This is a genomic window from Paenibacillus sp. YAE3, assembly GCF_057546105.1.
This window is the reverse complement of record NZ_BAAIYF010000019.1, coordinates 1-57,252: the sequence shown is the minus strand read 5'-3', so window position 1 is coordinate 57,252 and position 57,252 is coordinate 1. Positions and strand designations below refer to the sequence as shown.

Below are 57,252 nucleotides of genomic sequence, written 5' to 3'. Positions count from 1 at the left end.
CGGGATTATGCGCGGTGCGCGAAGAGATGAACGACGATAACCGGCGGGAAGGACTCGAACTGATCAGGGCCTACAACCACAGGCTTCAAATGGCGAGGTTCCACAATAAGGACGAGTCCGGAAAAGCATGGAAGCAGGCGCTCGACATCCGAATCGGAGCGCTCCAAGCGGAACGAAAAACCGCGGAACGGTGGCTGCAGGAAGGGCGAATTTCACCTAAGCTCGCAGACCGGTTCCAATCGTCGCTTAGCCGGATCGAAATGCTGCTCACGACCAGTAGAAAGTTCAAAAAACTGCTTGTTCTCGGATGGGGCGGACTGCAGCGGGCGATACGCAGGGCGAGACATAAAGAGGCGGCATTCGATCCTTCGCATCCGAAATGGAAGCTCTATAAAGCGCTCAAACTGGAAGCCGTCCGTGCGGCCATCGCGCAGGTCAAATCGATGGAAACCGACCAGAACCGCGAAATGATACGAAGCATTCTCGCCGATTACCGGGGGATGGAGCTTCAACTGCTTGACGACAAGGTCCCGGCCGAAACGGGAAGGGAGACCGATGCCAGACGCAGGGAGCTTGAACTGAAGGCGATTCAGGCCGAACGCAACGAAATTCAGAACATGTTCGAACAAGGCGAAATCAGCCGGACCATCGCCAACAATCTGCGGATGGACGTGAATTACCACGAAGGGCATCTCTATGAGGCGGAGTCGGTGCATGATGAAGACGCCGGGGATTAGTGGAATCGGATCGGGCGAAGTATAAGCAGCTTAAACGCGCTTGCCGTACCGGAAGAGGCGGATATAGCGATATATTCCGCGAACCGGGTGGCACCGCGAACGCAAATCTCGTCCCCAAGACCCATCGTCTTGGAGGCGGGATTTTTTTGTTTTTATGGTGTCGGCCAAACACGCTGTAACCGCAGAAGTACGCTTATACGATAATCTGCTCCGGGAAGGCGCGCCGATTCTCGAATCCGGCAATGACTTGGAGGCGCTCGTGAACCCGGATTCGCTGATCAAGCTGGAAAACGCGGTGCTGGAACCGTCCATGCGGCATGCTGATCCCAGGGCGAAATATCAGTTTTTAAGGCACGGGTATTTTTGCTTGAATTCCAATGAAGCCTAAGGCGCGCAAGCTGGTGTTTAACCGGATCGTTCCATTGAAGGACTCCTGGAAGAAACCATGATCTGCCCGGAAATGATTTTTATCCCGGATTGATGAACGGATCGCCGCTTTTTTCTGTTATACTCAAAATGAGATTTTTACAGAAGGGACGGGCGTGATCGCTTCATGGGAGACACAAATATCACCATCGGGCTGCTGGCGCATGTCGATGCGGGAAAAACGACGTTTGCGGAGCAGCTTTTATACCATACCAACAGCATTCGCAGCAGGGGAAGGGTGGACCATAAGGATGCCTTCCTGGACAGCCATGAACTGGAGCGGGCGCGCGGCATTACCATTTTTGCGGACCAGGCCGTCATGACGTACGGGGATTCGACTTACGATTTGATCGATACGCCGGGGCACGTCGATTTCTCCGCGGAAATAGAGCGGGCCGTCCAGGCGATGGATTATGCGGTCATGATCGTGAGCGCGGTCGAAGGCGTCGAAGGGCATACCGAGACGGTATGGCAGCTGCTTCAGGCGTACCGGGTGCCGGTGCTGTTTTTCATCAATAAAATGGACCGCGAAGGGGCGGATGCCGCGGCCGTGCTGGAGGAGATCCGCCATCATCTGACTCCGGACGCCGTGATCCTTCAGGGTTCTTTAGCGGAAGGCATCCCCGAAGAGGTGCTGGAATTCGCCGCGGAACGGGATGAGGAGCTGCTGCGGATGTATTTGGATGGCCTAACGGATGAAGAGTCCGCGATTCGAAGCTTGCGTTTTTTGGTGAAAACACGCTGCCTGTTCCCGGTCATGTGCGGTTCGGCATTGCAGGATAGGGGAGTCCAAGAATTTCTTGCGAACCTGGGCATGCTTGCGGAGGTCAACCGGGATTCGTCGGGCGAACTTTCAGCTCGTGCGGTCAAAATCCGCCATGATGCGCAGGGCGTGAGGCTGACCCATTTGAAACTATTGCAAGGCCGGCTGCGCGTCAGGGACGAAATCGAATACGAAAGCTGCGGCGGCGAACGGTTGCGGGAAAAAATCACATCGATCCGTATTTATAACGGCGAAAAATATGCCGCGGTAGATGAAGCCCGCGCTGGTCAACTCGTGGCTGTGACGGGGATTAGCTCCCTAACGGCCGGTGCGGGAATCGGCCAAATCGGCGAACGAAAGCCTTACGAGCTTGTTGCGGCCCTGAAATCGAAGGTGTTGTTCGATCCTGCCGTATCGATTCGGGAGGTGTTGCGCTGCTTTCAACTATTGGATGCCGAGGACCCGTCGCTGACGGTAAACTGGGACGAATCGCTGCAGGAACTGCACATTCACGTCATGGGCATGATCCAGCTCGAAGTGCTGAAGCAGGTCGTATATGACCGTTTCAACTTGGTCGTTTCGTTCGGAAAGCCTGAAATTCTGTACAAGGAAACGGTAGCGGACCCCGTGATCGGGTCGGGCCATTTCGAGCCGTTAGGCCATTATGCGGAGGTTCATCTAAAGATCGAACCGGGGCCTCCGGGCAGCGGCGTCAAGTTCGTTAACGAATGTCATCCCGACGATCTCGGCGTCGGATACCAGCATCTGATCGGCCAGCATGTGACGGAGAAGGAACATCGCGGCCTGCTCACGGGCTCTCCCGTGACGGATGTCGTCGTGACGCTGCTGACGGGCCGTTCACATAACAAACATACGTCGGGAGGCGACTTTCGGGAGGCGACGCTCCGGGCGCTGAGGCAAGGGCTGGAAAAAGCGCAAAATGTGCTGCTGGAGCCGGTATACGACTTCAAACTGAAAGTCGGCGTCGATCACATCGGCCGGGTGATGTCCGATATCCAGCAGGCGCGCGGCGTCTTCGACGCTCCGGATATCGAGGGAGACACGGCGGTGATCACCGGGCAGGCCCCCGTCGCCACCATGATGGATTATCCGGCGGAGGTTGCCGCTTTCACGAAAGGCAAAGGCGCGCTCACGCTCCGGCTGGCGGGTTACCGGCCTTGCGGCAACGCGGAGGAAGTGATTGCGGCCAAAAGCTATGATAAAAACGCCGATCCCGAATACACGTCCACGTCGATTTTTTGCGCCAAAGGGAAAGGATTCAGCGTCCCCTGGGATGAGGCGGATCGGTATATGCATCAAGAGGCGGCAAAGAGGACCGGCGTCTAAAAGTCTTGAGATACGAAGAATCATGGAAGTAGGCAGCGGATCAGGCCATGCGCGCTGTTTGTTTATCAGGCGGTCGAGAAGGGATAGAGATTTCCTTCCAGGCAAAACGACGTGGTTCCATTCGCCGCGACCAGCAAAATCAAGGCATCGCACCGTTCCGACAAGCCGACGGCGGAGGCCTCGTTCAAGTCAAACAGCCGATCCCAAAATATTTGCTGCGTGACGGGAAGTACATTTCCTGCGGAAAGGACCGTATCGGCTTTGATGAGCACGGCGCCCTGCTGCAACTTGCTTCCCGGATAAAAAATCGATTCCAGCAAGGGACTTGAAATTTGGGCGTTAATAGGGGTTCCTCCCTGGATATGGGGGGTTACCGGGTCGCTTTTTTCCAGAACGATCAACGCCTGCTGCCTCTTCAAGCTCATTTTGTGGACGGCGCGGGACAACTCCTTGCTGGATTCCGTATATTCCGTCAGCAGGCAGTTCAGAAAATACGTGGATACCAGCATTTCCAAGTCGGCAAATTCCTTGGATATTTCCTCCAAGTCGTTCAGGATTTGAATGTCGTTTTGATCGAACGTGGAAATGCCGTGCCGCAGAATTTCCGCGACCCGGTTGAGCTGCTTTGCCATTTCCGCTTGCAGAAGGGCGGGGTTGTCCCGGCAGTTTTTGTTATTCATCATGTCATGTCACGCTCCCAGTGATGCTTTCGACCGTTACGGGCTGATGGTTTGAAAAGGGTAAAGGGCTCCGTTAAAAGAAAACGACTCTTTCCCCGTCTCCTCGGATACGACGAAAACCAAGGCATCCGTTCGTTCCGACAAGCCGATGGCGGCGCGATGCCGGGTTCCGAGCTTTTTGCCTTTGTAAATCTTTTTCGTAAGGGGAAGGATGTTGGCAGCCGAGACGATCTTATCGCTGCGGATCAGCACGGCCCCGTCGTGCAGCGGACTTCCGACATGGAAGATGGAATCCAGGAGCTCGCCGGATATTTCGGCGAACAAGGGCGTGCCCCGGGTGATCCATTCGTCGACCGGATCTTCCCGTTCGATGACGATCAGCGCACCTCTGCGGATGTCGCTAAGCTGCCCTAACGTTTGAAGGATGACGTCGCATTTCGTGGTATATGGAAAGAGCAACCGATTCAAGTGGTAGGCGGATGCCATTTTGCTTGTAGCCGCAAACCGTTTGGAGAGCTGCCTGACTTCTTTAAGAATGCCGATTTTCTGCTGATCCAAAGACGAAATCAACGCGTCGACGCCGTCCGCGATATGGTTGAGCCGTTGTTTGATTTCTTCCGGCTTTGGTGAAAAGCCGCCGAATTCGTTTTCCACGGGCTGGGCCTCCTTTGATATGCATTACAATTATCCCCTTTGAAGGGGATTATTATTTGTTCGGCGGCGCGATCCATGGAATGGACGTTGCCGGGGGACGAAAAAAGCCCTCGCCTTATCGAACAAGGCGAGGGCTGTATGGTTCAGACCGCTTTCGAACCGGTAACGAGCACCGCTTAATCCGCCAACAGCTTCAAGGACTCGCGGTTGAAGGCAGGCAAATCGTCCGGCGTGCGGCTCGTGACGATGTTGCGGCTTACGACCACTTCTTCGTCTTTGTAGTTGGCGCCGGCGTTTTTCAGATCGTTGCGGATGGATCTGTATCCGGTTATGTCAACGCCCTTCAACAAATCGGTATCGATCAGCACCTGCGGTCCGTGGCAGATGGCAAACACCGGTTTACCTGCTTGCACGAAAGCTTTGGCAAATTCGCCGAAACGGTCGTCCGCGCGCAGGATATCCGGAGAAAAGCCGCCGGGGATGAGCAGGGCGTCGAAATCCTCCGGTTTCGCTTCATCAATGCCCAGATCGATGCTGACCTTCTCTCCTTTTTTGCCTGTGACTTGCTGTCCGGCCTTTTTTTCAATGGTTATCACTTCATGGCCGGCCTCTTTGAAAGCCTTGGCCGGATCGGTAAACTCGACGTCTTCGAACATGTCGGTGATGAGGGTTGCGATTTTTTTGCCCATGGTTGTCATCCTCCTTCGTAATCATTCAAATGGGTCCATAAGATACTTACCACCAGGAACGCCATATGAATACGGCAAGCCGCAAAAAAATAAAAACAGTCAAGCCAGACCTGTACAAGATCTGTCGCTTGACTGTTTATTATTTATGAAATGCAGCGTTCCGTCATTGCGCTTGCCAATGCTCGGGCCTCATTAAGGAAGGAGGCAGCTTGGTACTGGCATCTCCTTTTGCGGCGTTAATCTGGGCTTGAGCGAGAAAGAGGCTTCCCCGGAGGTCGGCGCCCCGAAGATCGGCATCCCGCAAATCGGCTCCGATCAGATCGGCCATTCGTAAGTCTGCCGACCTGAGATCGGCCGCAATGAGGTAAGCGCCCCGCAAGCTTTGGTACCTCAGATCGGCTCCCTTCAGTTTGGCCCCGACGAGGTCGGCCCCGCGGCCGGCAATCTTTTTTTGTTTGAGCGGTCCTTGATGTCTGCGCCGCCCGTCTTCGCGGACAAGCTCGCTTGTGCGAAGAAGAAGGACGTTCACGCTTGCCCGATAGGCGGTCATGTCGATGCTTAGGAGTGATTCGGGATCAAGCTCCGTGAGCCGCCAAGTTTCCTGGAGCGCCTCATCCAGCTCATCATGAATAGGGGACGCGGGTTCCAGAGAACGTGCTTCCGTCAAATACCACAGCAGCTCATGAAGCTGCCACATGACGGGAAACACGTCGAACATTTGGCGCGCTTTTTTCGGTTCCTGGCGCCAGTCGCGCCCGCCGTACGTTTGTTGGGATACTTTTTGCCCGGCTCCGAAGCAGTCGTACACCGTGCACCCGCGCATGCCGAGGTTTCTAAGCTTCTGGTGGACGCCGCAGCGGAAATCCTCATTCAAATGCCGGCAAGGCGTCCCGGCCGATTTGTCGAACGCGAAGTCTGCCGATGCGGCATAAGGCAGGGCCACGCAGCACAATCCGAAGCATTGCCCGCAGTCGGCCCGAAGCTGCTCCCGATCCGGATGCCGCTCATCATGTTTTAGGAATTTAAGCATGCAAAATCTCCTTGGTCGTTTTAGTGTTCCGGTTCCGGCTTGATTTTTCCGTGTTTACATTGTACATGATTTTTTTGTCGAAGAACAAAGATTCTTTCATTGCCAATTGAAATCATTTCCATTATGATAACATTAGTACGAACGTTCTATTTATGTTGTTATAAGATTAGATCGGAGCTGCAACTTCTATTCTTTTATCAAGATTAGAACGATCGTCCAAAATATTCGAAAGTGGTGGAAGATCATGAGTTGGATGTATTGGGTATTGGGGGGACTCAACGTGCTGATGTGGGGAAGCATTGCGATCATTTTTACGGCCAACGCCGGAAAGATCGGCATCCTGCATCGTACCCGGGAAGAGACGGCGGGGCGGCAGCCGTACATTTCGGTCGTCATAGCCGCGAGAAACGAACAAAAGGCATTGGAACGCTGCGTCGAATCGTTAATGAATCAAACCTACGACCCGCTGGAAGTAATCGTGGTCAACGACCGCTCCGAAGACGGCACCGGCGCGATCGCGGCGAAGCTTGCACAGGCTTATCCAAGCGTTACCGCGCTGGACGTGCGTGATTTGCCCGAACAATGGATGGGAAAAAGCCACGCGTTATTCCAAGGCACGAAAAAGGCCAAAGGAGAGTGGCTGCTGTTCACGGATGCGGATATTTTGTTTCAGCCGTCGTGCATCGCCAAAGCCGTTGCTTACATGAACCGCCATGAACTGGATCATCTGACCATGATTCCCGATTTTATAGGTCCGCATGCGCCTTCCAAATGGTATGCCTCTTTTATTTTCATGAGTGCGTCTTCCTTCGGCCAACTGTGGAAAATCAAAGATCCGAAGGCATCGCATTCGCTTGGCGTGGGGGCGTTTAATCTGGTCAAACGGGAGGCTTACGAGAAGATCGGAACCCATGAAGCCTTTTCTTACGTCACGACGGATGATGCCGAGCTTGGAAAACGGATAAAGCAGGGGGGATACCGCCAAGATGCGGTTTACGGAACCCGGATGATCGGCGTCTGGAATTGGTACGAAAGTTTGAGCCAGCTCATCGGAAGCGTGGAAAAATCGGTGTTCAGTTACCCGAAGGCCGTCATCACCGCGGTCTCCTGCCTGTTGACGATGATTTATCCCTGGATCGGGTTGTTTATCGGTCCGCTCTCCGCGCGCGTTTTATGCGGCGTAAGCATCGTATCCGTATTATGGCTCTATTTCATCTATTCAAGGTATTCCGGCAGCGGTTTTTGGTATGGCATTGCCCATCCTTTGATAGGCCTCATTCTGACGATCGGAGGCTTTCGGGGGGCTTACCGCGCCGGCCGGCGGGGAGGCATGACCTGGCGCGGCACGACGTATGATCGTACCCATTTGAAAGCATAAATGAAGGAAAGGAAGGTCTAGAACCCGTGCTAGGCGCTGGCGGAAAAAACGGAAGCCGTCGCGCCGACAAGCACGGCCCGTATTTCTCGCCGCTTCATGTAAAGGATTTGGACGGGCAGCTGGAATCTCGATACAAGCAGGAAAGCAGGTTCTCCTAACGGGGGCCTGTTTTTTGTTTTCGACCTGTGACGGCATCTGCATTTATTTTATTATGAAATTATGTACATAAAATTTGCTTGACTTCGTCTTTGCGACGGAGTATATTACTTAAGTGTTAAATGATTAAGTCGTTTATTTATTTACGCCTTATTTAAATAAAACTTAATTATTTCAAAGATTTCAGCAAAGGGTTTTGCGCGGAATCCCGAAGGCGGACTTCTCTCGTCAATGTTCGCAAAATCCTTATGACAAAGCACCTGAAAACGTACAAGGAGGTTGGCATTTTGCCTAAGAACGAACTATTGTTTGAAGTCTCGGGGATGTTCCGCCAACTGCTGAAAAGCATGTCCCAGGAATGGAACAAAATCAGCACCAAGGAATACAATCTCACGTTTCCTCAGTTTCAAGTCTTGTATACCCTCAACATGCGCGGCTCCTTGAAAGTATCGGAGCTGGCGGAGGCGCTGGGATTAACGTCCCCGGCCATCACAAGCTTGACCGACAAGCTCATCGCAGCGGGTTACGTCAAGCGGGAGCGGGCGGAAGACGACCGCCGGGTGGTATATACGATGATCACGAAAGAAGGCTACGAGATCATAGACAAAATCAAAGATGACCAGAAGGAGGTCATCCAGGTATTTTTCGGCATGTTGTCCGAGGAAGATATTCAGCATTTAAGAAGAATCTTCTCTTCGATGCTTTTGAATATAGAACATAACAACGGTTAGAGGTGAAGGAGAGGGAATGGAGCATTTAACGCTTAAACGTAAAATAACGATCATGATCGCGATCATGGCCGCCATGTTTTTTGCAGCTATCAACCAGACGATCACAAGCACGGCGATGCCGCGCATTATCGCGATTCTGGATGGCATGGACTATTACACGTGGACCATCAACATTTATTTGCTGACGTCCACCATCGCCACCATACTGGTCGGTAAGCTGTCCGACATGTTTGGACGGAAACCGTTCATACTGATCGGTATATTGTTTTTTATGGTCGGGGCCTTTTTGACGGGGACCTCCACCGATGTCTATCAGTTTATTATTTACCGCGGGATTCAGGGGATCGGCGCGGGGATCATCCAGTCCACCGCCTTTACGGCCGTCGGCGACTTGTTCCCGCCGCGCGAACGAGGCAAGTGGATGGGCTTGATGACCGCTGTATTCGGCTTCTCCAGCGTGTTGGGACCGACGCTCGGCGGCTATTTGGTCGACCATATCGATTGGCACTGGCTGTTCTGGATTTTCCTGCCGCTGGGCATCGTGGCATTTATCATGATTATGATGTTGTTCCCGAAAGTCGACAAAAAGAAAGGCCAGCATATCGACTACTGGGGTTCGTTGTTCCTGACGACGACGATCGTTCCGCTGCTGCTCGCGTTCTCTTGGGCAGGTACGGAATATCCGTGGGGATCTTGGCAAATTCTCAGTTTGATCGGAGGCGCGGTCGTATCCGCCCTGATTTTCATTTTCGTCGAAACGCAAGTGAAGGAACCGATTCTTCCGCTGCATTTATTTAAAAACGGCGTCGTAACCATTTCGAACATTATCGGTTTTATCATGAACTTCGGCTTGATGGGCGCGATGATCTACATTTCGTTCTACGTGCAGGGCGTTTTGGCCATTTCGCCGACGTATGCAGGTTATGTCACGCTGCCGATGTCCTTGTGCATGGTTATAACAAGCGCCATTACCGGTCAGCTGATCGCAAAATCCGGCAAATACAAACGGTTTGCGCTGATCGGCATGCCGATCATGATCATCGGGATGGGCATCATGATTTTCATGAACAGCTTGTGGATGACGATCGTCAGCCTGATCATTTTCGGCGTAGGTTTGGGCCTTGGCATGCCGGTATTCTCGCTGGCCACTCAAAATGCAGTTTCGCATAAAGAGCTTGGCGTCGTGACGGCTTCCACGCAGCTGTTCCGTAACCTCGGGGGTACGATCGGCATCGCGGTCATGGGTACCGTCATGTCCAATAGTTTGACCAAAAACCTGAAGGAAGCTCTCCAATCGGCAAGCGCTCCGGATTTCAGCAAATTGGATCCGAAGCTGGCTCAGAATATGCTGTCTTTTGCCAACCCGCAAACGCTGATGAACAAGCCGCTCGTCGAAAAGACCGAAGCCAGCCTGCCGGCGGAAGCCAAACAGCTCTTCGCTCAGATGATCGACAGCATCCGCGATGCGCTGGGCAACACGCTTTCGACGGTGTTCCTGACCGGTACGCTGGTCCTCGTCGTCGCGCTCCTGCTCGTATTTTTCTTGAAGGAGCTGCCGCTTCGTTCGACGAACCAGGCGCAGGGCGAAGCCGGCGCCGCAAGCGAACCGGCAACGGCTAAACCCGGCAAAACGCTAACGGCAGAGTAACGACATATTTTATCGGATATAAGATAAGTGCGATAACAGTGCTTCAGGCAGCCATATGCTGCTTGGGGCTCTTTTTTTATTTTTTGATGCAAACGGGATTCTTGCCTATCCGATTGGCACATAATGGTTGACAAGGTCATAAACTGAAGCTATAATACAATTAACAAAACGTTAAATGTTAAATAATCATACGAAGTGAGGCTGTCTTCATGTCCAACGAACAAGCGCTCAAGCAATACGACGTTAAAAAATACCGAACGCCGGACGGCTACACCTCGGACATTGCCGTATTTACCATCTTGAGCGACAAAACCGAAGCGTTCAAGCCGCCCGCCATGAAGCTGAACCTTATGCTGATCAAGCGAAGCATGACCGACAGCGAAGGGCGTACGAACATCGAAGCGGGCAAATGGGCTTTGCCCGGAGGATTCGTCGGCGAAACCGAAACCGCGTTTCAATCGGCGCAGCGGGAGTTAAAAGAAGAAACCGGGGTGGACCGGATTCATCTCGAGCATTTCGGGGTGTACGACAAGCCGGGGCGCGACCCCCGCGGCTGGATCATCTCCAACGCCCATTACGCCATCGTGCCCGAACACCGGCTTGCGGATCGCGTGGCGCAGGATGATGCGAGCGAGGTTGCGCTGTTTCCGGTGGATGAAGTGTTTAAGCTCGATCTGGCTTTTGACCATGAGACGATCATTCGGGATGCGGTGGCGGTCATCCGCAAAAAGCTGCTTGAGACGACGGCGGCAAAAGCTTTTTTGCCCGAAGAGTTTACGTACTCTGAGCTGCAGGCGGTGCTGTTGACCGTCACCGACGATACGGCCATCGCGCTGGATGCCGCATTCGCCCGCAAAATCAAGACGCTGCCTTTCATCGAGGAAATCGCCGGAAAAAAGACGACCCGCACATCCAAGAAACCGACGCAATTGTACCGTTTTAACGACGCACCGGTGAACAGTTCCATTTATTACGCCAAAAAGTAAGATGAAGCTAATGGATCAGGAGGAATTTGCGATGACGAAAACGAATCAAAAGGCACTGATTAACATCGATTACACCAACGACTTCGTGGCAGCCGACGGGGCGCTTACCTGCGGCGAGCCGGGGCAAAACATCGAGCAGCGCATCGTGCAAGTGACGAAGGAATTCGTGGACAATCAGGACTTCGTCGTATTTGCCGTCGATTTGCACAAGGCCGGGGATACGCTCCATCCCGAAACGAAGCTGTTCCCGCCGCATAACATCGACGGCACCGCAGGCCGCCATCTCTACGGAGCTCTGCAGGGCGTATTTGATGACCATAAAGATTCGGAACACGTCTATTGGATGGATAAAACCAGATACAGCGCCTTCGCGGGCACCGACCTGGAGCTTCGGCTGCGGGCGAGAGGCATTACCGAACTTCATCTCGTGGGCGTCTGCACGGACATTTGCGTTTTGCATACGGCCGTGGATGCATACAACAAGGGATTCGATCTTGTGATCCATAAGGATGCGGTGGCGAGCTTCGATCCGGAAGGCCATGCTTGGGCTTTGCGGCATTTTGAAGGGTCGCTGGGCGCGAAGGTCGTCTGACTTTTTTTCGAACTCGCACAAGGGAGGATGTTGGCCATGACAGATCAAACGGTTGGAACGCCTGAAGCGCTTTACCCGGATGACAGCCTGGCGCTGCATACGGACAAATACCAAATCAACATGACGCAAGTGTACTGGCAGGACGGAATTCACGACCGCAAGGCGGTATTCGAGGTATATTTCCGGAAAATTCCGTTTCAAAACGGCTATGCGGTGTTTGCCGGGTTGGAGCGTCTTGTCCGTTATCTCCAGGATTTCCGGTTCTCGGACAGCGACTTGGCATTTTTGAAGGAAGACGGTTATCCGGACGAATACCTCGACTATTTGCGAACGCTCCGCTTCACGGGAACGGTCCGCTCGATGAGGGAAGGGGAGCTCGTGTTTGCCAACGAGCCGATGCTACGAATCGAAGCTCCGCTGGCGGAAGCCCAGCTGATCGAAACCGCGGTGCTGAACATCGTCAATTTTCAAACGTTGATTGCCACCAAAGCCTCCCGGATCAAGCAGGTCGTGGGGGACGAAACGACGATGGAATTCGGCACCCGCCGGGCGCAGGAGCTGGATGCGGCGATCTGGGGCACAAGGGCTGCTTTTCTTGCCGGCTTCGACGCGACGTCGAATGTCCGGGCAGGAAAGCTGTTCGGCATTCCGACGGCGGGCACGCATGCCCATGCGATGGTCCAGGCGTATCGCGACGAGTACACCGCCTTCCGCAAATATGCCGAGTGCCATACCGACTGCGTGTTTCTGGTGGACACGTACGATACGCTGCGCTCCGGGGTCCCGACGGCGATCGAGGTTGCGAAGGAATTCGGCGATCGGATAAAATTTAAAGGAATCCGTTTGGACAGCGGCGACCTGGCGTATTTGTCGAAGGAAGCGCGCAGAATGCTGGACGAGGCGGGATTTACGGACACGAAAATATACGCGTCGAACGATCTTGACGAGCACACCATTTTGAACTTGAAGGCTCAAGGGGCCAAAATCGATGTATGGGGAATCGGCACGAAGCTGATCACGGCATACGATCAACCGGCATTGGGGGCCGTGTATAAGCTGATCGCCATCGAGGACGAAAACGGGGACATGGTCGACACCATCAAAATCAGCTCGAATCCGGAAAAAATATCGACGCCCGGCCGCAAGCGGGTATTCCGCATCATCAATAAAGCAAGCGGCAAATCGGAAGGAGATTACATCGCGCTGGAGCACGAAGAACCGCAGCAGCAGGATCGCCTGAAAATGTTCCATCCGGTCCATACGTACATTGCGAAGTTCGTGACGAATTTCGAAGCGAAGGAGCTTCACCATACGATCGTCGAAGACGGCAAGCTGGTGTATCGGCTGCCCGACCTGCGCGAGATCCAAGCCTTCGTGAAGGAAAACTTGAACGTGCTGTGGGATGAATACAAGCGCCTGCTCAACCCGGCGGAATATCCGGTCAACTTGAGCCAGGAATGCTGGGACAACAAAATGAAACGGATCGAGGAAGTTCAGCAAAAAGTGAACCGGAGGGTTCAAGCTTAAGGAGGACCTATGGCTAAAATCGGAATTTACGGCTCGTCCTTTGACCCCATCACGAACGTGCACTTGTGGACGGCAAGCACGGTGGCGCAGCGCTGCAAGCTGGATCGCGTGATTTTTCTTCCCTGTTCGAGCAAAAGAACCGACAAGCAGCTCCATATCAGCGATGAACACCGCTGGAACATGGTCCTGATGGCGATCGAAGGCAATGACAAATTCATTGCGGACGATTACGAAATGAAGCAGGCCGGCTGGGAAATCGCGACGTATTTGACCTTGAAGCATTTTAAGGCCAAGTTTCCGGAGGATGAAATTTATTTTATTATGGGCGCGGACCTGCTGCTGGATATCGGGGAAGGCAAATGGAAGAAGTCCGAAGAGCTGATACAGGAAAACAAATTTATCGTCATGGCGAGAGACGGCATCAACATGCTCACGGCCATCAGCAAATCGCCGATTTTGCGCAATAGCGACGACGGGCAAACGTTTCATCTCATCGATAAAGGGCTGGCCATGGAGATCAGCTCGAGTTATATCCGGGACGAATTGAAAATGGGGGGAGAACCCCGGTATCTGGTGCCCGAAAAATGCTACAGCTACATTAAAGCCCATAAATTGTACACGTAAGCCTCTGAAAATCATAAAAGGGAGAATGCAAAAACGATGAACACACAAGAGCAAATCATGAAAGAGCTGAACGTAAAATCGACGATCGATGCGAAGGAGGAGGTCCGCAGACGGGTGGATTTTCTCAAAGCCTATTGCCAAAAAGCCGGAGCGAAAGGTTTCGTTCTGGGCATCAGCGGCGGACAGGATTCCACGCTGGCCGGGCGTCTTTGCCAGTTGGCTGCCGAAGAGCTGCGCGCGGAGGGGTACGAAGCTTCGTTTTGTGCGGTCCGGCTTCCTTTCGGCACCCAGAAGGATGAGGACGACGCGCAGGCGGCGCTGGCGTTTATCAAGCCGGATGAGTCCATCGTCTTCAACATCGAAAGCTCGGTGAATGCCCTGGCTCTGACCTACGCGGATGCGACGGGGAGCGGTTTGTCGGACTATCATAAAGGCAACGTAAAGGCCAGAATGCGCATGATCGCCCAATACGCGATTGCCGGAGAACGTCAGTGCCTCGTGGTGGGAACCGATCATGCGGCAGAGGCGTTGACCGGATTTTTCACCAAATTCGGGGACGGAGGAGCGGACGTGACGCCGCTGACGGGGCTGACCAAGGAACAAGGCCGCGAGCTGCTGAAAGAGCTCCGCGCCGACGAGCGGCTGTATTTGAAGGTGCCGACCGCCGATTTGCTCGACAATAAACCGCAGCAGGCGGATGAAACGGAACTGGGCATGAAATACACGGTCATCGACGAATATCTCACCGGGCAGCAGGTCGATCCCGAAAATCGCGAAAAAATCGAAAAACGTTACAAAAATACGGAACATAAACGGCAGCTCCCGGTGACGCCGTTCGATGAATGGTGGAAATAGGAAAATAGGAAAGCGGCTTTTCGAACACGAAGCTCAGCGGATGCTGAGCTTTTTTTCATGCGTATTTTATCTTTCGCCAGCTTAGGACTGTGAGGGAGCGAATAATGAACCGTTGCTTGGAGAAGCTGCCGGATGACGAAAGGATGGACGCCGTTTGGGACTGAAAAAATACCTTGCGTTTTTATCCGAGCGATACAGACGCGTGCTGCCCGGCAAACAGGCAGTTCAAGGGTAATGCCTGGCAAGCATACAAGAAACCTCCTTCGTTGGAAGGAGGTTTCTTCATGTCCTCAGAGGAATTTATTTCGCCAAACGGTAGCCGCCGTGGAATACCGGACCAACATACTGGTTGAACTGGTAGCCGCTGCGGATGGCCGCGGAGACGAAATCCTTCGCTTTGGCCACGGCCTCGCTTACAGGCAAGCCATTGGCCAATCCCCCGGTGATGGCCGCGGCGAACGTGCAGCCCGCACCGTGGTTGAATGCAGGTTCGATCTTGTCCGATTCAAGCACGGCAAATTCCGCTCCGTCATAGAAAACGTCGATCGCTTTTTCGCCATCGAGCGCTTTGCCGCCTTTGACGACGACGTTTTTGGCGCCAAGCTCGTGAATCCGGCGGGCCGCCTCTTTCATCTCTTCGATCGACGTTAGCTTCCCAAGGCCGGAGAGCACGCCCGCTTCGAACAGGTTAGGGGTGACAACGGTTGCCAGCGGAAGGAGCAAATCGCGAATGGCCTCGGCGCTTTCCGGGTTCAGCACTTCGTCTTCGCCTTTGCAAACCATGACCGGATCGATGACGACGTTGGTTTGGCGGTGTTCCTTGATCGCTTGTTCGGCGACGCGGACGATTTCCACGCTGCCGAGCATTCCTGTTTTCATGGCGTCGACCGGGCCGCCGGCAAACACCGTTTTCAGCTGCTCCGCGACAAGCGCGGCGTCAACCGGATATACATTATGGTGCCAGCCATTGTCCGGATCCATCGTCACGATGGTGGTTAATGCGCTAAAGCCGTATGTTCCGTACTCCTCAAACGTTTTGAGGTCGGCTTGAATGCCTGCGCCCCCGCTGGAATCGCTGCCGGCAATCGTTAATGTCTTGATGATTTTGGACACGGTGAAAACCTCTTTTCCTGCATTAAAATATAAACCGCTTAAGTCGACATTGATTATATCAAAAAACGACAAGCAGGTGAATCATTAAGCTTCGTTATTTCGAATGAACGTGCTCCAGGACGGCATCCTCGATCCTCTCCCAGATCGACTTGCCGTTGTGGACCGCGGTTCCCGCCGACAGGCCTGCCTGCCCGTTGGCCTCGTTACCTGGCACGCTCCCGGCATTTTGCTGAAGAAATAAGGTTTCCACCGCACCATCCGGTTTCTCCTCCAATTGCTGAAAAAAGTATACGTAAAGAGCAAGCACGCTCGCAGCCAAAAATGACATCACGCCGTACATGATCGTTTGAGTTCGTTTCACGTCGATAAACCTCGCTTTGAAAAATGATGACAGGACTGATAGTATTAAATCATGTGATGTTGTTCGTGATCGATAGGTGTTGCTTTTACTATAAAATGAGCCCGTGTGGCAAACAATGGAGCAAATCTGATGAATTTATCATTTTTGGTTAAGGCCGCCCTTCGGTGCGCCTAACCGCGGTTAGAAAGTGGGAGATTGAACATGCCGGATATCGTAAAAATCATTCTGGATACAGCCGGGCAAAAAGGACATGGTTCGTTCCTGTATCTAGAGCAAGGGAGAATCGTCACGATCGGCAGACACACGCATATGAACAGGGATGTGCTGGCGATCTATAATCAATTGGTATCGAAACGCCATTGCTGCTTGCACCGTGTTCACCAGGAAGTGTTCATCGAAGATCTGGGCAGCAAAAACGGCACCGAGCTGAACGGACAGCGTTTGATTCCGCACAAGAGATATCTTGTGTCCCCCGGAGACCGGCTGACGCTTGTGAACGGGCTTGTAAGGCTGCAGGTGGAATTCGACGGGGATCTGGAAGAGACGCGGGAGTATTCGGTTTCCGAATTGCTGGAGCGCGAAGTGCAGCTGTATGACCATTTGCAGAGCATTCAGATCGGCACCGAGCAGGTGACCTTATCGAAAAAAGAGTATCTGTTGTTTAAGCTGCTGCACAGCCGCCTGAACCATTTCGTCACCAAAGAGGAAATCATGAAGCAGGTGTGGCCGGAACGCTGCGTCGAAAACGCCGAGCTGGTCGGCATCGATGAAGTGAATTCGCTTATTTATCGGACGAACAAAAAACTCGGTTCGAATTTCGTCATTAAATCGGTGTATAAAAAAGGCGTATACATGAAGCGCGAAGGCAGCTTCGCCGAGCTGGACGCGTCACACGCATAAATTTAGAAAAAGGCCGCAATCGCTGCGGTTTTTTTTGTGCGCCCGAAATGGGCTGCAGAAGGGAATATTTTGCTCATGAATGGAGAAATTACCAAGTAACTCATCATAATCGGAAAGCCAGGCGATCATCCATGAACGAGTCATCCCAACATGCCTTTTTCAGTTTGGAGCAAAATACGAAGTATATTCAAAAGGCGCTGTTCGATACCCATGACCTCAAAATAAAACATCATCCGTACAAAGATACGCAGGGAGCGCTGATTTACCTTGAATCCCTCGTCGATCCGGCATTGATCGAACGCAATATTCTTGCGCCCATGAGTTTTGCGGAAGGAAAAAGCCTCTCGGAACTGTTTACGACCCTGAGGATGGAACGGAGCAACGACCTTGAAAAAGGCATTCAGGGCTTGATGCAGGGCAGCTGCCTGTATCTTTTGGACGGGGACGATGAATTTTATGTGCTTACGACGCCGGCCAAATACGAGCGGAGCATTACCGAACCGGAAAACGAAGCGATCGTTCGCGGCCCGCATAACGGCTTTATCGAAAATTTAACCGTCAATCTGCATCTCATCCGTCAGCATATCGGCACTCCCGACCTCACGGTACGGTATCACACCGTCGGCAACACCGTGCCGAGAAAGGTTGCGATGCTGTACGTTCAAAACCTGTGCGATAACGAGCTGGTCCAAAAAGTGGAACGACGATTATCGGAGATTTCGCTCGACACGGTGATGTCTACGGGGTTCATCCAGGAATTGATGGAGGACAATCCGTTTTCGATCTTCCCGCAGCATGTGAATACGGAGCGGCCCGATCATACGAGCGCCTATCTTGTCGACGGACATATCGCGTTGATTTTGGAGGGCGATCCGACGGCTTTGATCGTGCCCGCTTGCTTTTTTACTTTCTATCAAACGCCCGACGACTACAACAACCGGTGGATGATCGCGTCTTTTATCCGTTTCATCCGCCTCATCAGCTTTATTACGGCGTTCCAGCTGCCGGCGATCTACATTGCGACGGTTTCTTTCCATTCCAACGTTTTGCCGATCCAATTGTTTTTTACGGTGCAAGGTTCGCTGACGCGCGTTCCTTATCCGCCGATCGTTGAAGCGATGATTCTCGAGCTTATATTCGAGCTTTTAAGGGAGGCCGGACTGCGGCTTCCAAGCCGCGTCGGCCAAACGATCGGTATCGTTGGAGGTTTGGTGATCGGAGACGCGATCGTCAAGGCCGGATTGGTTTCGTATACGATGACGATCGTCGTCGCATTGACGGCCATCTCTTCCTTCCTTATTCCGTCCAACGAAATGAGCTCGTCGCTAAGGATTTTAAGATTCCCGCTCATGATCGCGGCCGCCTTGTTCGGATATATCGGCATCGCTTTTGGATTGACGTTGTTGTTTGTTCACCTGTGCAAGCTCGAATCATTCGGCAAGCCGTATTTTTATCCGATTGCTCCTCTAAAATTTCAGGGGTTAAAGGATACATTCTCGAGGTTTCCGGTCTGGAACATCCGCAAAAAGGCGCAAGGCAACGACAATTGACTTTTAGGAAAAGACGCAGGAAAGGGGGGACAATATGGCTCAGACCGAAAAAAAGATATCGGCCAGGCAGCTGTTCCTGTTTATCATACAGGCCCAAATCGGAGTCGGGGTTCTTTCCATTCCATATAAACTCAATGAGACCGCCAGAGGCGGGGCGGGCATTTCCGTTCTCATTACGGGAGCCATCACGCAGCTTATCATCCTGATGTTGTGGTTGCTGCTGCGCAAATTTCCGGGCCTAAATTTGTTCCAAATCTGCCTGCGCCTCGGGGGCCGCGTATTCGGCAAACTGCTCATTGCAGGATATATCGGATATTTCGTGCTGCTCGGCGCCAACATTATGCTCAGCGCGGTCGGCGTGCTGCAGAGATGGATGATGAATGCAACGCCGACGTGGGTATTGCTTGCGTTGTTTTCTGTCACGACGTATTACTTGGCGAAGGAAAAGCTGACGGTGATGGCCCGTTTTTATACCTTGTCGTCCGCCTTGTTTATCCCGCTGATCATCTTCGTAAGTTACGGATTGACCCAAGCCCGCCTGGAATATATGTTTCCGCTAATGGAAGCGGGCATTTGGAACATTTTGAAGGCGACGAAGGACACGACGATCTCCATGTACGGATTCGAGGTGATTCTGGTCATATTTCCGTTTATCGATGCTTCGGACAAGAAGAAGCTGATGATCATAAGCATGTCGAATTTGTTCGTCACGTTGTTTTATGTTTTCGTGGTTTGCACCTGTCTCATGGTGTTCAGCTCGGAGCAGCTTCGCTTGATTCCCGAACCCGTGCTTTATCTGGTCAAGTCGCTGAATTTTTACATCGTCGACCGGGCGGACGTCTTGTTCCTTCCCATCTGGTCGATTACCCTCGTCTGCTCGATCACGAGTTATGCGTATGCCGCTTCCGTGGGGCTTGCGCAATTGTTCAAACGAAAAAGCCATGGAGTGTTTACGCCCTACGTTAACGCCGTGATATTTTTCATTACGCTGCTTCCCGTAACGCCGTTAGCCATACGCCGGTTGGACGTTTCCGCGGAATATGCGGCGTATCTGTTTATATTCATTCTTCCGTTTGCCATGGTCATCGGATCGAAATTGTTCAAAAAGAAGGTGGAACGATCTGCATGAAACGTTCAGTCGCCGTGCTTGGAGCGGTCCTGTCGACGGCCATGTTGGCGGGATGCTGGGACCGGGAGTATTTGAAAGATTTGAATCTTGCATACAGCGTCGGTTTTGATCTGACGAAAGACAAAAAGATAAAAGAAACGGTTGAGCTCATTATCCCGCCCGAATCGGAGCAATCCAGCACGAAAAACGAAATCCACATCGCAGTCGGACCAACGACCCGCGGCTCGAGCAACGAGCTTCGGGCACGGGTAAGAGGGAACATGCGGGTGCTCAAAAACGGCGTTCAAGTCATCGGCAAAGACTTGGCGCTAAATGGCTTGAAACCTCCCATGGATGTGAACTTCCGGGATCCCGACAATCCGAGCTCGAACGTAAGACTGATCATCACAGACGGGGAAGCGTCGGACATCATCGGCCAAAAAGAGGTCGGGGAACTGAAAATCGGGGAATTCCTGGTCCAAAAGATCGAAAGCCTGGAGAAAATGAGCCTTTTTTATCCGCCCGAAACGATGGATACGGTTTTCAAGGCTTTGAAGGATCCGGGCCAGGACTTTGCGCTGCCGTACATCGGGTTGGAAGGGAAAGAGATCGTTGCCAAAGGCGTCGCATTGTTTCATGATCAATATTTCACCGGGGAGTTGAATACCGAGGATTCGATTATGCTGGTCCTTCTCAAGGGACGTTCCGGAGACAATGCGCGTTTTACCAAAAAGATCGATGACGGACCGCTTCGGGGAAACATCAGTTTCAACGTCGGCAAAAAAAAGGTCAAACGAACATTCAAGGTGATGGTTGGAAAAAACGGGGAGGTTCACGTTCAGCTGAACATCAAGCTCAAGGGGCTGATCGAAGAATATACGGGAAGTCATCCGTTGACCGAGGAATCGATCGTTCGGGTCAATCAAGAGTTGTCCGATATTTTGACGAGGCAAGCGCGGGACGTCGTGCGCAGCTTGCAAAAGGCTAATTGCGATATATTCGGCGTCGGCAGGGAGCTTATCGCATACCATAACCGCATTTGGAGACAAAAGGACTGGAGCAAGGAATATCAAGAGGTGCAATTTCATACGAACGTCCAGGTTTCCATTATAAACACGGGGATCATCCAATAGCCGGATGATCCCCGTGTTTGCAGCTAAATACGCATAAGGCCGTTCCTTGGATTTGACGAATCGATTACGCCCCAGTGATGGTCAGCTCGGAGCGCTTTGAATCCCAAGTGACGGTGAATCCCATCTGCTTCAACAGGGAGGCGGGAATCATCGTCGCTCCGTTCTCCGCGGTGATCGGGCTGGGCAACAGCACTTTTTTGCCATTGATGTCCACTTCGTTATAACCATGGCGGAAGTTAACCGAGGTATCCTTATATTTGAGCGTATACATGCCTCCGTGTTCCGCCGTCGTCGGGGTCTTCAATTCCGCCCCCAGAGCCTTTGCCGTATCCTTTAAGGGCACGTTAATCAAGTTGCCGGACATCGTAGCAGGGAAGGAGGAAGAGAGCAGGCTTCCGTTGACCTTAACGGTGATCGGGATTTGCAGCCGCTTCGGCGCATATTCCATGCCGTCCTGCGAATTTCTGCGGACCCCGACCTCGTTCCATTGATTGGCTCCCCAGCCCCAGACCTGGCCCTGTGCATCGATAGCCAAAGCATGTCTCGATCCGGGGGAAAGGGCAACGATCCCTTTTAAGCCTTTCACTTTGCCTTCCTTGCCGTCAGGTCCTTTGCCGTAAGTCCAAACCTCGCCTTGTTCGGATAGGAGCATCGCAAAACCGCTGCCAGCCACCTGCTTAAACTTGAGGCCGGGATAGAGCTTTATCGGTTTCCCGGAAAGTTTATGCGACGCGGCAGAAGGAGTTAACGACCATTTCCAGGCTGTGCCTGATGGATCGATCCCGTACATATCGGAGTAGAAATGCCCCGTGACCTGCTTTAGGGCAGGGAGGCCTGAAACGCGAACAGGCGGGAGTACGTTCAATCGGTTATCTTGCCGTTCCGCCCGAATCACCCATAACGACCCGGCATCGTCGAGTATATATACGGTATCTCCCGCAGCGCTCAAACTGACGTACTTGCCGGTGTGCTTAATCTCTATGGGCTGACCCGTTTTCCCGGTATCAACATCCTTCGTCCAAGCCCAAAGCGATCCGTCCTGCTTCAGGGCAAAGTTGACGGCATGCTGCGTCGCGACCTGGGCAACGCCCGTTAGCAAGGGGAACTGCCGCGGCGGCAGCGTCTCGGTCGAATTTCTTAGATGGGATCCCCATTCCCAGACGGTTCCGTCATCTTTGACGGCAAGCTGATACCCGGAACCGCTGGTCGCGATCGAGCGGATCCCGGTGAGACCGACTAGCCGGACCGGAGCATTGACGCTTCCGACCGCGCTTGTGCCGGGCAGCCCCAATTCGCCGTATAAATTGCGGCCCCATGTCCAGACCGACCCGTCCGCACGCAATCCGACGGAATAATAGGTACCTGCCAATACCTGCGTAAAGGCGGTTTCTGCTGCCGGTTTTACGGAAGAAGAAGCTACCGGACCGGAAGAAACATTGGCAGCAGCATGAGCAGATACGCTAACGCCGCGATGATTTTCGTCTGCCGCCAGGCTTGTGCTGGCACCCGATGCCAATATGATTGCAGCGATGGCCAGAACGGCCGGCCGGCGAAGCGACGTTACGGGCTTTGCGCGGTTCATATACGACCCTCCTTGTTTTTTAAGCCGAACCGAACTAGTCCATACGGATGGCGATCCGTTCCTCATTCGGCAGCCAGTTGACGGCGGCGCCCAGCTTTTCGCTGATCAGGCGAAGCGGGAGGTATACCGTTCCGTCCACGGTAAACGGTTTGTTATCGAACCGGATCGGGGTGTCGTTCAGCGTGATGCTGCCCGTTTTTACGTTTACCGCGATTGAAATGGCAGGTTTTCCGGCTTCATTGCGCGTAACCTTTGCCGTCTTGCTTTTTTCGTCGTAGGAGACTTCGGCCCCCATTTTTTCGAACACGGAACGAAGCGGCACGAAATTTTGCTCATTGCGCGTGATGACGCCGCTGCCCAATGGCACGTTTTCCCCGTTCAAGGAAACGGAGATCGGTTTTTGCACGGGTACGGGCGTGTTATGCATGAACTCATAATCGCCATGGCCGAGTTCCGCCGCTTTATTGACGCCCCATCCCCAAAGGGTGCCGTCTTTTTTCTGCATGATGATGTGGCGATCGCCGTTTTTGACCGAAACCACGTCCGAGGCGAGCAGCTTAAAGGAGGCGTTGGACGGTACCTGATTCCGCTGGATCGAAGTCTCGTACACCTTGCCGTCGCCCGTGAAGGCCACAATCGAATTTTCTACGATATACGCCTCTTTCACGTTTTTTACGCCGGTCAACAGGACCGGTTTGGCATGGTCGGTATATACCGGGCCGTCCGAATATCCGGTTACGGTTGCACCCCAGAACCAAAGCCGGGATTGGCTGTCGATGGCGAGCGAGGACTGCTGGTTCTGCCAGATGCTTTTGATGTGGCTTAAAGACTGGATTTTCGTCGCGCTCAGCGTGCTGGGAAGAGGGCCGGTGCCTTTTAAGGTTTTCGGCCAGGTCCAAACGGTGCCGTCTTTTTTCAGCGCGATCGTGTCTTCGAGTTGAACGACGTTATCGAGATTTTTGACGGGGGTGAAGTTTTGGGCGGAATCCGAGTTCGTCCAGACCGTCCCGTCAGATTTCAAGAAAACGCGGCGTCCTTCACCGGTTTTGTCGTTGCTGCGGTAAAAGCTTTCGACGTCCGTCACATGGTCGATGCCTTTGACGGGTTCGAAATGCGTCAGATCCCAGCCCTCATTCGTTTTTACCGAGCTGAAAACGTTCCCGTCCGCATCGATGGCGAGCATTGGCCCGTAACCCTCGATTTTCGCAACGTTGCTGATCCCGCTGACAGGTTTGACGGTCACCGCTTTGCTCAGCACTTTAGTCTCCCAGAGCCATACCGTGTGATCTTGTTTCTCGACCATTTTGTTGCCGAGCATGGACGTTACGCCGCTGAGTTCCGGGACTTGGGTCGGCACGGGCTGCTGAGGGCCCCAAATCCAGAACGTCCCGTCCGTTTTGACAAGGGAATCCGTTCCGTACGATGCGATGGTCGAAGCGGTATTCGTATTTGCTGCCGCTGCGGACGCCTGGGCCGAAACCGTTAGGCCGAGTGCCAGCGACAAAAGTGTAATCGTTTTTTTCATGTTTGAAATTCTCCTTTCAGGATGTGACCATAAAATGATGCAGATTGCCGCGAAAGAATGAGATCGGTCGAAGCTTGGATCGGAAGATTCCAAATATTAGACGTGCGTCATGATAAAATGTTACATTTTTGACCGCAAAAAAACACCCCTGGATGTATTCCGCCAATTTTGTCGCAAGTACCCGAACGTTTTTTTATTTGAGAACATTCACCCTGGGTTCGCGGCGCACATCACGCATAATGTTGTCACATTTTCCAAGCCAAAGTTTCGATGAGAAAACAGGCCGGTCTGTGATACAATGAGTTGGTCCAATTTTAATAGAGAAGTTTCACATGCATGGGAGAAGGAGTCGGCTACATGGAAAAAAACACGCCTTTTATTGCCGTTGAGGGACCGATCGGGGCGGGCAAAACGACGTTGGCTGCGATGCTTGGAGAGCATTTCGCGCTTCCGGTCGTGAAGGAAATCGTCGAAGAAAACCCGTTTATCGATAAATTTTATCAAAATATGGACGATTGGAGCTTTCAGCTCGAAATGTTCTTTTTGTGCAACCGGTACAAGCAGCTGAAAGAAACGGTCCAAGAGTACGTCATGTCGGGAAAACCGGTGGTTTCGGATTATCATATTTTTAAGAACCTGATCTTCAGCCAGCGAACGTTAACCGGCGCGGAACGGGACAAATACGAGCAAATCTATCATATTTTGACGGATGATTTGCCTAAACCCAACATCATGATCTACATCAAAGCAAGTTTGGAAACCCTGCTGCACCGGATCGCCAAGAGGGGGCGGCCGTTCGAGCAGGACATGGATCCGGGATATCTCCAGCAGTTGATCGAGGATTACGAAGCGGCGATGTCGTCGCTTGCGGACCGCGAACCTTCAACGATCATCATCACCATCGACGCCAACCGGGTCGACTTCGTCCAAAACAAAAACCAATTCGAGGAAATTGCCTCTCAGTTAAAGGAGAACTTGTCATGAATCCATACCAAATCCCGGAAAACGCGATCATCACGGTAGCGGGAACGGTCGGCGTGGGCAAATCCACGCTTACGAAAGCGTTGGCGGCGCAGCTCGGCTTTAACACCTCCATGGAAAAAGTCGATCATAACCCTTATTTGGAAAAGTTCTATCACGATTTCGAACGATGGAGCTTCCATTTGCAGATCTATTTTTTGGCCGAGCGTTTTAAGGAACAAAAAAGAATGTTCGAAATAGGAGGAGGGTTCGTCCAGGACCGCTCCATTTATGAGGATACCGGCATTTTTGCCAAAATGCACGCCGATCAAGGAACGATGTCGAAAATCGACTACGAAACATACACCAGCCTATTTGAGGCGATGGTGATGACCCCGTATTTCCCGCATCCCGATGTCCTCATCTACCTTGAAGGCAGCTTGCCGTCCATCCTGGCCCGGATTAAGGAGCGGGGACGCGAGATGGAGATTCAGACCGACGTATCCTATTGGGAACACATGCACCAAAGATACTCGGATTGGATCCGTGAATTTCAGGCTTGCCCGGTGCTTCGCTTGAACATCGACGAATACGACGTGCATGATCCTGAGTCGATGTCAGGCATATTGAAACAGGTGGGAGCCATCATTCGTCATTCCTAATGAAAAAGCGGTCGGGCTCATTCCGACATGACGAACGGCGGGGTTGACGTGGCTTTTGACGCTGCCGGCGTTCAGGCCACCTTTGAATCGGGCATTTACGCAGTAAGACCCGGAGGAGAGTTCAAAATCATCAGCCTTTGGGAAAAACCCGTCAACTTCAACCCAAGCGTCATCGTCAAAACGGAAGCCAAAATCAGCGGCTCTTATGCTTATAACAACTTGTTCCCCGAAGTCATCCAACTGTTGGCAAGCGGCCGGATCGACGGACATGCCGTGATTACGAGCACGATTGCGCTGGACGATATCGTGGAACAAGGCTTCGAACAGCTGACGAAAGACCGCAAGCAGTGTAAAATTCTCGTTGTCCTGAACAAGTAAACATCATAGCTGCGAAGATGCCGGGAACGGACCACAGGTCTGTTTTCGGCATTTTTTTGTTCCGCTTCATGGGGAAGAATCGATGATTATGATCTTTTTCAAGGGCTGTGTCATTTTTGATAGGAAGCTTCGAATCCCCGCCGGACCAAGGGGTTAATCGGATTCAAGAAACACATATATCCTCATTTCGCGTTATGGATTATAATCATGGTCTGTGGAAAAAGAAGGATAGGGAGGGAGGATCACGCAATTAGAAAACGCTTCCACTGATATCATAAACCTATAATAGTCAGAGAGGTATGGCATGAAGAGAAAGGATGTATTTTTCCGGCTGCTGCAATATATGGGCAAGTATAAACTGCTCTATGCCGGGTTAATCACGACCATGCTGGCGGGAATTGCCTTAGAGCTGTCCGTTGCATGGTTTTTGTCCCTCATCACGAACGCGGCGGTGAAATTCGATATTGGCATCTGGCCGATGCTCATCGCGATCGGGGCGGCCATACTGGTTGGCTCCAGCTTGATCTCATTTTTCGATACATACTTGAAACAAAAAGCATCAGTAAAAGTCAGAAACGACATCCGCTTGGACACGATGGACCATGCCTTGCGGCTGCATCAGGCCTATAATGACCAGATCCATACGGGCGATTTACTTGCCAGGTTCACGAGCGACAATCAGGCGGTCGGCGATGCGGCGGGAAACATCATCATGGGATTGATCAAAAATCCGCTCCTTGCATTGTGCGCATTTATCTACCTGCTCAATATTCATTGGCCGCTTGCATTGATCACGATTTGCGTCGGTCCGGCGATGATCCTGACGGGAAAAATGTTCGGCGAATCGATGCGCATCAAAGGAGGACGCCTTCAGGAGGCGATGGGGCGCGGAACCTCGTACTTGCAGGATGTGTTGGGCGCCGGCATGCTGTACAAAATTTTTGGCCTTGAAAAAAAGATATCCAAGCAGTATAGGCAATTCAGCTCGGAAATCGCGGAAATCGAGCAAAGCCAAGGCAAAACCCAGGGCGCTGCCGGAGCCGTATCGCAGGGGATTGCGATCTTGACCTTTATGACGGCTATCCTGCTTGCCGGGTATTTCGTCGCCAAAGGCAGCCTGGAGGTCGGCGCGATGCTTGCTTTTGTCCAGCTGATGAATTACCTGATTAACCCGTTTGCTCTGCTGCCGACGTTATGGTCCAGCATGCAGCAGGCATTGGCAGGAGCGGAAAGGATTTTTAAGGTGATCGACGCCCCCAAGGAATACGCCGAGCTGCCGGCGGCAAGCCGGGCAAAAACGGCATTCAGCGAGCTTGTTGTGTCCTCTGTCGGATTTTCGTACAAGGAATCGGAGGGCGAATTGGCGCTGCGCAATATCGGGTTCCGCGTGTATGCGGGACAGACGGTGGCCGTCGTCGGCGGCAGCGGCGGAGGCAAGTCTACCTTGTTCAAACTGCTTCTCGGGTTGTATCCTCCCGGATCGGGCAGCATTAGAATCGACGGGAAAGCGCTCGGGGACATCGGCCTCCGGGAATACAGGGATTATTTTTCGCTCGTGCCGCAGGAATCCATTCTGTTCACGGGGACGATCCGGGACAATATTTTGGATGGAAACCCCAATGCGAGCGAGGAGCAAATAATCGCAGCCGCCAAACAGGCCAACGCCTACGATTTCATCATGAAGCTGCCGGAAGGATTCGCTACGGAGATCGGGGAACGGGGCTCGCGGCTCTCCGGCGGACAAAAGCAGCGGATTGCGATCGCCAGGGCGATCTTGCGGGATGCGCCGATCCTGCTCCTCGATGAAGCGACGGCCGCATTGGACAACGAATCCGAAAGACTGGTTCAGGATGCGCTTTCGAAGCTGATGGTCGGCAGAACGACGCTGGTCATTGCCCACCGCTTGTCCACCGTGCAGCATGCGGACCTGATTCTGGTCATGGAAAACGGCGAAATCGTGGAAAACGGGACACATCGCTCCCTGCTGGCGGCAGGCGGAAGATACCAGGAGCTTTATCAAGCGCAGTTGAAGAATGAGGAACATTCGAGGTTGGTGGAAAGTTGATGTTATTATTGAAAAGCTTCCGCTGCGTAAGCGAGTTATTCGTCCATTCCCTGGGTGTGCATTTGACATATAGATAAGGCATACACACATACAGATTACACCTATGGGAAGGTGACGGAATTGAACGAACCGCATATGCGAAGGAGCAGATGCCCGAGTGCCCAAAATAGGCCCAAATGCGTAAAGAAAAAACGATCGGTTAACAAACGCACATTAAAATGTCCGGTATCGATGCCAAGCGGTCCATTAAGGCGAAAAAAACAAATTCAAAGGTTCACCCGAATTGCGGAACGGGTTGCGACGCAAGTCGCGCTGCAAAAGGTCGAAGCCTTGCTGAACGCCGTGACGGCCGGAGATCGCGGCATTCAAGGGGCGCAAGTTCCGCAAAGCGTCCAAGGAGTTCCCGGGCCGCAAGAGGAAAGAGAGTATGGGCGATCGGAAGAACTCCGGGAAATTCAAGGACATGCAGGAGCTCCAGGACCTTCCGGACTGCCGGGAGATCGGGGGCTCCGCGGACGCCTAGGGTTTCCGGGGCCGGTGGGATCTTCGGGACAGGCAGGGGAACAGGGTAGCCCCGGACAACAAGGTCCGCCCGGACAGCAGGGGCCGGCCGGATTGCCGGGAGCCGCAGGGCCGCCGGGGGAGCGGGGCCCAGTGGGGCTTCAGGGTGCTCCGGGCGCACAAGGAATCCCCGGTCCGGAGGGGCCACAAGGCCCCCAAGGGCCCCCTGGAACCGTTCCGGAAGTTACCGTTACTCCTGCGTTAAACCGCTATTTTTATGTTCCGGAAAGCGACCTGGATTTAACGATGTCTGCAACGATACCAGCCGGCGATTTCGCAAACGATGCGGGAGAAGCGGTGACGGTATTCTCGGGCATTGGGCCGAACAGTTTCAACAACTTGTATATCAACGGCATCCTTCAGCCGGGGAACTTTTACGATGCAGAACCGTCAAGCTTATTTTTCCCGCCCCAGAATTCCATGATTTATGCCGGCACGCCCATCGTTTTAGAGACCGTAGAGCTGACGGTTCATGTGAAAGTCTAGCAATTTTTGGTAGATTGCCCTCGCATCTCCCGATCCTTCTGCATTGATTATAGAAGAGGACCAAGCTATCTGCTTTTGCCGTATTTCTCCCCCATTATCATAGAACTTCGTCTCTGATGATTGCGTGTTCCTCAAGAAAGAAGGTAGGTGAGAAACATGCCAATCGTGACGCCATATCAAAACAGCAGAAGATTCGTTTCCACAATCGGTGCCGGTACGGGGACGGGAGCGACGTTTGCCATCGCGGCTACGGCTTTCACCAACGATGCCGGAGCTGCCGCCACGGCTTTCCCGGGTGCTTTCAACTATTACAACCTCTACGTCAACGGGGTCATGCAAACGTCCGATACTTCAACCGTGACGACGACAGCGATTACCATTCCCGGAGGGGATGTCCTGGATCCCGGAACTCCGATTATCGTCCAGTTCGTCGTATCCTGAACCTTTTGACCGCACTACAACATCGATGCATTTTCTCGGCTTCTGCCCAACATGCTTTTCACCCTTGAGACCTGCTCCTGCTTTTGGGGCGGGTCTTTTTTTCATTAAAGGGCCCCCCGGGCGGAACAAAAAATTTTAATCGTTCCAGACCCCTATGACATATGGTACAATTTTCAAAAGGCAAGGGTATTTGGACCAAGCGGGATCTTTTGCCGATCGTGGTCATCGTTTGCGGAATGGAACCTATTCGGAAATGCAACGTAGGTATATGGAAAGATGAGGTAAGACGCAATGCAGGACCGGTGTCTAGGGTACATAACAAAATGGAAGAGAATGGTTCGCAATCACGAAAACCTTCCGCCAAACGGAACAAGCAACTTAAAAATATATTGCCTTTAACAACGCAAAATCACATGGGATAGCCTGAAGGTGTTTTCCCGCGTTTGGCGAGGTAGCAAAAGGAGGTAGACGTTGGATCGAATGAAGTACATAAAATTTTTCGGGCTTGTCGCAGGGCTCGTGGTCCTGAACATTCTCGTGCTCTCTCCCGGATTTTTGGGCATTTCGATCGGGGGAAGCGCTCTTTCGACGGCATTCGGGATTACGTTGCTGGTTGCAAGCGCCATCATCCTATTTTATGGATGTTATATGCTGCTGTTCAAGCCTCCGGCCGTCATTCCCGTCAAAGAGATCAGCACGCATGAAGACTATGTGGAGGCGCTCAATCGCTACCGCAACGTCAAATCGCTTCAGGAATTCGTTACGCTGGCCCTCGAGCAATTGGATCGCATCTTGAAAAAAAGAGCCACGCTGATGAATATCATCAACCAGCGGTTTGACGAAGGGGAATTGAGCCACAAAAAGTTTTCGTCCGTCGCCTACGAGGTCGAAAAGCTGTTCTACCTGAACGTCAAAAGCATTTTAAACAGGCTCAGCGTGTTTGACGAGTCGGAATACCTGAGCGTCATGAACCAGCGGCAGTCCAAATTCTCGCGCGAAATTCTTGAGGAAAAAACGAAGGTGTACAACGAGTACCTGTCTTTCATGAAAAGCTCTTTGAGCACGAACGAGGAAATTTTGCTGAAGCTCGATAAGCTCATCATCGAAATCTCCCGCCTGGACAGCTTTGAACCCGGCGACATCGACAACATGCCATGCATGCAGGAAATCGACTCGTTAATCAAGCAGACCAAATTATATAAACAGTGAGAGGTGCAATGAATGGCAAGAAGAGGCAAGTTTTTTCTTATTTCCGGTATCATCCTGGTCATCGTTTTTGTGCTGGTTTACGTCGGGGTCAACATGACTTCCAATCTCGGCAAAACCAAACTGCAGGTTTCGGCCGAAGATGCGGCCAAGCGGTTAAACAAGCTTTACTCCAATGTCGCGGTCAAAACCGACACGCCGGTCAAAGGGCAAATCGACCTGAACCCGATCGATATCGGGGATTCGCTTCCGGACATCTCCAAGTTTCCGATCACCGTTAAAAACACGACGGCGGACAACTTCGTCGAAATTTTCTCTTCGATCGAAAAATCGGGCACGGGCGTTGACGGCTGGTTGACCGAAGCGGCTACCGAATTCAACAAAGCCAAAATCATGGTAAACGGGAAACCGGCTTCCGTCAAAATTCGCAACATCGCGTCGGGCACGGCCGTCGATTACATCAGGTCCAAAAAATACGTTCCGGACGCGTTTACCCCTTCCAACGAACTATGGGGAGAAATGGTCAAGGCCAGCGGCATCAAAACGCAGCTCGTCTCCAAACGGCTTGTCGGCAACGTCCCGGGCATCGTTTTATCGAAAGCCAAACATGACGCCCTGGTCGAAAAATACGGAGCCGTCAACGTCAAGACCGTGACCGAAGCGATCGCAAACAACGAGTTTTCGATGGGATATACCGATCCGTTCGCCAGTTCGACGGGGTTGAACTTCCTGCTAACCGCGCTTTATACGTTCGACAACAAAAATCTTTTGGGAGAAAAGGCGGTCCAAGGCTTCGAGAACTTCCAGGCCAACGTGCCGTTTACCGCCTCGACGACGATCCAAATGCGCGACGCGGCCAAATCGGGCATGCTGGATGGCTTCGTTTTGGAAAACCAGACGTTTGCGAATGCCTCCGACCTGAAAGGCGGATACGTGTTCACGCCGTTCGGCGTAAGACATGACAGCCCGTTGTACGCCATTGGCGACGTGTCTCCAAACAAGCTGAATATCATTAAGAAGTTCGCCGAATTCGTCACGCAGGAAAAATATCAAAAAGAAGCGGAGAAGAAAGGCTTCAACGGACTCGAAGATTACAAATCCGAGCTTCCCGTGGTCAGCGGCGACGTCCTGATCGCAGCCCAAAAGCTGTGGAAGGAAAAGAAAAACGGCAACAAGCCGATTGCGGCCGTGTTCGTCACCGACGTTTCCGGCAGCATGGCGGGCGAACCTTTGAACCGTTTGAAAGAATCGCTTTTGAAGGGCCAGAAATATTTGGGGAAAGACAACAGCATCGGCCTCGTGTCCTATTCCAGCGACGTCACCATCAATTTGCCGATCGGCAAATACAATACGAATCAGCAGTCGATGTTCGTCGGCGCGGTCCAAGGCCTGCAGGCGAACGGCGGCACGGCAACCTTTGACGGAATCGTCGTCGCGATCAAAATGCTGCAGGATTATTTGGCGGAAAATCCGTCGAGCAAACCGCTCATATTTGTCCTGAGCGACGGGGAAACGAATGAAGGCCATACGCTGAAAGACGTTAAAGGATTGATCGAAGCCTATAAAATCCCGATCTACACGATCGGATACAACGCCAACATCAAAGCGCTCCAAAGCATCTCGAGCATCAACGAGGCGGCAAGCATCAATGCGGACACCGACGATGTCGTCTACAAAATCGGAAACCTGTTCAACGTTCAAATGTAACGTCATTTAAAGGAGGATTACGATGTCATTTTCGATGGAAGTCGCAAGCCCGGAAGAAATCAAAGCCGTCATTGAGGAAGAGGTCAAACCCGTTCCGGAGGAAGTCGCCAAGCTGAAGGAATTGGCCGATTCCAACGTCGCGGCGATTATGGACCTGGATCTGGATTCGCTCGAGAAGCGGAAGGAGATTTTGCAATCGATCGATACGTTCGGTTTGAATACGATGAGAATGTCTTCGGACAAAAACACGATGCTTCAAGTTTCGGTAGGGAAACTTTCCCAGACGGGAGACGAAGGCGGGCAAGTCGCCAAAGGCTTGGCCGAACTCCATACGCAGCTGAAGGATTTGGACCCGAGCGCCATCGATTTTGCAAAAACGGGTTTTCTCGGCAAGCTGTTTAACCCGCTCCGCGCCTATTTCTTGAAATTCGAAAAAGCGGACAGCGTCATCGGCGATATCGTGGTTTCGCTCGATAAAGGAAAACAGACCCTCAAAAACGACAATACGACGCTCGAAATCGAGCAGCAGAGCCTGCGGGATTTAACGAAAAAGCTGCAAAAGGAAATTCAGCTCGGCGAAATGATGGATGCTTCCATCGAAGCCCAGATTGAAGCGGCCAAAGCGCGCAATGAAGACCCGGATAAAATCCGTTTCATTACCGAAGAGGTGTTGTTCCCGCTCCGCCAGCGGATCATGGACCTGCAGCAGATGCTGGTCGTGAACCAGCAGGGGATTATGGCGATCGAAGTCGTCATCCGAAACAACAAAGAATTGATCCGCGGGGTAGATCGGGCGAAAACGGTCACGATTTCAGCGCTCAAAATCTCCGTCACCGTTGCCGCAGCGTTATACAACCAGAAAATCGTGCTGAAAAAGATCGAGCTTTTGAACCAAACGACCAATGAGCTGATCGCAAGCACGTCCCGAATGCTTAAAAACCAAGGAGCGGCGATTCAAAAGCAAGCGCTGGAGGCCAGCATTTCGGTTGACACGTTAAAGCAGGCGTTTACGGACGTGTTGTCCGCCTTGGATTCGATCAGCACGTATAAGCAGGAGGCTCTGCCTAAAATGCGCGAAACGATCAATCAATTCCGGGAAATGGCCGATACCGGGGAAAAGCAGATTTCCCGAATGGAGCGGGGCCATAAGCTGGACTTATAATTGAACTGAACTGATCCGACGATAGCGGCTCCATAAAGCGTCTCTAACGCGGTCACCCAAAAAAAAGGATATAAGTCCTCGCCTGGTCGTCCAGGGGAAGGCTTATATCCTTTGCTTTTGCCGCGATTTGCAAGGCGAAAATTTAACCGGTAAATTCCTGCACCCACTCGTTATTGTAAAAAGCGATGCCGATTTTCGTGAAGCTTTTGTTGAGAATATTGGCTTTATGCCCCGGGCTGTTCATCCAGTCATTCATCACTTGCGTGGGAGTGGTCTGTCCCTTGGCGATGTTTTCCCCGGCCGATTGATAGGTAATCCCGTATTCCTTCATCATGTCGAACGGGGAACCGTGCGTCGGGGAGTTATGATCGAAATAATTGTTATTGTACATGTCCTGCGCTTTGGCCATGGCCATTTTGGAAAGCTCATCGTCCATGCTCAAGGAGCCGAGCCCTGCTTTGGATCTCTCTTTGTTCACCAAATCGAGCACCTGCTGCGCGAACTGGGTGGAATCCTTGCCGCTTGCAGGGTTTTGTGCGCCGGTTCCAGCCGTTCCGTTTCCGGCTGTTCCATTTCCGGCAGCGCTTCTTCCGGCTTGTCCGTTGGTGCCGTCGATCGGCTCCTGATCCGCCGGTGCGCCGGCAGGCGGCTGGTTCGTTGGTGCGTTAGTCGGTCCCTGATTGACCGGTGCGCCGGCAGGTCCCCGATTTGCGGGCGTACCTCCGGGGGCTTGGTTTCCCGGGGTGCCTGCCGGAGCTTGAATCAAGTCAAGCAGTTCGGAAGTGATCCCGTCCTGAGTTCCTTTTGCAGACAGTTTCCCGATGCGGTCCGTTGACGTCGACGATGCTTGGGTTTTGATTGAAGCAGGGTCCGTCGAACGGGTATGGGAATGGGTTGTTATTTTGGCCGGTTGCGGGGCGGCCTGTTTCGTCGAGACGTTGTTGCTTGATGCGCAGCCTGCAACCAAAATGAGCGCAGCTAGCGCGATGTATTTTACCATAATATGACCTCCAGGGCGTCGTGATATACCGCACTTAAGGTTTCCTTCCGGCATCGGAATTATTCCTTGGCAGGCCTGCCTCCTCCGAAAAATAAAAAAACCGCGCTTAGGTAAAAGGAGCCCCGGGAGCCCTATTTTACGAAAGGCGGTCTCGTATTTCGGTTTTCGGTTTAAGGGATTTGCATGAACGATTTATAAACGGTAACCAATTCTTCTTTAGGCAAGCTGCTGCTAATCTGAATGATCAGCGTCTGGTGGGTGCCTAAGAGCTGGTTGTACACGCCCGGACTATAAAATACTTCCTGACCGCCGAGCGCGATTTTCTCCGTTTCCTTCGGAACGGTGGAAATCGTCGATTGGTACGTTTTCAGATTCATCAGATGGATCCATAACGCGTGCTGATCCGAATCGGTGTACTTTAACGAAACCTTATCGTATCCTTTTCCCTCAACGGAAGGATTGGATAACGTATAGTTTTCAAAATGATATTTCGAAGGAATTTGGTTCAATTCCGGCAGCGAAAACGATAATTTGGATTTGAGTTCGTCCAAATTAAGGGGTGGGCCGACGCTTTCCCGGACTTCGGACCATTCCAAACGGGAGAAGTTGTCCCCGTCGCTGTTTTGTTCGACGTACGTATCCGGTTTTTCGGTTTTTGGCGTCACGAGGCTTGGCGGCACATCGCCGTTTTTGATCACGATTCCGATCATGCCGTTGCCCAAATCCACGACGGATTGAACGATCGGCGACAGAGCTTTGGTGACGCCCGAAGGGCTGAAAAACACGGCGCCCGCGATAAACGATGCGGCTACGATGCCGCTAAGCTGCAAACGCCGTCTCTGTTTGCGCTTGCGTTTAACCTGGTCGAGTTGCGCTTGAACCTTCTTCCAGGATGCTCGCTTGCTTTCGTCGGACGTTAAGGAAGATGAAGACACTGCGCGGTCAAAGGCAACATCAAACCACTCTTCAAATTTTTCGCTTTTCATCCTTAATCCCCCACTCTTTAAACAGCATTTTCTTAATATTTTCCCGAGCCCTGAATAGACGTTGCTTGACGACATCTTCACTCAGCTCCAGCATACTTGAAATTTCTTTGTAACTCAGTCCCTGTTTCCACCTGTATTCGATCAACACCCTGTATTCGGGCTTCAATTGTTGAAGGTATTCCATGATCGATTCTTCGATCAGTTTGGTTTCAACGGTGTTTTCGACCGACATGGGAGACTGGGGAACGTCTTCTTTATACATAAAAACACCTTCAACATCCACTTGGTTACGGTAGTTTTTATTTTTTCGCAAATAATTTATCGTCGTATTTTTGGTCACGACCTTGAGCCAGGCTCGAAGTTTGGCTTCGTTTTCGAATACGGGCTTGTTTTTGACCACTTTAATAAAGGCTTCCTGAATGATGTCTTCGGTAGCAGCGTGATCCTTGACAATGTAATATATCATGCCGTATGCAAAATCGTAATACTCGTAATAGATCTCTTCCTGTAAATCCTCACTGATATCGCTGAAGTCCGTCGTCGTGAGGAGCCGAATCATTGTGGACATGGTTATCCCCTTCCCGAAAGCCCGTGTTTCAATTTTGAATCCCGTTTTGCAAATCCATATGATCATCGGCCATCGGAAACATCCGATCGGCAAGATCTGCCGAAAAGCCGGTCCGGTTGCTGGCAAGCCTCCATCGTGGAGGTTTTTCTTCTCTCTATTTTACAATATTTATGAATGCTTAGCCTAATATTTGGCATTGAAATTTTTTGGAAAACAAAAATACAAATATAGGATAATCGTCGTACATGAGCGTTAACGTTTCAAATATATGCGCAATTTCAGGTAAAAAGCCTCACATTCCGTTTTTCGGAGAATCGTTGGTGCAGACGGGACGCTCGGCATTTTACAGCAACGCCCTCGGAGGCTTACGATTTACGTGCAAACCGTTCATGGTGGGGGGAGATCGCGATGGATGAATACAAAAGAAAAACGCCGGAACAAGTTTTGGAAGAAATCCGAAAGGTTCGGCGAGGCGCATTAAAAATCATGATCGGCGCGGTTAGCGGGAGCGGTAAAACCTACCATATGCTGCGAGAAGGCCAACGATTGAAGGAGCGAGGGATCGATGTCGTCCTATGCGCCGTCTCCGCCTTAAACAGGCCGGAAATTGAAAAACAGTTGGAAAGGTTTGAACGGGTACCCAGCATCCATTGGCTGAACCATGGCAAGGAGACCAAGGATTTAAATCTTGAAGGATTGCTGGCGCGAAATCCCGAGGTCGTACTGGTGGACGAACTGGCGCATCGGAACCGCAAAGGGGCGCGGTTTCCGAACCGTTTAAAGGATATCGAATTTTTGCTTGATCATGGCATCGGCGTGATCACGACGTTAAACGCATACGAGATCGAAGGCGTCCATGACCTGGCCCGAAAATGGGCCGGCGTGGAATCCAGGGAGACCGTTCCGATCGGAACGTTGGGGCAGGCGGATGAAATTCGATTGATCGATGTTTCGCCCGAAACGCTGATCGCAAGAATCAAGGAAGGTCAACTGGGGGCAAACGACGATGCCGGTTCGTTGACCCGCAAGGAATTGGCCGTTCTGCGCGAACTGTCATTGCGCCTTGTGGCCGAGGGCGTTCAGGCCGAGCTCGAGGAACACCGCGAGCAAATGGGGCAGCAGGGTCCGTCGGGCGCTTCGGAAAGGATATTGGTGTCGGCGCAGTATCACTCGAACGGTTCGATTTACATCCGCAGGGGGCAACAAATCGCCAAACGTTTAAACGGAGACCTGCTTGTCGTTGTTTTCATGCCTGGAAAACGCAAATTGACGAAGGAAGCGGCAGCTTTCAAACGTTCCTTGCACAAGATGGCGAAAAAAACGGACGCCGCCGTCGAGGAACGGGCGCTGCGTGCATCCAGGCATTTTCCCAAAGCGCTCATTCAGTATGCCCTCGAAAGAAACGTGACGCGAATCGTCCTTGGACATTCAAAGAAAAGCCGTTGGCAGGAATTTTGGCACGGCTCCGTCACGGGCGGCATACTGAAGCACGCGAGGGGGATCGATCTATTTTGGGTGGCCGACCGGACGGCGCATGGAGACTCGCGCATACTTCCTGCCCGCCGTTTTCAGCCGTATCAAAAAGAGCGATTTCATAGACTGAGCAATGAAGCGATGGAACGGAAAGTGAATCGCATCCAACGCGGACGGTTGAAAATTTATATCGGGGCTGCCCCGGGCGTCGGCAAAACGTACACGATGCTGCGTGAAGGCAACGAAAGCCTAAGCAGGGGGACGGATGCCCTCATCGGCTGGCTGGAAACCCATGGAAGGACTGAAACGGCGGACCAAGTCGGATTGTTGGAATCGGTGCCCGCATCTGAAATTACGTATAAAGGCAGGGTGTTGAAGGAAATGGACTTGGACGCCATCCTTGCCCGCAATCCGGAGCTTGCCCTTGTCGACGAGCTGCCGCACACGAACATGCCGGGCAGCCGAAATAAAAAAAGGTACGAGGACGTTCTGATGCTGCTTGAGCATGGCATTTCAGTGATCACGACGATGAACGTGCAGCATTTGGAAAGCCTGAATGATGCGGTGCAGCAGATCACGGGAGTTCGGGTAAGGGAGACCGTTCCGGATTCCATTCTGTCGATGGCCGATGAAGTGGTGCTCATCGACGTCGCTCCCCGGGCGCTGCGCCGGCGGATGAGGGAGGGGAAAATTTACGCAGCGGGCAAGGTTGAACAGGCACTGGACTCCTTTTTCAAAACCGGGAATCTGATCGCCTTAAGGGAGCTTGCCCTGCGAGAAATCGCCGATGACGTGGACGAAAGGCTTGAATCCAGGGAACGAAGCTTTTCCATCCGAGGTCCATGGCGAAAAGAAGAAACGATCTACGTATGCATTTTTCCCGGAACAAACGGGGAGCGGCTCATTCGGCGCGGTTTTAGAATTGCGTATCGTTTGAAGGCGGCACTTTATGTTGACATCATCCGCATGGGTGCCGCTGAAGTCATAACCCCCATGATGGACGGCTGCCGCAAGCTCACGGAGCGTTTGGGAGGAACTTTTGGCGTGTTGGAAGCCGAAGCGTGGCGGGATATTCCCCGGATCACGATGGAAAAAGCATCTGGCCTCCAAGCGACGCAAATCATCGCCGGACAGGACGGATTGCCCGGATCCAAGCAACGCAGGCGCCAAGCCGTCCGGGAGCTGCTCCGTTTGGCCAGGGACATTGACGTGCTTCTGGTAGGAAGCCCGGAGCCTCCGGATTGAATCGACGATTTATCGCAGCAAGCGTTTCCGAAGGCCTCTGAAGCATGGTATATTAAGTAAAGGATGAAATCTATCCTTAGTATGCTAAATATATTTTTCATGGATGAAGAGGAGGCAATCATGGAGACACAACATTCGGCCTATGAAGGCGATTTTCAAGGCGAACGGGCGGTTTGGCTGAAACATGGACCGTACGAAGCGGCGCTGCTCCCGGAGCTTGGGGGCAATCTGATTTTGTTCCGCGACGTCGAAAAGGGATTCAAGTATCTGCGTGAGCCTGAAGAAGGCGAAATGGAAGATTTCAAGGCTAATCCGGGCATTTACGGCATTCCGGTCCTGATTCCGCCAAACCGGTATGACGGCGGTAAATTTGCCTGGGAAGGCAAGGAGTACCGGCTGCCGGTAAACGAAACCGACCGCGGGAACCATCTGCACGGTTATATGCATACGATCCCTTGGAGGGTTGAATACATAAAGGGCGACGAGTACGAAAGCGTGGTGGTCATCTCGCAGAAAGTGGGCGAAGGCCATCTTTACAAGCAGTATCTCCCGTTCGATTTTACGGTGACGCTCCGATATACCTTAAATGCCGAGGGTTTGCACCAGAAGGTGACGATCGTCAACGACGGCAAGGAAAACATGCCGAATTTGCTGGCGTTCCATACGGCGATCAACGCGCCTTTCGTGCCGGGAAGCAAAGCTTCGGATTATACGTTCAAAGTGACGATCGGGGAGCGCCGGGAAATGGACGAGCGGATGCTGCCGACGGGACGCTTCCAGCCGCTTAGCGCCGAGGAAGAGTTAATGAAGACCGAAGGCGTCAGCCCTTATTTTGCCGAGATGGACAACCATTACACGGCTAGCCCGCAAAACGGCCGCAACCGCATGGAGCTGACCGACAACCGGACCGGGGACGTTTTGGTATACGATGTCGGAACTTCTTACAAGCATTGGATGATTTGGAACAACGGCGCCTCCGGCAAGTTTTTCTGTCCGGAACCGCAAACCAATCTGGTTAATGCGCCGAATATTACGGGGTTGCCTGCGGAGGAAATCGGACTTTTCGGACTCCAGCCCGGCGAACGATGGGAAGAAACCAGCTCGTTTTATGCTTTGAAACGTTAAAGCTTAAGCCTGAATACCGCAACGTGGCATAAAAAACCGCCTTTCCGATGACGGAAAGGCGGTCATGCAATCGTTAATATAATAGCGAACGTCACTCGGCCAAATGAAACCCGCAGCTCCGGCAAAATTTATCCGTCGAACCTGCTGCCTCCCGGCATCTGGGGCAATAGGAAGTTTTTTCGGCCTGGACGGCGGACGGTTGGAGCACGATGGTTTGAAACTGCTGCCCGCAAAACGGACAGTAGGACGCGTCGGCCGGCAGCATTTTTCCGCATCCGCATTCCTTCAGGTTTTGGAGCTGCTGGATTTTGCGGTTGAGCTCTTCGATTTCCTGCTCGAGGTTCACGATGGCCTCGCGATATTTTTGGTATTCCGCATTGGGAACGAAGCTGGTTTGATCTTCAAGGGAACGGTAGACGATCCGTCCGATCTCCGTATAGTTTTTTTCGATTTCCTTTTCTTTGGATGCTACCTGAAACTTCAATGTCGTGGATTCCACGGTTTGCTGAGCTTTTTTGCCTGCATCCGATACACCCTGTTTGAGTTTGTTTAAAAAGTTGGACATAACGGGGCTTCTCCTCCTTCATCCGCTTGGCGTATCCATATGGATCGTCATCTCATAGACTCCGGCTTCATATCTTTACCGACCTCTCGCTTATGGATACCTTGGTAGTATAGTTTATGGCTTTGCTTTGGATTATAGAATGCATTCGTATGCCTATGGACTTTCTTATGGCATTATACCCGAGACCCAAGAAATAGGGAAATAAAAAATGGGTGACATCCAAGTTGTCACCAATAGGCTGCTATAATGGGCTCGTAACGTCTGACAGGTGGTGCCTGAACCGCGGATTTTCACTTGCCCGAAAGGGGATGGGGCTGGGCTGTCGGATTGTTTTTTTCGCTAGGCAGGGAAGCAAGGGTGATCGGTCCGAAAAAAATTCGGGCGGGAAATCCGTCAAAGGGCGGAAGATCTTCGAAAACATTATGATGACCAGGAAGAAGGAGAGCTGACCATGGATGAGAATAGGCAGACCGGAACGATGGTGAATAGCTACGATGAAGCCGTAAAATTAATCGAGGAACTTGGGATTTTGCCGCTCGCGTCCTTGATACCGGATTATCCGTCGCTCGAGAGCGTAACGCCGCGAACGAGCTGGCACAGCGACACGGAGCAGGATCCGTGGAAATGGCGGGTTCGTTTTCCCGCGGAAGGAAAAGCAGCCTACGGCAAGTTCATGAAGAAAAAAGCGGTTTTGGTTTCGCCCGACTGGTTTCCGCTCGTGTTTAACGCTTTGCGTTTAGGTCCAAGCGCCGAAGCTTGTTATCGAGACGGATTGCTGTCCCAAGCGGCGTGGGAGCTGTACCGGCTCATCGAAATCGAGCAGGGGATCGATACCCGGGCGCTGCGCGAGCGGGCGTTTATGAAGGCGAAGGAAGACAAAAAAGCTTTCGACCAGGCGGTCGTGGAGCTGCAGGACGCCTTGTTCATCGTCATCTCCGGCGTACAAGCGAAAGTGAATGCCGACGGGGAGAAAAACGGGTGGAACAGCACCGCCTATGAAACGACGGCGCATTGGATGAACCAATGCGGGATCGAAGGAAGCAGGTTATCGCAGGAGGAATCCCGTGCCGAGCTTCTCCGCAGGTTGCAGGTAAGATGCAGCGGCAAAGCGCTGGCGTTTTTCGAAAAAATATTCCGCACATGAGCAAAGCCGGGAATAGCTTCCCGGCTTTGTTTTTGCTGATTAGGCCCAATTGCCGTTGACGAAAATCGGTTCTTCTTTCCCGTCGCGGGTGATGCCGGTAATGTTCATCTCCGGAGAACCCATCATGAAGTCGACGTGCGTGATGCTGGCGTTCATGCCGTGAGCCGCAAGCTCTTCGGCCGACATCGTTTTGCCGCCTTCCAGGTTGAAGGCATAGGAGCTGCCGATCGCGAGGTGGCAGGACGCGTTTTCGTCGAACAAGGTCGACAAAAACAAAATATTGCTTTGCGAAATCGGAGACTGGTACGGCACGAGCGCCACTTCGCCGAGATAATGGGATCCTTCGTCCATATTGATCAGACGCGCAAGCGTATCCTGTCCTTCTTCCGCCGTGAAATCCACGATTCTGCCGTTTTCGAACGTCAGCTTGAAGCGGTCAATGATGTTTCCTCCGTAGCTGAGCGGTTTCGTGCTGCTGACATATCCGTTTACGCCGGTTTTTAACGGAGCAGTAAAGACCTCTTCGGTCGGAATGTTGGCGACGAACGGAGTCCCTTGTTCGTTTTCGCTGCCGGCTTGCGCCCAAATATGTCCTTCGGGAAGTTCGATCGTTAAATCGGTGCCCGGCGCGACAAAATGGAGCTTATGATATTTTTTGCCGTTCAGCTCATCCGATTTGGTTTGAAGCGTATCGATATGTTTCTGCCATGCTGCGACCGGATCTTCCTGGTCGGCACGTACGGCATGGAATATGGCGTCCCACAGCTTTGCGACCGCTTCGTTGCCGGGGAGATCGGGGAACACTTTCACGGCCCAGTCCGAAGAAGGGAAGGCGACGCCTGTCCAGCTCATTTTATCGGCCATCTGGTACTGGCGGTATTTGGCCATGGCTTGGCCGAAGGTTCGCTGGTTGTTCGCGATGCGCTCCGGATCCACGCCTTTCAGCAGATCGGGATTGGAGGAAATGACGGTCAAAAACGCCGCGTTTTGCTCCGCCAGCTCAACCCATTCGCGCGCTTGCGCGGCAGGAGGGAGCAGGAAGGATTCATCCGGCGCCAGGTCGTATCTCAGGCGGGTGACCGCTTCGTCGGTATAATTGACTCTTACGAAATTGGCCCCCGCTTTATAAGCTTTTTTGACTATCAATCGGACAAGCTCGCGTGCCTCGATGTCGGCGCTGACGACCAAGGTCTGGCCGGGCTGCACGTTGGCCCCGATTTTGACCGCTAGTTCGGCATAGTTGTTCAGTTTTTGATCAAACGTTAACATGGCGGAATCCTCCTTAAAGAACACAATCTGTGTTTGGGTTATTTTTCTATTGTAAATCATCCACAGGTCAAATAATACCGAAACTTTACCACCGATGGACGCATCGCATATACGCAAAATGGAGCCTTTCCCGCTTCTGCAGGAAAGACTCCAGCTGGCTCCAAGGTTGACATCGTATGCGTTTGGCATTGATGCGTTTTGGAGACAAGTATTAAAATGCCCAGTTTCCGTTTTTAAATACGGGTTCTTCTTTTCCGTCCGCCGTAATGCCGAAAATGTCCATTTCACCCGAGCCGATCATAAAATCGACATGCGTCACGCTGGTGTTCAGCCCGCGTTCGCTAAGCTGCTCCTGCGTCATGTCTTTGCCGCCTTCGAGACAGAACGCGTACGCGCTGCCGATCGCCAAATGGTTGGAAGCATTTTCGTCGAACAGCGTGTTGAAGTACAAAATGTTGGACTCGGAAATCGGAGACTGATGCGGCACGAGGGCAACCTCGCCCAAATAGTGGGAGCCTTCGTCCATTTCCACCAGGTGCTCGAGCACCTGCTGGCCTTCTTCGGCCTCCACCTTGACGATTCTTCCGTTTTCGAACGTAATGGTGAACTTATCGATGATGTTGCCGCCGTAGCTGAGCGGTTTCGTGCTGCTGACATATCCGTTTACGCCGGTTTTCAGCGGAGCGGTAAACACTTCTTCGGTCGGCATGTTGGCCACGAAGCTGTGTCCCTTTTCGTTGAAGCTTTCTCCGGCAGCCCAAATATGGCCTTCCGGGAGCTCGATCGTCAGGTCGGTGCCCGGTGCTATGTAATGCAGTTTTTTATATTTCTTTTCGTTCAGGATTTTCGATTTTTCATCCAATGTTTTCAGATGTTCGGTCCATGCTTCCACGGGGTTGTCCTGGTCGACGCGAACCGTATGGAAAATGGCATCCCACAGCTTTTGCACGCGTTCTTCCTTCGGCGCGTCCGGGAACACTTTGTCGGCCCATTCCGGCGACGGAACCGCGATCAGGCACCAGCTGAATTTGTCGGCTTGCTGGTAAGCGCGGTATTTGGTCATCGCTTGGCCTCTCGCTTTTTGGTTCGCGGCAATCCGCTCCTGTTTGATGCCCTTGAGCAAATCCGGATTTTCAGCGAGCACGTGCAGGACGGCTGCGCCTCTTTCCGCCAGTTCGGTCATTTCGCCCGCATACCATTTCGGCGCTTCGGAGAATACCTCATCAGCGGCATGCTCGTATTTGAGCCGCGTGATTTTTTCGTCGTTCCAGTTGACGCGGACCTCGCTGGCTCCCGCCTGATATGCTTTTTCGGTGATCATGCGCACGAACTCCGCAGATTCGACCGGCGCATTCACTACGAGAATTTGTCCTTGCTGGACGTTGACGCCGACTCTGACGGCCAGATCGGCATATTTGTTCAAATTTTCTTGAAAGCTGGCCATATTTTGTCCCTCCAATATTGATCGTCTTCTCCCGCGATGCAGTCTGAACACCACTTTTTCGCTCCACCGGCTCAAGACGTCACCGACTCAAGCGATGGTTTTTCTATTGTACTAAATCGGATGACATATTGAAAATATGTTCGCGTTGGATGGAAAGAATACCGGACATGGTATACTATAGATACATGGAAAAGCAAAAAAGGAGAACAGATCTATGGAATACCAAATCATAAAAGCAGACATGGCGCAGGACGAAGAAAAACATTACCTCGGTCATGTGACGTTTACCCTCGCAGGTCACCAGTCGCAATACGAAATTACGCTGTTCAGCAAAAACGGCAAGGATTGGGATTACAGCCTGAACTTTGTGGGAGAGTCCGGGATCGAAGAGGAGTTCCTCAAGGCGGACGAGCTTCTTGAAGAAGATGACGACATGTTCGACGCGTTGGTCGATGCAGCGATGGAATCCATGGCGAAATAAGGAGTCGCTGCCCGCGCTCTTTCAAATTAGTCAAGGAAAGGATGGTTCGGCATGAATTACGATGATAACGTGGTCCGGCGCTTAAAGCGGCTCGAAGGTCAGATTCGCGGAGTGCTCGGCATGATGGAAGAAGGAAAAGACTGCAAGGATGTCGTCGCGCAGTTGTCCGCCGTCCGCAGCGCAACCGACAAAGCGATGGCATATATCGTTGCGACCAATCTGGAGCAGTGCATCCTCGAGGAGCGCGCCAAAGGAAACGACACCGGCGGGCTGGTTAAGGAAGCGGTGGAGCTTTTAATCAAAAGCCGGTAGGAGAGGCGGCCTTACAAAGCAAAAACAAGGAGGGAATCTATGGCTTTCTACATTTTGGCGCTTGTTGTTTTGCTCGTGGATCAAGGCTCAAAATGGTGGGTGCGCACCCATATGTTTGTCGGGGAACAGCGGAATGTCTTTATCCCGTACCTTCATTTTGAATATTATCAAAATAGCGGGGCGGCCTTCAGTTCGTTCCAAGGGTACGGCAAATGGTTTGCGTACCTGGCGATCGTGGTGGTGGGAGCCCTGATCTATTACCGCATTAAGGGAGCCATCCGCGGCATGGTGCTGGAACTGGCGGCCGGTTTTCTCGCCGGGGGAGCGCTTGGCAATGCCCTGGACCGTCTCATGTACGGCAAGGTGACCGATTTTCTCGTGTGGGGGTCCCGTTCGGGCATCATGAACATCGCCGATCTGGCCATCAATGCCGGCGTGGTGTTGTTCATCTTCGGCATGCTGCTGCGCGGCTGGCAGGAGAAACGGAGCTATTCTTTCAAATAACGCAATAAACGAATGGAAGAGGAAGAGACGAATGGAACAGGTCAAAAAATCGCAACTTGCCCAAATCATCAGGGAAAGACGGTCCGTGAAAACCGGGTATAAGGACGATCCCGTACCGCAGGAACTGGTGCTCGAATTGCTCAACGACGCGGTCTATGCGCCGACCCACAAGCTTCGCGAGCCGTGGAGGTTCATCTTCGTGCCGACCGATGCGAAGCCGTTTTTCGCGATCGAAATGGCTCAGCATTACCCGGACGAGATGTTCGAATACCGCGTCAAATATTTTAACGAACCTGCTGCTTATCTGATCGTCGTCATGACGGATGCCGAAAATGAAAAACAGCGGGACGAGGATTACGGGGCCGTCTGTTCGATGATCCAAAATTTCCAGCTGCTGGCCTGGGAGCGCGGGCTCGGGTCCGTCTGGAAAACGAATCCGCACATTTACGATCCGAACGTCAAGGAAGCACTCGGGATACAACCGGACGAAAAAATTGCCGGATTTCTGCATCTCGGATTTTTTCACGAGGCGCCGGAGGGACAACCGAGAACGCCTGCGGAAGAGAAATTCACGGTGTACAAGCCGAGGTTATGAGGTTGGCGGAGCTCCCGTTTCATCGGGAGTTTTTCTGTTTGCCGGTTAGATGCCGAAGCGCTTCGGGCCGCTTGTGGGTACAATAGAATTAGATCATGGATACATAGAGCGGAGGGATTAAACTTGAAATCGAGATATTTGGCAGGAACCTCCCTGGCCGTCATGGGGGCGGGGTTTCTGATCACCTTGTTTTTGCCTCAAAATATAGCGGTTCGCTTATTGCAAGGAGGGTTTGAAGCCGGATTGGTCGGCGGTTTTGCCGACTGGTTTGCGGTCACGGCCTTATTCCGCCATCCGATGGGCATCCCGATTCCCCATACGTCCCTGCTGCTGAAAAACCGCAATAAAATCGTCAATTCGCTGATTTCGGCCCTTGAAACGGAACTGCTGAACAAGGAAAGCATTACGGGACGATTGCGGCAGATGAAGCTGTTTAAAGGGATTTCGTCGGGTCTATTGAAGCTGATCGCCAAAAAGGAAATCCGGCTGAAGGTCATTGATTCACTGACCGAGGCCGTCCGGCAGCTGCCGGTGGACAAAATGACGCCTTCCGCGCAAAAGCTGCTGATCGATTTCGTGGGTAAGCAGGATTTATCGCCGATGCTTGAAGCGGCATCCAAGCAGGCTTTCCGCAGTCAGCTGGATGAAAAGGCATTAAATTTCGTGTTGAATTTTGCCGGACGCTGGGTCAGCCGCCCCGAAAACGAATATATGCTGGGACAGCTGGCGCTAAGCAAGCTGCAGGAAGTCCAGCTGAGCGGGATGAAGGGATTTGCGCTGCAGGCGATGCTGGGATTCATGAGCGAAGAGAAGCTTGGCAACATTCTGAAAAACCTGATTCAGTCCACTTTGCATGAATTGGCGCACGAAAGCAGCCCGGTCCGCCAGCGCATTCTGACGGAGGTGCGGCAGCAGGTGACCGGTTTTGCGGAAAATCCGGAAGTCGCCGAGCGCCTTAAAACATGGATCAACGATAAAATTGCGGCTCCCGGCACCGAGGAATGGATGCTGCGAAAGCTCGAAGAAATCCGGGATCGCGTGCTTGCGGCTTTGGGGCAGGAACGGGAAAACGGAGGACGCAGCATCGTTAAGCTGTATCGTTGGACGGCGAACATGCTCCGGGACAAGGAAGACATGATGGCCCGCTGGGAGCAGGGAACATTATCCCTGATCGTGAAGGCGGTCGAAGCCAACTATTACCGGATCGGTCTGCTCGTGCGCGAAAACCTCGATCAGCTCGACGATCAGTCGCTGGTGAAGATGCTTGAAGAGAAAGTAGGCAGCGATTTGCAGTGGATCCGGGTCAACGGGGCCATTTGCGGCTTTTTGATCGGTCTCGTATTAACGGTCGTTCACATGCTGATTGCCTGACCATGGGAAAAAGCGATAACGGAGAGGAGTATGAATGATGAAAAAAAATCGCTTGGGATCATCGGATTTGTACGTTAGCGAAATCGGACTGGGCTGCATGTCGCTTGGGACGGAGGAAAAACCGGCGGAACGCCTTATCCACGCGGCGCTGGAACGGGGAATCAATTTTTTGGACACGGCGGATTTGTATGATGCGGGCCGGAACGAGGAAATCGTGGGCAAAGCGTTAAAAGGCCGCCGGGGCGACGTCGTGCTCGCGACCAAAGTGGGCAACCGGCGCATTCCCGGCAAGGAAGGCTGGAGCTGGGATCCTTCGAAAGCTTATATCAAAACGGCGGTAAAGGACAGCTTGCGCCGTCTGCAAACCGATTACATCGACCTGTATCAGCTGCACGGCGGCACGTTGGACGACCCGATCGATGAGACGATCGAGGCGTTCGAAGAATTGAAGCAGGAAGGCGTCATTCGTTATTACGGCATTTCCTCGATCCGCCCGAACGTGATCCGCGAATACGTCCAACGTTCGAACATCGTGTCGGTTATGAGCCAGTACAGCATCTTGGACCGCAGACCGGAGGAAGAAGTGCTGCCGCTGCTTGCGGAGCACGGCATCAGCGTCATTGCCCGCGGCCCCGTAGCCTCCGGCGTCCTGGCGGAAACGGGCGAAGGAAAAGCAGGCAAAGGGTATCTGGATTACGGGCCGGAAGAACTGCTGGACATCCGCCGCAAGCTGGAGGCGTTCATTCGTCCGGATCGCACCATGTCGCAGACCGCCATCCGCTATTCGCTTAGCCATCCGGCGGTAGCCGCGGCCATTCCGGGAGCCAGCTCGCTGGACCAGCTCATTCACAATGCGGATGCTGCCGCTGCGCCGGTATTAAGTCCGGAGGAGTTGGAGCAAATTCGCGGGATCAGCCGCGCGAACGTGTATACGGCACATCGGTAAACCGGAGTATGAATAAGAAACCGTTCCTGTTTTCTCTGAGAACAGGAACGGTTTCTTTTGTTGCCGGGAGTCCCAATAGCGCTTATTTTTGCGTAAGCTTGAGGACGCGCAGCAGGTCGGCTTTTTGTTTTGTCAACTCGTCGTAAAACTGTCCGTCCACGATGCGATCGATAAATAACACGCCGTCCAGATGATCGATTTCATGCTGTATGCAGCGGGCGAGATAACCATGACCCTCGATCACAACCGATTCGCCCGTCCGGGTCAGCGTTTTGACTTTGACGTAATCGGCCCGTTTTACGATCCCGGCATACCCGGGGTAAGAGAGGCAGGCCTCCGGACCGGTTTGCTCTCCGCTTGATTCGAGGATCACCGGATTGATCAATTCGACCAGCCCTTCCCCGCAATCCATGACGACCATTCGGCGCAAAACGCCGATTTGCGGAGCGGCCAGGCCGGCGCGTCCGTCTTCTGCGTACAGCGTATCCACCAAATCATCCAGGATCCGCAGCATTTTCGGGGTCAGCTGTTCGACCGGCTTGGCTTTTTTCCGGAGCACCGGATCTCCAAAAGGAAGTATTTCTCTTTCTGCCACTTTGATGAACCTCCCGATGATGAATTAAGCGCCTTGCATGTTCGTAGGCGTATGAACCCATAAATCCCCGGTCGTACACTCCAAAGCCGTGCAGAGCGCATCCAACGTTTCGGCTTTCATTTGTTTGGGCTGTCCGCGCAGCAATGCGCTGATGGAAGGAGGGGAGAGCTCATATCCGGCTTTTTCCTTCAGCAATCTTGCCAATTCGGCGCCCGACCAAATGCCCTTTTGGGCCATAACCTGCCGAAGCATCCACACAAGCATCCATGTCATCCCCTTTCACAAAACGATTTTTTAGGTGCTGCCTAAATAAATGATCTGCCACCTAATTTACCACGAATAAAATCCAACAAGCAACCATCTGAAATCATTTGACGTCAAGGAACAATAGGCTTTTAATGATAATAAATTGTATGATTCGGGAGGCTTGAAGGGTGAAACATATCAATTGGAGAAAACTGGCTTTTACTGTGGGGAAATTGCTGGCCATCATCGTTCTCCTGCTTCTCGGATTATTTTTCAGCGTTCAACTCGCGGTCATCGTGCTTTTATGGTCAGCGGGCTGACGGCTGTAGAAAGTCAACATTAAATTTTTTTGAACGGTGGTAGAATCTTCTTCTCATCTCCATGTATAATAGACATGATCCTAAGGATGAGAGGAAGTGTCAACGAATGAAATTCAGCGAATACAAATATGAGCGTCCGGATATCGAGTCGATCAAGGAACAGTTCGGACAGCTCGTGCAACGGTTCGAATCCGCCGAGCGGCTGGAAGATCAGGAGCAGGTTTTGTCCGAGATCAACCATCTCCGCGGGGAAGTGGATTCGATGGCACAGATCGTAACGGTCCGCCATTCGGTCGATACGAACGATCCGTTTTACAAAGCCGAACAGGACTATATTGACGAAGTCGTGCCAATCTATCAGGAATACATAACCGATTTTTACCGTGCGCTGGTAAATTCCAAGTTCAGGGCGGAGCTTGAGGCCAAATGGGGCACCCAACTGTTCCAGCTCGCCGAGCTGGCCCTCAAAACGTTCAGCCCCGAGATCATCGAAGATCTCCAACTGGAAAACAAGCTGGCCACTGAATATGCGCAGCTGATCGCCTCCGCGAAAATTCCGTTTGAAGGCGAAGAGCGTACGCTGACCCAACTCACTCCGTTCGAACTGTCGACGGACCGCGATGTGCGCCGCCGGGCATCGGAAGCCCGCTACCGGTTCATGGCCGAACATGAGGCGGATTTCGACCGCATCTATGACGAGCTCGTCAAGGTGCGCACGCGTATCGCGCATAAGCTGGGCTACAAAAACTTCGTCGAGCTGGCTTACGTTCGGATGAACCGCACGGATTACAACGCCGAAATGGTCGCCAATTTCCGTAAGCAGGTTCTCGAGCATATCGTTCCGGTGGCGACCCGGCTCAAAGAACGCCAGCGTCAGCGGATCGGCGTGGATCAATTGTACATCTACGACGACGGTTTCAGTTTCAAAACCGGAAATGCCGCGCCTAAAGGAGATCCGGACTGGATTTTGGAACGCGGCGTGAAAATGTATTCCGAGCTGTCGCCTGAAACGAAGGAATTTTTCGACTTTATGGTGGAAAACGGCCTAATGGATCTCGTCAGCAAGAAAGGCAAGCAGGGCGGAGGTTATTGCACGTACATCAGTAAATACGGCGCGCCGTTTATTTTCTCGAACTTCAACGGCACGTCCGGAGACATCGACGTCCTCACGCACGAAGCGGGCCATGCGTTCCAGGTATATTCCAGCCGCCATTTCGAGGTGCCGGAATACCACTGGCCGACGTACGAAGCAGCAGAAATCCACTCCATGAGCATGGAGTTTTTCACTTGGCCTTGGATGAATCTGTTCTTCGAGGAAGACACGGAGAAATACAAATTCGATCATTTGAGCAGCGCGCTTCTGTTTGTTCCTTACGGCGTGTCCGTCGACGAATTCCAGCACTTTGTGTATGAGAATCCGGATGCGACGCCGGCGGAGCGCAAGCAGGCTTGGCGCGAAATCGAGAAGAAATACCTGCCTCACCGCAATTTCGGAGGCAACGATTATCTGGAACGCGGCGGATTCTGGCATAAGCAGGGCCATATTTTCCAATCGCCGTTTTATTACATCGACTACACGCTGGCGCAGCTGTGCGCATTCCAGTTCTGGAAACGCATGAACGAAGACTACAAGGCTGCCTGGGCCGATTACTTGAAGCTCTGCAAAGCGGGCGGAAGCCAATCGTTTACGGGCTTGGTCGAATATGCAGGCTTGAAGTCGCCGTTTGAAGACGGCTGCGTGGCGTCGGTCATCGGAGACATTGAAAACTGGCTCAATCAGGTGGACGATTCCGTTCTTTAATCCGGCCTATAGAGCCTGAATTCAAAATTGGCAACAACCCCAAAACGTCTGCGCTTCATCCGAAGGCAGGCGTTTTTTCGTGCGTTCATAAAAGTCAAAGAAAGTCAAAGACAATTAAAGTCAAATAAAGTCAAATTCTCAAATTCGCCTTCTACCGCTTAAAATCGCCGGATTTCATACAAGATCGACTTTGCCCGAAAGCTGCAAGAAACGTACAATATAACTGTAAGGTTCATCGCCGAATGAACCAAAATATTGCGCAGGTTGGCCGGCAATGAAGGCCGATTTTGCAAATTCATAAACCAAAGGAGGAACACGGTATGTTTGATTTGATTCCTTTCCAACGTAGAAGCGATGTCTTCTTTAACAGCATGATGAAATCTTTTAACGATATATTCGATTCCTTCGGAGTAACTGAATTCGGCACGAAACCATTCCGCGCGGATCTTCGCGAAACCGAAAAGGCGTATTACGTCGACGCGGAACTTCCGGGCTTCGAGAAAGACGATATCCGAATCGAACTGAAGAAGGATGAATTGATCATTTCCGCTAAACGAAACGACATGTTCGAAACGAAAGACGAGGATCAAAAAGTGATCCGCCGCGAGCGTCATTACGGCGAATTCGTCCGCCGGTTCTATCTTGACCGCGCAGACGGCAACGGGGTGCGGGCCAAACTGGAAAACGGCGTGCTCCGCATCGAAATTCCGAAAAAAGCGCAGGATACGGACGGCACGAAACGCATTTCCATTGAATAAGTTTCGAATTGATGAACATGATGGGGCGTATTCCGGGAAAACCGGATACGTCCTTTTTTGCATAGTTGCTTGATGTAGCATATTCTATCTTTTTTTCGAATAAACTTGTCTCACCATAACTTATTTTAGGAAGTAACGGTACGATCATGTCAACGCCGGTGAACGGCGTCTGAATACGGTTTTCGAAGAGAGGGGCGGAGTCGCAGATGATGGCATCCGTATACGCGGGCAGAACGGCGGTCACCGGGATCGGGACAAGCATCCCGCCGTACAAGCTGCAGCAGGATGAAGTTTTTGAGAGAATCGCGGAGTCCTGCCGAGATGATTTGGACATCACGCGATGGGCCCGAAGAATTTTCAGGCAATGCGGCGTCGAAACGCGTTATACGTGCGAACCGGAGTTTTTGGAGCCGGCGGGAAAATGCCGTTATTTGCCTGACCGGCCCGGCATGCCGGTTCCGTCGACGGCGCACCGGATGAATACATATGAACGGGAATCGGTCCCGCTTGCCGTCCACGCGGCCCGGGAAGCGATGGCGGATGCCGGGATCGGCCCGGCAAACGTCACGCATCTGATTACAGTGAGCTGTACGGGACAGTTTCTGCCCGGATTGGATTCCATGCTCGTCCAGGAATTGGGATTGCCTTGGCGGGTGAACCGCATCCCATTCGTGTTTCAAGGCTGCCATGCCGGGCTAAAAGCCGTCCAGCTCGCCAGAACGATCGCCGAAAGCGATGCGGATTACAAGGTGCTGATCGTCTGCGTCGAGCTTTGCACCATCCATTTCCAGCCGCCGACCTCCCGCGAAACGCTGTTCGGGGCGTCCTTTTTCGGAGACGGCGCATCGGCGTGCATCGTCGAAACCGCCGCCGACGGTCAGGAGCACATATTCCGGCTTGGACAAGGGCATGCCGTGCTGGTTCCGGATTCGCGGGAGGAGATGATCTGGAGGGTTGGAGACCGGGGATTCGATCTGTATCTGTCCCCAGACATCCCCAAACGGCTGAAATCTTTCCTCCGCGAAGAGGCAGAAATGCTGCTTGGCAAGCGGAGTTTGCCGTCGCTGTGGGCCATCCATCCCGGAGGGCGGGGCATCATAGACGCCGTGCGGGAGATGTTTGCCTTGGAGGAATCTCAGGTTTCATACAGCCGCAACGTCTTGAAAAATTTCGGGAACCTGTCGTCGGCCACGATTTTGTTTGTCCTGAAAGAAATGAAATCCGAGCTGGCCAGACAGGAGATCGATCGGGCCGATGGCATTTCGCTTGCTTTTGGTCCGGGATTAACGGCGGAGCTGATGGCGTTTACTTATTTATCAAAAGCGGAAGCGGTACAATCGGCGGGGAGTGAAGGCGCATATGTTTAAAGCGCTCGACGGCCGTTCGTCCCAAGAAGAATACATGGACGATTTTGATGCAGGCGGCAAGGAACTGGAGGAAGCGCTCCGCCATCTACGACTGCTTAATCGGATATTCGCAGCCTCTGGACCGGTATTAAGCGGCGTGAAGGAATTATGGAGGCGTTCAGGCTGCCCGAACGACCTTCATGTGATGGATATCGGAGCAGGTTCGGGGGAATTGAACCGCCGAATTCTCCGCTGGGCCGATCGCAACGGCATCCGGATCCGCATGACGTTGGTAGACATGACCGATGAAGCTTGCCGCGAAGCCAGTCGGATATTTACGGACGAACCTCGCGTCCGTGCGATCAGACGAAACGTGTTCGACGTTGACGAGTCGGCGGCCGATATGCTTATATGTTCGCAATTTCTGCACCACTTTCCGGACGAGCGGCTGGCGGAAGTGACGGGACATATGCTGAAATCCGCAAGGCTCGGCATCGTCATCAGCGACATTCACCGCCATTGGCTGGCCTGGTCCGCGGTTTGGCTGGCAGCCCGCATCTTCTCCAAAAACCGTTATATCCGCCATGACGGGCCGCTTTCCGTCGCGAAAGGATTTCAAGCCAAGGATTGGAACAGGTTAAGCGAGGCGATCAAGCAGCATGGAAGCTATGATTTGAAATACCGGTGGAAACCGTTGTTTCGGTATACGGTCGTGATTTTCAAAAAAGGACACGCAGGGAACAAATGTTGAGGGGGGGACGCCGAAATGCCGGACGCGGTGGTAATAGGGGGAGGACTGGCCGGAAGCAGTCTGGCAATCCGTCTCGGCAGCCTCGGATGGAACACCATGTTGTTCGACCGGCTCCGTTTTCCCAGGCATAAAGCCTGCGGAGAATTCCTTTCGCCGGAAACGCTCGAAGTATTCAAGGAACTTGGCGTTTATGAGGCGCTGAAGGCGCTGCAGCCTGGCCGAATCACGAAGGCGCGGATCGTTTTCAGGCATGGGGGCGTCGTCGAAGCCAAGCTGGAGCAACCTGCATGGGGCTTAAGCCGGTATGAAATGGATGCGGTTCTGCTCGAGGCTGCGGAAAAAGCCGGCACACAAGTGTATACCGGAACGTCGGTATCCAGCATCGCCGCCGATTCGGGGGCATTTCGCATCGGCATCCGCTCGGCGGGAGGGACCAACATCCTGTATGCCCGTACCGTTTTTGCCGCTTGGGGAGTACATCCACGAACGGAACTGGCGGCACGACCGGCAAAAAGGCGCGGAAGAACAGCCTATATCGGAATCAAGGCCCATTTCGGCGGAGTAGCCACCGATCAGGCGGTGGAGCTTTATTTTATCAGGCATGGCTATATCGGCATTTCGCCCGTCGAAGGGGGGAAAACGAACGTCGCGGCTCTCCTGCCGCTGGACCGGATCCGGCGTAAAGGCAACTCCGTGCGGGAGCTCCTGCTATCGGCTGCAGCCGATAACAAGCAGCTCGCGGAGCGGCTGGCCGGTGGGACGGTGATCCCGGATTCGGAGGTATCGATTGCCCCTGTCTATTTGTCCTTGGAGCCGGACGTTTGGGGAATCGTCCCCCAGATTGGCGATGCCGGCGCGATGATCCCGCCGTTGTTTGGCGATGGCATGTCCGCCGCGCTGCGATCGGCAGGGAGATGCGCCCATTACGGCGATAAGTACCTCCGGAACGCCATGAGCATGGAAGAGTGGTACCGCGCATATCGACTTGACATGCAAAAGGAATATGCATCGATTTTGAGCTTAGGACGCCGACTGCAGGCGTTGGCCAACATGCCGGTTGTTCCGCGAATTTTCACGGCCTGCGCACGCATGTTCCCTCAGCTGGGCGATGCGGTGGTCAAGTCCACCCGGATGGGTCCGCAAACCCCGCCGGAAAACGGGGATGACGGGCATGGGTGAGTGGTTGTCTCGGTTCGTATATCGCCATTCGGGTGCAATCGCGGCATGCTGGATGGCGATTTTTGTTATATTCGGATCGTTTTCGGCACGGCTCCCTTCCATCGTCCAAGGCCCCGGCTTATACACCAAAGGCAGCTCGTACGAAGTACAGCGGCTCCTTGAGGAAAACGGCGGCATGCCGGAAGATCCGGTGATCGTCGTGTTCCAAAGGCAGCCAACCGTTTCGCATGCCCGATTTTCAGAGATTATCGATGATACCTTGAAGAGACTGGCCGTACTGGACGGAGTTGCATTCGTGCAGTCTCCGCTGAAACATCGCGAGCAGATGGCAAAGGATGCAGCATATGCCCTCATTGGAACGGATGAGCCCCCGGGAGAGCGCAAAAATCTATTGAACCGGATTCGGGACCGACTGCCGCATCTCGAAGGCATCACGATCCAATTGACGGGGAAAACGGTGGTCCAGGAGGATGTCAATCAAGCGAGCATGCATGATTTCAAACGGGCGGAACGTTTCGGGATTCCGCTTGCTTTCCTCATTTTATTGCTTTCGTTCGGCGGTTTCTGGTATGCGCTGCTTCCCGTTCTGATGGGATTGCTTTCCGTTTCAACGGCGATGGGCTTCATAGCGATGCTGGGCACCGCTTTCGATCTCGAGCTGTCCAATTTCATCCTGAACGTCATTCCGATGACCGGGCTGGCGCTATGCCTGGACTTCGCCTTTATTATGACGAACCGTTTCCGGGAAGAGCTGGGGAGGGGCCATCCGGAAAAAGCGTTGCAGGTAACGCTTCGCACTTCGGGAAGAGCGGTTTATGTTTCGAGCGCATGCGTCTTAGGCGGATTGGTTGCCGTCGCTTTCATCCCCATGCCGATGTTCCGGAGCGCATCCCTTAGCGCCATCATCGTCGTGATCCTGTCGGCGGCCGTAAATTTAAGCCTGGTGCCGGCGCTGCTGCGATTCATTACACCGTGGCTGGTACGGAAGCGGGCCGGACAAGCATTCCCGGACGACCGAAGCCGCAGGTTTTGGGCTCTTTGGGCGGAAAGGGTGATGCGTAGACCGGGGAGGGTATTGCTGGCCGGATGCTGCCTCATGATGCTATTGCTTTTTCCCGCATTGCGGATGACCACGGCGGTTCCGGATGCACGTTCCCTCCCTCCCGAAACGGAATCAAGAAAAGCCGATGAAGCGATCCGCACGTATTTTCGGCAGGATGGCGTCTCGGAGGTGCTGCTTGCCATGCAGCCTTCAGGAAGGGGATTTACGCCCGAAGAACGCAAGGAAGCGGCAGCCTGGATCAAGCGGATCCAAAACGACGTTTCGGTTATTGGCATCAAACCATTGCCGGTACCCGTTTTCAAGGCCAATTCCTATTTAGTTTCCCCTGAAAAAGTCAGGGTGTTTTGAGCATAATTAAAAGGAATTCAGCACCTCAAAATGGAAATTGTTATTGACGAGATAACAAAGTTCCACACCCCGAGGGAAGAATTCCTTTGCTATA

Annotated in this window: 56 protein-coding genes and 1 pseudogene (1 of these 57 only partly in view); 41 read left to right on the top strand and 16 right to left on the bottom strand. The window is 52.6% G+C overall.

Features of this window, described 5'->3' with window-relative positions; all coding sequences use genetic code 11:
• From AC27KL_RS26135 to AC27KL_RS26125, 3 genes are all read left to right on the top strand, one after another.
• Positions 1-737, top strand: partial view of a Na+/H+ antiporter gene (locus tag AC27KL_RS26135; RefSeq protein WP_339320784.1) — the 3' portion only. Its footprint begins 1,267 nt before the window's first position; only the last 737 of its 2,004 coding nucleotides appear in the window; the start codon falls outside the window, past its left edge; its stop codon occupies positions 735-737.
• 154 nt (positions 738-891) lie between these two features.
• Positions 892-1,125, top strand: coding sequence for a hypothetical protein (locus AC27KL_RS26130; RefSeq protein WP_487171626.1), 234 nt, complete (start codon positions 892-894; stop codon positions 1,123-1,125).
• 165 nt (positions 1,126-1,290) lie between these two features.
• Complete coding sequence (locus tag AC27KL_RS26125) at positions 1,291-3,273, top strand: GTP-binding protein (RefSeq protein ID WP_487171625.1); 1,983 nt, start codon at positions 1,291-1,293, stop codon at positions 3,271-3,273.
• A gap of 65 nt (positions 3,274-3,338) precedes the next feature.
• On the opposite strand, the gene AC27KL_RS26120 is transcribed toward AC27KL_RS26125, so the two are convergent.
• The 4 genes from AC27KL_RS26120 to AC27KL_RS26105 all read right to left on the bottom strand — a co-directional run bounded on the left by AC27KL_RS26120 (position 3,339) and on the right by AC27KL_RS26105 (position 6,326).
• The gene (locus tag AC27KL_RS26120) at positions 3,339-3,956 is read right to left on the bottom strand and encodes a diadenylate cyclase (RefSeq protein ID WP_487171624.1); all 618 of its coding nucleotides are present in this window, start codon (positions 3,954-3,956) and stop codon (positions 3,339-3,341) included.
• Positions 3,957-3,989: 33 nt separating this feature from the next.
• The gene (gene cdaS / locus AC27KL_RS26115; RefSeq protein ID WP_487171623.1) at positions 3,990-4,607 is read right to left on the bottom strand and encodes a sporulation-specific diadenylate cyclase CdaS; all 618 of its coding nucleotides are present in this window, start codon (positions 4,605-4,607) and stop codon (positions 3,990-3,992) included.
• 176 nt (positions 4,608-4,783) lie between these two features.
• Positions 4,784-5,296, bottom strand: coding sequence for a type 1 glutamine amidotransferase domain-containing protein (locus tag AC27KL_RS26110; protein ID WP_212951048.1), 513 nt, complete (start codon positions 5,294-5,296; stop codon positions 4,784-4,786).
• A gap of 163 nt (positions 5,297-5,459) precedes the next feature.
• Complete coding sequence (locus AC27KL_RS26105; protein ID WP_487171622.1) at positions 5,460-6,326, bottom strand: pentapeptide repeat-containing protein; 867 nt, start codon at positions 6,324-6,326, stop codon at positions 5,460-5,462.
• A 244-nt stretch (positions 6,327-6,570) separates the two neighbouring features.
• Between AC27KL_RS26105 and AC27KL_RS26100 the strand changes: the two genes are divergently transcribed.
• The 8 genes from AC27KL_RS26100 (at position 6,571) to nadE (ending at position 14,823) form a co-directional block, all read left to right on the top strand.
• Positions 6,571-7,704 carry a glycosyltransferase family 2 protein gene (locus AC27KL_RS26100; RefSeq protein WP_487171621.1) on the top strand — a complete coding sequence of 378 codons (1,134 nt, stop codon included), beginning with the start codon at positions 6,571-6,573 and terminating at the stop codon, positions 7,702-7,704.
• A gap of 443 nt (positions 7,705-8,147) precedes the next feature.
• Positions 8,148-8,591 carry a MarR family winged helix-turn-helix transcriptional regulator gene (locus tag AC27KL_RS26095; protein WP_487171620.1) on the top strand — a complete coding sequence of 148 codons (444 nt, stop codon included), beginning with the start codon at positions 8,148-8,150 and terminating at the stop codon, positions 8,589-8,591.
• A 16-nt stretch (positions 8,592-8,607) separates the two neighbouring features.
• The gene (locus AC27KL_RS26090) at positions 8,608-10,239 is read left to right on the top strand and encodes a DHA2 family efflux MFS transporter permease subunit (protein WP_487171619.1); all 1,632 of its coding nucleotides are present in this window, start codon (positions 8,608-8,610) and stop codon (positions 10,237-10,239) included.
• A gap of 209 nt (positions 10,240-10,448) precedes the next feature.
• The gene (locus tag AC27KL_RS26085; protein WP_339320774.1) at positions 10,449-11,225 is read left to right on the top strand and encodes an NUDIX hydrolase; all 777 of its coding nucleotides are present in this window, start codon (positions 10,449-10,451) and stop codon (positions 11,223-11,225) included.
• 31 nt (positions 11,226-11,256) lie between these two features.
• Positions 11,257-11,817, top strand: a complete 561-nt coding sequence (locus AC27KL_RS26080) for a cysteine hydrolase family protein (RefSeq protein ID WP_339320773.1) — start codon at positions 11,257-11,259, stop codon at positions 11,815-11,817.
• Positions 11,818-11,853: 36 nt separating this feature from the next.
• Positions 11,854-13,344, top strand: a complete 1,491-nt coding sequence (locus AC27KL_RS26075) for a nicotinate phosphoribosyltransferase (RefSeq protein WP_487171618.1) — start codon at positions 11,854-11,856, stop codon at positions 13,342-13,344.
• A 9-nt stretch (positions 13,345-13,353) separates the two neighbouring features.
• The gene (gene nadD, locus AC27KL_RS26070; RefSeq protein ID WP_036712059.1) at positions 13,354-13,968 is read left to right on the top strand and encodes a nicotinate (nicotinamide) nucleotide adenylyltransferase; all 615 of its coding nucleotides are present in this window, start codon (positions 13,354-13,356) and stop codon (positions 13,966-13,968) included.
• 36 nt (positions 13,969-14,004) lie between these two features.
• The gene (gene nadE, locus AC27KL_RS26065; RefSeq protein ID WP_487171617.1) at positions 14,005-14,823 is read left to right on the top strand and encodes an ammonia-dependent NAD(+) synthetase; all 819 of its coding nucleotides are present in this window, start codon (positions 14,005-14,007) and stop codon (positions 14,821-14,823) included.
• 300 nt (positions 14,824-15,123) lie between these two features.
• Here the strand turns inward: nadE and pdxK are convergent, their stop codons facing one another.
• Positions 15,124-15,936: a pyridoxine/pyridoxal/pyridoxamine kinase gene (pdxK, locus tag AC27KL_RS26060; protein ID WP_036712067.1), complete on the bottom strand. Its 813-nt coding sequence runs from the start codon at positions 15,934-15,936 to the stop codon at positions 15,124-15,126.
• Between the two features lie 94 nt (positions 15,937-16,030).
• Complete coding sequence (locus AC27KL_RS26055; protein WP_339320769.1) at positions 16,031-16,297, bottom strand: hypothetical protein; 267 nt, start codon at positions 16,295-16,297, stop codon at positions 16,031-16,033.
• A 201-nt stretch (positions 16,298-16,498) separates the two neighbouring features.
• Here AC27KL_RS26055 and AC27KL_RS26050 point away from each other — a divergent pair, with 201 nt between their 5' ends.
• The 4 genes from AC27KL_RS26050 to AC27KL_RS26035 all read left to right on the top strand — a co-directional run bounded on the left by AC27KL_RS26050 (position 16,499) and on the right by AC27KL_RS26035 (position 20,988).
• A complete protein-coding gene (locus AC27KL_RS26050; RefSeq protein WP_487171616.1) occupies positions 16,499-17,197 on the top strand; it encodes an FHA domain-containing protein in 699 nt (232 codons plus the stop codon).
• Positions 17,198-17,328: 131 nt separating this feature from the next.
• Positions 17,329-18,747, top strand: coding sequence for a spore germination protein (locus AC27KL_RS26045; protein WP_339320767.1), 1,419 nt, complete (start codon positions 17,329-17,331; stop codon positions 18,745-18,747).
• A gap of 34 nt (positions 18,748-18,781) precedes the next feature.
• Entirely contained in the window at positions 18,782-19,876 is a 1,095-nt protein-coding gene (locus tag AC27KL_RS26040) for a GerAB/ArcD/ProY family transporter (RefSeq protein WP_487171615.1), read from the top strand.
• Positions 19,873-20,988 (top strand): Ger(x)C family spore germination protein, encoded by a 1,116-nt coding sequence (locus tag AC27KL_RS26035; RefSeq protein ID WP_487171614.1) that lies wholly within the window; start codon positions 19,873-19,875, stop codon positions 20,986-20,988. The genes AC27KL_RS26040 and AC27KL_RS26035 overlap by 4 nt, the downstream gene beginning before the upstream one ends.
• A 64-nt stretch (positions 20,989-21,052) precedes the next feature.
• Here the strand turns inward: AC27KL_RS26035 and AC27KL_RS26030 are convergent, their stop codons facing one another.
• Both AC27KL_RS26030 and AC27KL_RS26025 read right to left on the bottom strand, forming a co-directional pair.
• The gene (locus tag AC27KL_RS26030) at positions 21,053-22,570 is read right to left on the bottom strand and encodes a stalk domain-containing protein (RefSeq protein ID WP_487171613.1); all 1,518 of its coding nucleotides are present in this window, start codon (positions 22,568-22,570) and stop codon (positions 21,053-21,055) included.
• Between the two features lie 34 nt (positions 22,571-22,604).
• The gene (locus AC27KL_RS26025) at positions 22,605-24,095 is read right to left on the bottom strand and encodes a stalk domain-containing protein (protein ID WP_487171612.1); all 1,491 of its coding nucleotides are present in this window, start codon (positions 24,093-24,095) and stop codon (positions 22,605-22,607) included.
• 357 nt (positions 24,096-24,452) lie between these two features.
• Between AC27KL_RS26025 and AC27KL_RS26020 the strand changes: the two genes are divergently transcribed.
• The 9 genes from AC27KL_RS26020 (at position 24,453) to AC27KL_RS25980 (ending at position 33,723) form a co-directional block, all read left to right on the top strand.
• On the top strand, positions 24,453-25,079 hold the full coding sequence (locus tag AC27KL_RS26020) for a deoxynucleoside kinase (protein WP_339320762.1): 627 nt from the start codon (positions 24,453-24,455) through the stop codon (positions 25,077-25,079).
• Positions 25,076-25,717 (top strand): deoxynucleoside kinase, encoded by a 642-nt coding sequence (locus AC27KL_RS26015; protein ID WP_339325000.1) that lies wholly within the window; start codon positions 25,076-25,078, stop codon positions 25,715-25,717. The genes AC27KL_RS26020 and AC27KL_RS26015 overlap by 4 nt, the downstream gene beginning before the upstream one ends.
• A 27-nt stretch (positions 25,718-25,744) precedes the next feature.
• Entirely contained in the window at positions 25,745-26,095 is a 351-nt protein-coding gene (locus AC27KL_RS26010) for a zinc-binding dehydrogenase (RefSeq protein WP_487171611.1), read from the top strand.
• A gap of 304 nt (positions 26,096-26,399) precedes the next feature.
• Complete coding sequence (locus tag AC27KL_RS26005; protein WP_487171610.1) at positions 26,400-28,160, top strand: ABC transporter ATP-binding protein; 1,761 nt, start codon at positions 26,400-26,402, stop codon at positions 28,158-28,160.
• Positions 28,161-28,814: 654 nt separating this feature from the next.
• Positions 28,815-29,207 carry a DUF4183 domain-containing protein gene (locus tag AC27KL_RS26000; RefSeq protein WP_487171609.1) on the top strand — a complete coding sequence of 131 codons (393 nt, stop codon included), beginning with the start codon at positions 28,815-28,817 and terminating at the stop codon, positions 29,205-29,207.
• A gap of 156 nt (positions 29,208-29,363) precedes the next feature.
• Positions 29,364-29,648 carry a DUF4183 domain-containing protein gene (locus tag AC27KL_RS25995; RefSeq protein ID WP_487171608.1) on the top strand — a complete coding sequence of 95 codons (285 nt, stop codon included), beginning with the start codon at positions 29,364-29,366 and terminating at the stop codon, positions 29,646-29,648.
• Between the two features lie 480 nt (positions 29,649-30,128).
• On the top strand, positions 30,129-30,857 hold the full coding sequence (locus tag AC27KL_RS25990) for a PDDEXK family nuclease (RefSeq protein WP_339325147.1): 729 nt from the start codon (positions 30,129-30,131) through the stop codon (positions 30,855-30,857).
• Between the two features lie 12 nt (positions 30,858-30,869).
• Positions 30,870-32,561, top strand: coding sequence for a vWA domain-containing protein (locus AC27KL_RS25985; protein ID WP_487171607.1), 1,692 nt, complete (start codon positions 30,870-30,872; stop codon positions 32,559-32,561).
• Between the two features lie 22 nt (positions 32,562-32,583).
• Complete coding sequence (locus AC27KL_RS25980) at positions 32,584-33,723, top strand: toxic anion resistance protein (RefSeq protein WP_339324996.1); 1,140 nt, start codon at positions 32,584-32,586, stop codon at positions 33,721-33,723.
• Positions 33,724-33,865: 142 nt separating this feature from the next.
• On the opposite strand, the gene AC27KL_RS25975 is transcribed toward AC27KL_RS25980, so the two are convergent.
• The 3 genes from AC27KL_RS25975 to AC27KL_RS25965 form a co-directional block, all read right to left on the bottom strand.
• Positions 33,866-34,723 carry a CAP domain-containing protein gene (locus tag AC27KL_RS25975; RefSeq protein ID WP_487171606.1) on the bottom strand — a complete coding sequence of 286 codons (858 nt, stop codon included), beginning with the start codon at positions 34,721-34,723 and terminating at the stop codon, positions 33,866-33,868.
• 170 nt (positions 34,724-34,893) lie between these two features.
• Positions 34,894-35,709, bottom strand: coding sequence for a hypothetical protein (locus AC27KL_RS25970; protein ID WP_487171605.1), 816 nt, complete (start codon positions 35,707-35,709; stop codon positions 34,894-34,896).
• Positions 35,690-36,277: an RNA polymerase sigma factor gene (locus AC27KL_RS25965; protein ID WP_339324993.1), complete on the bottom strand. Its 588-nt coding sequence runs from the start codon at positions 36,275-36,277 to the stop codon at positions 35,690-35,692. Before AC27KL_RS25965 ends, AC27KL_RS25970 begins: the two co-directional genes overlap by 20 nt.
• Here AC27KL_RS25965 and AC27KL_RS25960 point away from each other — a divergent pair.
• The 3 genes from AC27KL_RS25960 (at position 36,270) to AC27KL_RS25950 (ending at position 40,120) form a co-directional block, all read left to right on the top strand.
• The gene (locus AC27KL_RS25960; protein ID WP_487171604.1) at positions 36,270-36,464 is read left to right on the top strand and encodes a hypothetical protein; all 195 of its coding nucleotides are present in this window, start codon (positions 36,270-36,272) and stop codon (positions 36,462-36,464) included. The genes AC27KL_RS25965 and AC27KL_RS25960 overlap by 8 nt on opposite strands.
• Before the next feature lie 221 nt (positions 36,465-36,685).
• Positions 36,686-38,995, top strand: a complete 2,310-nt coding sequence (locus AC27KL_RS25955; protein ID WP_487171603.1) for a histidine kinase — start codon at positions 36,686-36,688, stop codon at positions 38,993-38,995.
• Positions 38,996-39,115: 120 nt separating this feature from the next.
• Positions 39,116-40,120: an aldose epimerase family protein gene (locus AC27KL_RS25950; protein WP_487171602.1), complete on the top strand. Its 1,005-nt coding sequence runs from the start codon at positions 39,116-39,118 to the stop codon at positions 40,118-40,120.
• A gap of 91 nt (positions 40,121-40,211) precedes the next feature.
• On the opposite strand, the gene AC27KL_RS25945 is transcribed toward AC27KL_RS25950, so the two are convergent.
• Complete coding sequence (locus AC27KL_RS25945) at positions 40,212-40,685, bottom strand: double zinc ribbon domain-containing protein (RefSeq protein WP_487171601.1); 474 nt, start codon at positions 40,683-40,685, stop codon at positions 40,212-40,214.
• 451 nt (positions 40,686-41,136) lie between these two features.
• Between AC27KL_RS25945 and AC27KL_RS25940 the strand changes: the two genes are divergently transcribed.
• Positions 41,137-41,829 carry an AlkZ-related protein gene (locus tag AC27KL_RS25940; protein WP_487171600.1) on the top strand — a complete coding sequence of 231 codons (693 nt, stop codon included), beginning with the start codon at positions 41,137-41,139 and terminating at the stop codon, positions 41,827-41,829.
• Positions 41,830-41,868: 39 nt separating this feature from the next.
• On the opposite strand, the gene AC27KL_RS25935 is transcribed toward AC27KL_RS25940, so the two are convergent.
• Complete coding sequence (locus tag AC27KL_RS25935; RefSeq protein ID WP_487171599.1) at positions 41,869-43,098, bottom strand: aminopeptidase; 1,230 nt, start codon at positions 43,096-43,098, stop codon at positions 41,869-41,871.
• Positions 43,099-43,309: 211 nt separating this feature from the next.
• Entirely contained in the window at positions 43,310-44,542 is a 1,233-nt protein-coding gene (locus tag AC27KL_RS25930) for an aminopeptidase (RefSeq protein WP_339324987.1), read from the bottom strand.
• A gap of 214 nt (positions 44,543-44,756) precedes the next feature.
• On the opposite strand from AC27KL_RS25930, the gene AC27KL_RS25925 reads away from it, so the two are divergent.
• The 6 genes and pseudogenes from AC27KL_RS25925 (at position 44,757) to AC27KL_RS25900 (ending at position 48,751) form a co-directional block, all read left to right on the top strand.
• Positions 44,757-45,023 carry a hypothetical protein gene (locus tag AC27KL_RS25925; protein WP_339324986.1) on the top strand — a complete coding sequence of 89 codons (267 nt, stop codon included), beginning with the start codon at positions 44,757-44,759 and terminating at the stop codon, positions 45,021-45,023.
• A gap of 51 nt (positions 45,024-45,074) precedes the next feature.
• Positions 45,075-45,335 (top strand): metal-sensitive transcriptional regulator, encoded by a 261-nt coding sequence (locus AC27KL_RS25920; RefSeq protein ID WP_036712113.1) that lies wholly within the window; start codon positions 45,075-45,077, stop codon positions 45,333-45,335.
• Positions 45,336-45,371: 36 nt separating this feature from the next.
• Positions 45,372-45,839: pseudogene (gene lspA, locus AC27KL_RS25915) on the top strand (signal peptidase II); the annotation flags it as partial.
• 31 nt (positions 45,840-45,870) lie between these two features.
• Positions 45,871-46,434: a nitroreductase family protein gene (locus tag AC27KL_RS25910; protein ID WP_339324985.1), complete on the top strand. Its 564-nt coding sequence runs from the start codon at positions 45,871-45,873 to the stop codon at positions 46,432-46,434.
• A 123-nt stretch (positions 46,435-46,557) separates the two neighbouring features.
• Positions 46,558-47,805, top strand: coding sequence for a DUF445 domain-containing protein (locus AC27KL_RS25905; protein WP_339324984.1), 1,248 nt, complete (start codon positions 46,558-46,560; stop codon positions 47,803-47,805).
• Positions 47,806-47,842: 37 nt separating this feature from the next.
• Entirely contained in the window at positions 47,843-48,751 is a 909-nt protein-coding gene (locus AC27KL_RS25900) for an aldo/keto reductase (protein ID WP_339324983.1), read from the top strand.
• Between the two features lie 82 nt (positions 48,752-48,833).
• On the opposite strand, the gene def is transcribed toward AC27KL_RS25900, so the two are convergent.
• Both def and AC27KL_RS25890 read right to left on the bottom strand, forming a co-directional pair.
• A complete protein-coding gene (gene def / locus AC27KL_RS25895) occupies positions 48,834-49,346 on the bottom strand; it encodes a peptide deformylase (RefSeq protein ID WP_339324982.1) in 513 nt (170 codons plus the stop codon).
• A 24-nt stretch (positions 49,347-49,370) separates the two neighbouring features.
• A complete protein-coding gene (locus AC27KL_RS25890) occupies positions 49,371-49,610 on the bottom strand; it encodes a helix-turn-helix domain-containing protein (RefSeq protein WP_036712122.1) in 240 nt (79 codons plus the stop codon).
• A 170-nt stretch (positions 49,611-49,780) separates the two neighbouring features.
• On the opposite strand from AC27KL_RS25890, the gene AC27KL_RS25885 reads away from it, so the two are divergent.
• The 7 genes from AC27KL_RS25885 (at position 49,781) to AC27KL_RS25855 (ending at position 57,158) form a co-directional block, all read left to right on the top strand.
• A complete protein-coding gene (locus AC27KL_RS25885) occupies positions 49,781-49,912 on the top strand; it encodes a hypothetical protein (protein ID WP_487171598.1) in 132 nt (43 codons plus the stop codon).
• A gap of 106 nt (positions 49,913-50,018) precedes the next feature.
• A complete protein-coding gene (locus AC27KL_RS25880) occupies positions 50,019-51,713 on the top strand; it encodes a M3 family oligoendopeptidase (protein WP_339324981.1) in 1,695 nt (564 codons plus the stop codon).
• A gap of 320 nt (positions 51,714-52,033) precedes the next feature.
• Positions 52,034-52,471, top strand: coding sequence for an Hsp20/alpha crystallin family protein (locus AC27KL_RS25875; protein WP_036709848.1), 438 nt, complete (start codon positions 52,034-52,036; stop codon positions 52,469-52,471).
• Between the two features lie 206 nt (positions 52,472-52,677).
• Positions 52,678-53,838, top strand: coding sequence for a type III polyketide synthase (locus AC27KL_RS25870; protein WP_487171597.1), 1,161 nt, complete (start codon positions 52,678-52,680; stop codon positions 53,836-53,838).
• Positions 53,831-54,568 carry a methyltransferase domain-containing protein gene (locus AC27KL_RS25865; RefSeq protein ID WP_487171596.1) on the top strand — a complete coding sequence of 246 codons (738 nt, stop codon included), beginning with the start codon at positions 53,831-53,833 and terminating at the stop codon, positions 54,566-54,568. Before AC27KL_RS25870 ends, AC27KL_RS25865 begins: the two co-directional genes overlap by 8 nt.
• A gap of 15 nt (positions 54,569-54,583) precedes the next feature.
• Complete coding sequence (locus tag AC27KL_RS25860; protein ID WP_487171595.1) at positions 54,584-55,747, top strand: NAD(P)/FAD-dependent oxidoreductase; 1,164 nt, start codon at positions 54,584-54,586, stop codon at positions 55,745-55,747.
• Positions 55,740-57,158 carry an MMPL family transporter gene (locus AC27KL_RS25855; protein ID WP_487171594.1) on the top strand — a complete coding sequence of 473 codons (1,419 nt, stop codon included), beginning with the start codon at positions 55,740-55,742 and terminating at the stop codon, positions 57,156-57,158. Before AC27KL_RS25860 ends, AC27KL_RS25855 begins: the two co-directional genes overlap by 8 nt.
• Positions 57,159-57,252: the final 94 nt, after the last annotated feature.

Excerpts from the sequence above, each read along its gene's own strand:
- AC27KL_RS26075 (WP_487171618.1), top strand. The coding sequence starts at position 11,854 with ATGACAGATCAAACGGTTGGAACGCCTGAAGCGCTTTACCCGGATGAC.
- AC27KL_RS26120 (WP_487171624.1), bottom strand. The coding sequence starts at position 3,956 with ATGATGAATAACAAAAACTGCCGGGACAACCCCGCCCTTCTGCAAGCG.
- AC27KL_RS26105 (WP_487171622.1), bottom strand. The coding sequence starts at position 6,326 with ATGCTTAAATTCCTAAAACATGATGAGCGGCATCCGGATCGGGAGCAG.
- AC27KL_RS25955 (WP_487171603.1), top strand. The coding sequence starts at position 36,686 with ATGGATGAATACAAAAGAAAAACGCCGGAACAAGTTTTGGAAGAAATC.
- nadE (WP_487171617.1), top strand. The coding sequence starts at position 14,005 with ATGAACACACAAGAGCAAATCATGAAAGAGCTGAACGTAAAATCGACG.
- AC27KL_RS26015 (WP_339325000.1), top strand. The coding sequence starts at position 25,076 with ATGAATCCATACCAAATCCCGGAAAACGCGATCATCACGGTAGCGGGA.
- nadD (WP_036712059.1), top strand. The coding sequence starts at position 13,354 with ATGGCTAAAATCGGAATTTACGGCTCGTCCTTTGACCCCATCACGAAC.
- AC27KL_RS25865 (WP_487171596.1), top strand. The coding sequence starts at position 53,831 with ATGTTTAAAGCGCTCGACGGCCGTTCGTCCCAAGAAGAATACATGGAC.
- AC27KL_RS26110 (WP_212951048.1), bottom strand. The coding sequence starts at position 5,296 with ATGGGCAAAAAAATCGCAACCCTCATCACCGACATGTTCGAAGACGTC.
- AC27KL_RS26025 (WP_487171612.1), bottom strand. The coding sequence starts at position 24,095 with ATGAAAAAAACGATTACACTTTTGTCGCTGGCACTCGGCCTAACGGTT.
- AC27KL_RS25940 (WP_487171600.1), top strand. The coding sequence starts at position 41,137 with ATGGATGAGAATAGGCAGACCGGAACGATGGTGAATAGCTACGATGAA.
- AC27KL_RS25920 (WP_036712113.1), top strand. The coding sequence starts at position 45,075 with ATGAATTACGATGATAACGTGGTCCGGCGCTTAAAGCGGCTCGAAGGT.
- AC27KL_RS25935 (WP_487171599.1), bottom strand. The coding sequence starts at position 43,098 with ATGTTAACGTTTGATCAAAAACTGAACAACTATGCCGAACTAGCGGTC.
- AC27KL_RS25860 (WP_487171595.1), top strand. The coding sequence starts at position 54,584 with ATGCCGGACGCGGTGGTAATAGGGGGAGGACTGGCCGGAAGCAGTCTG.
- AC27KL_RS26130 (WP_487171626.1), top strand. The coding sequence starts at position 892 with ATGGTGTCGGCCAAACACGCTGTAACCGCAGAAGTACGCTTATACGAT.
- AC27KL_RS26080 (WP_339320773.1), top strand. The coding sequence starts at position 11,257 with ATGACGAAAACGAATCAAAAGGCACTGATTAACATCGATTACACCAAC.
- AC27KL_RS25880 (WP_339324981.1), top strand. The coding sequence starts at position 50,019 with ATGAAATTCAGCGAATACAAATATGAGCGTCCGGATATCGAGTCGATC.
- AC27KL_RS26125 (WP_487171625.1), top strand. The coding sequence starts at position 1,291 with ATGGGAGACACAAATATCACCATCGGGCTGCTGGCGCATGTCGATGCG.
- AC27KL_RS26030 (WP_487171613.1), bottom strand. The coding sequence starts at position 22,570 with ATGAACCGCGCAAAGCCCGTAACGTCGCTTCGCCGGCCGGCCGTTCTG.
- AC27KL_RS25930 (WP_339324987.1), bottom strand. The coding sequence starts at position 44,542 with ATGGCCAGCTTTCAAGAAAATTTGAACAAATATGCCGATCTGGCCGTC.
- AC27KL_RS25945 (WP_487171601.1), bottom strand. The coding sequence starts at position 40,685 with ATGTCCAACTTTTTAAACAAACTCAAACAGGGTGTATCGGATGCAGGC.
- AC27KL_RS25900 (WP_339324983.1), top strand. The coding sequence starts at position 47,843 with ATGAAAAAAAATCGCTTGGGATCATCGGATTTGTACGTTAGCGAAATC.
- AC27KL_RS26005 (WP_487171610.1), top strand. The coding sequence starts at position 26,400 with ATGAAGAGAAAGGATGTATTTTTCCGGCTGCTGCAATATATGGGCAAG.
- AC27KL_RS25950 (WP_487171602.1), top strand. The coding sequence starts at position 39,116 with ATGGAGACACAACATTCGGCCTATGAAGGCGATTTTCAAGGCGAACGG.
- AC27KL_RS25875 (WP_036709848.1), top strand. The coding sequence starts at position 52,034 with ATGTTTGATTTGATTCCTTTCCAACGTAGAAGCGATGTCTTCTTTAAC.
- AC27KL_RS25925 (WP_339324986.1), top strand. The coding sequence starts at position 44,757 with ATGGAATACCAAATCATAAAAGCAGACATGGCGCAGGACGAAGAAAAA.
- AC27KL_RS25975 (WP_487171606.1), bottom strand. The coding sequence starts at position 34,723 with ATGGTAAAATACATCGCGCTAGCTGCGCTCATTTTGGTTGCAGGCTGC.
- AC27KL_RS26040 (WP_487171615.1), top strand. The coding sequence starts at position 18,782 with ATGGCTCAGACCGAAAAAAAGATATCGGCCAGGCAGCTGTTCCTGTTT.
- AC27KL_RS25985 (WP_487171607.1), top strand. The coding sequence starts at position 30,870 with ATGGCAAGAAGAGGCAAGTTTTTTCTTATTTCCGGTATCATCCTGGTC.
- AC27KL_RS26035 (WP_487171614.1), top strand. The coding sequence starts at position 19,873 with ATGAAACGTTCAGTCGCCGTGCTTGGAGCGGTCCTGTCGACGGCCATG.
- AC27KL_RS26085 (WP_339320774.1), top strand. The coding sequence starts at position 10,449 with ATGTCCAACGAACAAGCGCTCAAGCAATACGACGTTAAAAAATACCGA.
- AC27KL_RS26100 (WP_487171621.1), top strand. The coding sequence starts at position 6,571 with ATGAGTTGGATGTATTGGGTATTGGGGGGACTCAACGTGCTGATGTGG.
- AC27KL_RS25965 (WP_339324993.1), bottom strand. The coding sequence starts at position 36,277 with ATGTCCACAATGATTCGGCTCCTCACGACGACGGACTTCAGCGATATC.
- AC27KL_RS26010 (WP_487171611.1), top strand. The coding sequence starts at position 25,745 with ATGACGAACGGCGGGGTTGACGTGGCTTTTGACGCTGCCGGCGTTCAG.
- AC27KL_RS25855 (WP_487171594.1), top strand. The coding sequence starts at position 55,740 with ATGGGTGAGTGGTTGTCTCGGTTCGTATATCGCCATTCGGGTGCAATC.
- AC27KL_RS26090 (WP_487171619.1), top strand. The coding sequence starts at position 8,608 with ATGGAGCATTTAACGCTTAAACGTAAAATAACGATCATGATCGCGATC.
- AC27KL_RS26045 (WP_339320767.1), top strand. The coding sequence starts at position 17,329 with ATGAACGAGTCATCCCAACATGCCTTTTTCAGTTTGGAGCAAAATACG.
- AC27KL_RS25910 (WP_339324985.1), top strand. The coding sequence starts at position 45,871 with ATGGAACAGGTCAAAAAATCGCAACTTGCCCAAATCATCAGGGAAAGA.
- AC27KL_RS25990 (WP_339325147.1), top strand. The coding sequence starts at position 30,129 with ATGAAGTACATAAAATTTTTCGGGCTTGTCGCAGGGCTCGTGGTCCTG.
- AC27KL_RS26050 (WP_487171616.1), top strand. The coding sequence starts at position 16,499 with ATGCCGGATATCGTAAAAATCATTCTGGATACAGCCGGGCAAAAAGGA.
- AC27KL_RS25995 (WP_487171608.1), top strand. The coding sequence starts at position 29,364 with ATGCCAATCGTGACGCCATATCAAAACAGCAGAAGATTCGTTTCCACA.
- AC27KL_RS25870 (WP_487171597.1), top strand. The coding sequence starts at position 52,678 with ATGATGGCATCCGTATACGCGGGCAGAACGGCGGTCACCGGGATCGGG.
- AC27KL_RS25970 (WP_487171605.1), bottom strand. The coding sequence starts at position 35,709 with ATGAAAAGCGAAAAATTTGAAGAGTGGTTTGATGTTGCCTTTGACCGC.
- AC27KL_RS25980 (WP_339324996.1), top strand. The coding sequence starts at position 32,584 with ATGTCATTTTCGATGGAAGTCGCAAGCCCGGAAGAAATCAAAGCCGTC.
- AC27KL_RS25890 (WP_036712122.1), bottom strand. The coding sequence starts at position 49,610 with ATGCTTGTGTGGATGCTTCGGCAGGTTATGGCCCAAAAGGGCATTTGG.
- AC27KL_RS26020 (WP_339320762.1), top strand. The coding sequence starts at position 24,453 with ATGGAAAAAAACACGCCTTTTATTGCCGTTGAGGGACCGATCGGGGCG.